General features: G+C 66.3%; 52 protein-coding genes and 1 pseudogene (2 of these 53 only partly in view). 27 read left to right on the forward strand and 26 right to left on the reverse strand.

Annotated elements, in window-relative coordinates:
- Both metH and GOC52_RS13330 read left to right on the forward strand, forming a co-directional pair.
- Window positions 1-1002: the 3' end of a methionine synthase gene (gene metH / locus GOC52_RS13325; RefSeq protein WP_019337353.1), read on the forward strand. The gene continues 1683 nt to the left of window position 1, outside the view; only the last 1002 of its 2685 coding nucleotides appear in the window; its start codon lies off the left edge, out of view; the stop codon is at window positions 1000-1002.
- 85 nt (window positions 1003-1087) lie between these two features.
- Entirely contained in the window at window positions 1088-2272 is a 1185-nt protein-coding gene (locus tag GOC52_RS13330; protein WP_191849628.1) for an MFS transporter, read from the forward strand.
- Between the two features lie 14 nt (window positions 2273-2286).
- On the opposite strand, the gene GOC52_RS13335 is transcribed toward GOC52_RS13330, so the two are convergent.
- The 6 genes from GOC52_RS13335 to GOC52_RS13360 all read right to left on the reverse strand — a co-directional run bounded on the left by GOC52_RS13335 (window position 2287) and on the right by GOC52_RS13360 (window position 8371).
- A complete protein-coding gene (locus GOC52_RS13335) occupies window positions 2287-4359 on the reverse strand; it encodes an acyltransferase family protein (RefSeq protein ID WP_043402920.1) in 2073 nt (690 codons plus the stop codon).
- A gap of 48 nt (window positions 4360-4407) precedes the next feature.
- Window positions 4408-5094: a DUF2058 domain-containing protein gene (locus GOC52_RS13340; protein WP_057503349.1), complete on the reverse strand. Its 687-nt coding sequence runs from the start codon at window positions 5092-5094 to the stop codon at window positions 4408-4410.
- Window positions 5095-5104: 10 nt separating this feature from the next.
- Window positions 5105-5344, reverse strand: a complete 240-nt coding sequence (locus tag GOC52_RS13345; protein WP_019337356.1) for a SlyX family protein — start codon at window positions 5342-5344, stop codon at window positions 5105-5107.
- Complete coding sequence (locus GOC52_RS13350; protein ID WP_010480421.1) at window positions 5337-6686, reverse strand: UDP-glucose dehydrogenase family protein; 1350 nt, start codon at window positions 6684-6686, stop codon at window positions 5337-5339. The genes GOC52_RS13345 and GOC52_RS13350 overlap by 8 nt, the downstream gene beginning before the upstream one ends.
- A 23-nt stretch (window positions 6687-6709) precedes the next feature.
- Window positions 6710-7687 carry an FKBP-type peptidyl-prolyl cis-trans isomerase N-terminal domain-containing protein gene (locus GOC52_RS13355; protein ID WP_010480420.1) on the reverse strand — a complete coding sequence of 326 codons (978 nt, stop codon included), beginning with the start codon at window positions 7685-7687 and terminating at the stop codon, window positions 6710-6712.
- 96 nt (window positions 7688-7783) lie between these two features.
- Window positions 7784-8371: a glutathione peroxidase gene (locus tag GOC52_RS13360; protein ID WP_019337359.1), complete on the reverse strand. Its 588-nt coding sequence runs from the start codon at window positions 8369-8371 to the stop codon at window positions 7784-7786.
- Between the two features lie 612 nt (window positions 8372-8983).
- Here GOC52_RS13360 and GOC52_RS13365 point away from each other — a divergent pair.
- The 6 genes from GOC52_RS13365 to GOC52_RS13390 all read left to right on the forward strand — a co-directional run bounded on the left by GOC52_RS13365 (window position 8984) and on the right by GOC52_RS13390 (window position 13324).
- Window positions 8984-9343, forward strand: coding sequence for a GntR family transcriptional regulator (locus GOC52_RS13365; protein ID WP_006453095.1), 360 nt, complete (start codon window positions 8984-8986; stop codon window positions 9341-9343).
- Entirely contained in the window at window positions 9343-10218 is an 876-nt protein-coding gene (locus GOC52_RS13370) for an ABC transporter ATP-binding protein (protein ID WP_010480412.1), read from the forward strand. The genes GOC52_RS13365 and GOC52_RS13370 overlap by 1 nt, the downstream gene beginning before the upstream one ends.
- Window positions 10215-11243: an ABC-2 transporter permease gene (locus tag GOC52_RS13375; protein WP_010480410.1), complete on the forward strand. Its 1029-nt coding sequence runs from the start codon at window positions 10215-10217 to the stop codon at window positions 11241-11243. Before GOC52_RS13370 ends, GOC52_RS13375 begins: the two co-directional genes overlap by 4 nt.
- Before the next feature lie 25 nt (window positions 11244-11268).
- Window positions 11269-12156 (forward strand): DUF4097 family beta strand repeat-containing protein, encoded by an 888-nt coding sequence (locus GOC52_RS13380; RefSeq protein ID WP_019337362.1) that lies wholly within the window; start codon window positions 11269-11271, stop codon window positions 12154-12156.
- Window positions 12157-12186: 30 nt separating this feature from the next.
- Complete coding sequence (locus tag GOC52_RS13385) at window positions 12187-12792, forward strand: YggN family protein (RefSeq protein ID WP_010480405.1); 606 nt, start codon at window positions 12187-12189, stop codon at window positions 12790-12792.
- A gap of 106 nt (window positions 12793-12898) precedes the next feature.
- Window positions 12899-13324, forward strand: a complete 426-nt coding sequence (locus tag GOC52_RS13390; protein WP_010480403.1) for a hypothetical protein — start codon at window positions 12899-12901, stop codon at window positions 13322-13324.
- Between the two features lie 79 nt (window positions 13325-13403).
- Here the strand turns inward: GOC52_RS13390 and GOC52_RS13395 are convergent, their stop codons facing one another.
- Entirely contained in the window at window positions 13404-14828 is a 1425-nt protein-coding gene (locus GOC52_RS13395) for a class II fumarate hydratase (RefSeq protein ID WP_191849630.1), read from the reverse strand.
- Window positions 14829-15120: 292 nt separating this feature from the next.
- On the opposite strand from GOC52_RS13395, the gene purB reads away from it, so the two are divergent.
- Entirely contained in the window at window positions 15121-16488 is a 1368-nt protein-coding gene (purB, locus tag GOC52_RS13400) for an adenylosuccinate lyase (RefSeq protein ID WP_010480398.1), read from the forward strand.
- A 253-nt stretch (window positions 16489-16741) separates the two neighbouring features.
- On the opposite strand, the gene GOC52_RS13405 is transcribed toward purB, so the two are convergent.
- Window positions 16742-17656 carry an IS110 family RNA-guided transposase gene (locus tag GOC52_RS13405; RefSeq protein ID WP_010480741.1) on the reverse strand — a complete coding sequence of 305 codons (915 nt, stop codon included), beginning with the start codon at window positions 17654-17656 and terminating at the stop codon, window positions 16742-16744.
- A 755-nt stretch (window positions 17657-18411) separates the two neighbouring features.
- On the opposite strand from GOC52_RS13405, the gene GOC52_RS13410 reads away from it, so the two are divergent.
- From GOC52_RS13410 to lpdA, 5 genes are all read left to right on the forward strand, one after another.
- A complete protein-coding gene (locus GOC52_RS13410) occupies window positions 18412-19827 on the forward strand; it encodes a ribosomal protein uL16 3-hydroxylase (RefSeq protein ID WP_191849632.1) in 1416 nt (471 codons plus the stop codon).
- 11 nt (window positions 19828-19838) lie between these two features.
- The gene (locus GOC52_RS13415; protein WP_191849634.1) at window positions 19839-20735 is read left to right on the forward strand and encodes a GNAT family N-acetyltransferase; all 897 of its coding nucleotides are present in this window, start codon (window positions 19839-19841) and stop codon (window positions 20733-20735) included.
- Between the two features lie 186 nt (window positions 20736-20921).
- A complete protein-coding gene (locus tag GOC52_RS13420) occupies window positions 20922-23753 on the forward strand; it encodes a 2-oxoglutarate dehydrogenase E1 component (RefSeq protein ID WP_191849636.1) in 2832 nt (943 codons plus the stop codon).
- Between the two features lie 40 nt (window positions 23754-23793).
- Window positions 23794-24996 carry a dihydrolipoyllysine-residue succinyltransferase gene (gene sucB, locus GOC52_RS13425; protein WP_043401610.1) on the forward strand — a complete coding sequence of 401 codons (1203 nt, stop codon included), beginning with the start codon at window positions 23794-23796 and terminating at the stop codon, window positions 24994-24996.
- A 63-nt stretch (window positions 24997-25059) separates the two neighbouring features.
- Window positions 25060-26496, forward strand: coding sequence for a dihydrolipoyl dehydrogenase (gene lpdA, locus GOC52_RS13430; protein WP_043401609.1), 1437 nt, complete (start codon window positions 25060-25062; stop codon window positions 26494-26496).
- Window positions 26497-26657: 161 nt separating this feature from the next.
- On the opposite strand, the gene GOC52_RS13435 is transcribed toward lpdA, so the two are convergent.
- From GOC52_RS13435 to GOC52_RS13485, 11 genes are all read right to left on the reverse strand, one after another.
- Window positions 26658-26915: a hypothetical protein gene (locus GOC52_RS13435; protein WP_043401606.1), complete on the reverse strand. Its 258-nt coding sequence runs from the start codon at window positions 26913-26915 to the stop codon at window positions 26658-26660.
- The gene (locus GOC52_RS13440; protein WP_010486834.1) at window positions 26912-27124 is read right to left on the reverse strand and encodes a hypothetical protein; all 213 of its coding nucleotides are present in this window, start codon (window positions 27122-27124) and stop codon (window positions 26912-26914) included. Before GOC52_RS13440 ends, GOC52_RS13435 begins: the two co-directional genes overlap by 4 nt.
- A 174-nt stretch (window positions 27125-27298) precedes the next feature.
- The gene (locus tag GOC52_RS13445; RefSeq protein ID WP_191849638.1) at window positions 27299-28891 is read right to left on the reverse strand and encodes an alkaline phosphatase D family protein; all 1593 of its coding nucleotides are present in this window, start codon (window positions 28889-28891) and stop codon (window positions 27299-27301) included.
- Window positions 28891-31134 (reverse strand): TonB-dependent receptor family protein, encoded by a 2244-nt coding sequence (locus GOC52_RS13450; RefSeq protein ID WP_191849641.1) that lies wholly within the window; start codon window positions 31132-31134, stop codon window positions 28891-28893. The genes GOC52_RS13445 and GOC52_RS13450 overlap by 1 nt, the downstream gene beginning before the upstream one ends.
- Window positions 31135-31307: 173 nt before the next feature.
- On the reverse strand, window positions 31308-32738 hold the full coding sequence (locus tag GOC52_RS13455) for a replicative DNA helicase (protein ID WP_010486827.1): 1431 nt from the start codon (window positions 32736-32738) through the stop codon (window positions 31308-31310).
- A gap of 212 nt (window positions 32739-32950) precedes the next feature.
- Window positions 32951-33511: an NADPH-dependent FMN reductase gene (locus GOC52_RS13460; protein ID WP_010486825.1), complete on the reverse strand. Its 561-nt coding sequence runs from the start codon at window positions 33509-33511 to the stop codon at window positions 32951-32953.
- A gap of 66 nt (window positions 33512-33577) precedes the next feature.
- Window positions 33578-35521, reverse strand: coding sequence for an asparagine synthase (glutamine-hydrolyzing) (gene asnB, locus GOC52_RS13465; protein WP_010486823.1), 1944 nt, complete (start codon window positions 35519-35521; stop codon window positions 33578-33580).
- A gap of 3 nt (window positions 35522-35524) precedes the next feature.
- The gene (locus tag GOC52_RS13470) at window positions 35525-37804 is read right to left on the reverse strand and encodes a thiamine pyrophosphate-dependent enzyme (RefSeq protein ID WP_191849643.1); all 2280 of its coding nucleotides are present in this window, start codon (window positions 37802-37804) and stop codon (window positions 35525-35527) included.
- Window positions 37805-37881: 77 nt separating this feature from the next.
- Complete coding sequence (locus GOC52_RS13475) at window positions 37882-38538, reverse strand: glutathione S-transferase family protein (protein WP_029380098.1); 657 nt, start codon at window positions 38536-38538, stop codon at window positions 37882-37884.
- 164 nt (window positions 38539-38702) lie between these two features.
- Entirely contained in the window at window positions 38703-39242 is a 540-nt protein-coding gene (locus GOC52_RS13480) for a GNAT family N-acetyltransferase (protein ID WP_010486816.1), read from the reverse strand.
- Window positions 39243-39368: 126 nt separating this feature from the next.
- On the reverse strand, window positions 39369-40214 hold the full coding sequence (locus GOC52_RS13485) for a glycine zipper 2TM domain-containing protein (protein ID WP_010486814.1): 846 nt from the start codon (window positions 40212-40214) through the stop codon (window positions 39369-39371).
- Window positions 40215-40377: 163 nt separating this feature from the next.
- Here GOC52_RS13485 and GOC52_RS13490 point away from each other — a divergent pair, with 163 nt between their 5' ends.
- Together GOC52_RS13490 and GOC52_RS13495 are read left to right on the forward strand one after the other, a co-directional pair.
- The gene (locus GOC52_RS13490) at window positions 40378-40596 is read left to right on the forward strand and encodes a DUF6116 family protein (RefSeq protein WP_010486812.1); all 219 of its coding nucleotides are present in this window, start codon (window positions 40378-40380) and stop codon (window positions 40594-40596) included.
- Window positions 40593-41366, forward strand: a complete 774-nt coding sequence (locus GOC52_RS13495) for a TatD family hydrolase (protein ID WP_010486810.1) — start codon at window positions 40593-40595, stop codon at window positions 41364-41366. Before GOC52_RS13490 ends, GOC52_RS13495 begins: the two co-directional genes overlap by 4 nt.
- 33 nt (window positions 41367-41399) lie before the next feature.
- On the opposite strand, the gene GOC52_RS13500 is transcribed toward GOC52_RS13495, so the two are convergent.
- Window positions 41400-42224 carry a tRNA threonylcarbamoyladenosine dehydratase gene (locus GOC52_RS13500; protein ID WP_191849645.1) on the reverse strand — a complete coding sequence of 275 codons (825 nt, stop codon included), beginning with the start codon at window positions 42222-42224 and terminating at the stop codon, window positions 41400-41402.
- An 80-nt stretch (window positions 42225-42304) separates the two neighbouring features.
- On the opposite strand from GOC52_RS13500, the gene GOC52_RS13505 reads away from it, so the two are divergent.
- Window positions 42305-42739, forward strand: a complete 435-nt coding sequence (locus tag GOC52_RS13505; RefSeq protein WP_043401586.1) for a cytochrome c — start codon at window positions 42305-42307, stop codon at window positions 42737-42739.
- 136 nt (window positions 42740-42875) lie between these two features.
- Window positions 42876-43370 carry a glycine zipper 2TM domain-containing protein gene (locus tag GOC52_RS13510; protein WP_010486804.1) on the forward strand — a complete coding sequence of 165 codons (495 nt, stop codon included), beginning with the start codon at window positions 42876-42878 and terminating at the stop codon, window positions 43368-43370.
- Window positions 43371-43442: 72 nt separating this feature from the next.
- Here GOC52_RS13510 and GOC52_RS13515 read toward each other — a convergent pair whose 3' ends face one another.
- Window positions 43443-43652 carry a cold-shock protein gene (locus GOC52_RS13515; RefSeq protein ID WP_010486802.1) on the reverse strand — a complete coding sequence of 70 codons (210 nt, stop codon included), beginning with the start codon at window positions 43650-43652 and terminating at the stop codon, window positions 43443-43445.
- A gap of 235 nt (window positions 43653-43887) precedes the next feature.
- Between GOC52_RS13515 and GOC52_RS13520 the strand changes: the two genes are divergently transcribed.
- The 3 genes and pseudogenes from GOC52_RS13520 (at window position 43888) to arsC (ending at window position 45988) form a co-directional block, all read left to right on the forward strand.
- Window positions 43888-44373 carry a DUF456 domain-containing protein gene (locus tag GOC52_RS13520; protein WP_010486801.1) on the forward strand — a complete coding sequence of 162 codons (486 nt, stop codon included), beginning with the start codon at window positions 43888-43890 and terminating at the stop codon, window positions 44371-44373.
- 401 nt (window positions 44374-44774) lie between these two features.
- A pseudogene (locus tag GOC52_RS13525) lies at window positions 44775-45647 on the forward strand (phospholipase A); the annotation flags it as partial.
- Window positions 45647-45988 (forward strand): arsenate reductase (glutaredoxin), encoded by a 342-nt coding sequence (gene arsC / locus GOC52_RS13530; RefSeq protein WP_191849647.1) that lies wholly within the window; start codon window positions 45647-45649, stop codon window positions 45986-45988. The pseudogene GOC52_RS13525 and the gene arsC, both read left to right, overlap by 1 nt.
- A gap of 75 nt (window positions 45989-46063) precedes the next feature.
- On the opposite strand, the gene GOC52_RS13535 is transcribed toward arsC, so the two are convergent.
- From GOC52_RS13535 to GOC52_RS13550, 4 genes are all read right to left on the reverse strand, one after another.
- Entirely contained in the window at window positions 46064-46699 is a 636-nt protein-coding gene (locus GOC52_RS13535; protein WP_049409309.1) for a glutathione S-transferase family protein, read from the reverse strand.
- A gap of 58 nt (window positions 46700-46757) precedes the next feature.
- Window positions 46758-47093 carry a hypothetical protein gene (locus GOC52_RS13540; RefSeq protein WP_043401568.1) on the reverse strand — a complete coding sequence of 112 codons (336 nt, stop codon included), beginning with the start codon at window positions 47091-47093 and terminating at the stop codon, window positions 46758-46760.
- Between the two features lie 75 nt (window positions 47094-47168).
- Window positions 47169-47564: a hypothetical protein gene (locus GOC52_RS13545; protein WP_053443290.1), complete on the reverse strand. Its 396-nt coding sequence runs from the start codon at window positions 47562-47564 to the stop codon at window positions 47169-47171.
- Between the two features lie 117 nt (window positions 47565-47681).
- A complete protein-coding gene (locus tag GOC52_RS13550) occupies window positions 47682-49199 on the reverse strand; it encodes a fumarate hydratase (protein WP_010486788.1) in 1518 nt (505 codons plus the stop codon).
- Between the two features lie 147 nt (window positions 49200-49346).
- On the opposite strand from GOC52_RS13550, the gene GOC52_RS13555 reads away from it, so the two are divergent.
- The 5 genes from GOC52_RS13555 (at window position 49347) to GOC52_RS13575 (ending at window position 54491) form a co-directional block, all read left to right on the forward strand.
- A complete protein-coding gene (locus GOC52_RS13555; protein WP_191849650.1) occupies window positions 49347-50243 on the forward strand; it encodes an RNA polymerase sigma-70 factor in 897 nt (298 codons plus the stop codon).
- A 36-nt stretch (window positions 50244-50279) separates the two neighbouring features.
- On the forward strand, window positions 50280-50729 hold the full coding sequence (locus GOC52_RS13560; protein WP_049398766.1) for a carboxymuconolactone decarboxylase family protein: 450 nt from the start codon (window positions 50280-50282) through the stop codon (window positions 50727-50729).
- Between the two features lie 362 nt (window positions 50730-51091).
- Window positions 51092-52963 (forward strand): ABC transporter ATP-binding protein, encoded by a 1872-nt coding sequence (locus tag GOC52_RS13565; RefSeq protein ID WP_126559429.1) that lies wholly within the window; start codon window positions 51092-51094, stop codon window positions 52961-52963.
- Window positions 52964-53043: 80 nt separating this feature from the next.
- Window positions 53044-53823 (forward strand): ferredoxin--NADP reductase, encoded by a 780-nt coding sequence (locus GOC52_RS13570; RefSeq protein WP_010486777.1) that lies wholly within the window; start codon window positions 53044-53046, stop codon window positions 53821-53823.
- Between the two features lie 110 nt (window positions 53824-53933).
- Window positions 53934-54491, forward strand: coding sequence for a TlpA disulfide reductase family protein (locus GOC52_RS13575; protein ID WP_227852243.1), 558 nt, complete (start codon window positions 53934-53936; stop codon window positions 54489-54491).
- A 34-nt stretch (window positions 54492-54525) separates the two neighbouring features.
- On the opposite strand, the gene GOC52_RS13580 is transcribed toward GOC52_RS13575, so the two are convergent.
- Window positions 54526-55005, reverse strand: a complete 480-nt coding sequence (locus tag GOC52_RS13580) for a glutathione peroxidase (RefSeq protein WP_191849652.1) — start codon at window positions 55003-55005, stop codon at window positions 54526-54528.
- 130 nt (window positions 55006-55135) lie between these two features.
- Between GOC52_RS13580 and GOC52_RS13585 the strand changes: the two genes are divergently transcribed.
- Window positions 55136-56520, forward strand: partial view of a M3 family metallopeptidase gene (locus tag GOC52_RS13585; RefSeq protein WP_010486771.1) — the 5' portion only. It continues 784 nt past the right edge of the window; the window shows 1385 of its 2169 coding nt (coding positions 1-1385); its start codon is at window positions 55136-55138; the stop codon falls past the right edge of the window.

Below are 56520 nucleotides of genomic sequence, written 5' to 3' on the forward strand. Positions count from 1 at the left end.
CGCCACCGCAATCGCGGCGATGCCAAGCGCCTGGTCACGCTGGAACATGCACGCGGGCAGAAATTCCAGGGAGGATGGGACAGCTACACGCCGCCGGCACCGAACCAGCCCGGCCTGCACGTATTCGACGACTACCCGCTGGCCGAACTGGTCGACTACATCGACTGGACGCCGTTCTTCCAGGCCTGGGAGCTGGCCGGCAAGTTCCCGGCCATCCTCACCGACGAGATCGTCGGCACTCAGGCCAGCGATCTGTACAAGGATGCCCGCGCGATGCTCGAGCGCATCGTCGGCGAAAAGTGGCTGACCGCCAAGGCCGTGTTCGGCCTGTGGCCGGCCAACAGCGTCGGCGACGACGTGCGCGTGCAGCACCCGCAGGGCGAGACCACGCTGCACTTCCTGCGCCAGCAGGTGGACAAGCCGGCCGAGCGCCCCGATTTCTGCCTGGCCGATTTCATCGCGCCGGCCGACAGTGGCCAGCAGGACTGGATCGGCGCCTTCGCGGTGACCGCCGGCATCGGCATCGACGCCCACGTGGCGCGCTTCGAGGCCGACCATGACGATTACAACGCGATCCTGCTCAAGGCCCTCGCCGACCGCTTCGCCGAAGCGTTGGCCGAGCGGCTGCACCAGCGCGTACGCACGGAATTCTGGGGCTACGACCACGCCGAGACGCTGGACAACGAGGCACTGATCGACGAACAGTATCGCGGTATCCGCCCCGCGCCGGGCTATCCCGCCTGCCCGGAGCACAGCGAAAAGCGCTGCCTGTTCGACCTGCTGCAAGCCGAAGCGAACGCCGGCATGGCGTTGACCGAGAGCTTCGCGATGCTGCCCACCGCAGCGGTATCGGGTTACTACTTCAGCCACCCGCAGAGCCAGTATTTCGTGGTCGGCCGGCTCAGCCGCGAACAGGTCGGCGACTACGCACGCCGCAAGGGCGTGGACCGCGCCCAGGCCGAGCGCTGGCTGGCCTCCAACCTCGACTACGATCCCGAATGACACAGAAAGGGGCGGAGGGGATTAAGTCGTTTGTGCCCCAAACGACTTAATCCCCTCCGTCCCCTTTTTGCTTCATCATTCCGCGATGACTGTCCCCGTTGCCCGCCTCTCCAGCTTCTACCTGTTCTACTACGCAGCGCTCGGTGCGTTCACCCCTTACTGGAGCCTGTTCCTCACTGCGCGCGGCATGAGCGTGACCGCGATCAGCGTGATGATGGGCCTGTGGTATGCAACGCGTGTGGTTGCGCCCAGCACCTGGACCTCGCTGGCGGCGGCCTCGCCACGGCCGATCCGCCTGCTGCGTATCGGCTGCCTGCTGACCCTGATCAGCTTCGCCGCGTTCCTGCTTCCTCTGCCGCAGCCGTGGATGTATCCGGCAATGGTGGTGTTCTGCTTCTTCTACAACGCGGTAATGCCACAGTTCGAGTCGATCACCCTCACCCATCTCGGCAGCGACAGCCATCGCTACGGCCTGATCCGGGTCTGGGGCTCACTGGGCTTCATCGCCATCGTGACCCTGTTCGGCTGGCTGATCGAAGGTGACGGCACCTCCAGCCGCGCCGGGCTGCTGCCGTGGATGATGCTGCCGCTGTTCGTCCTGCTGGTCGCTTCCGCCTTCAGCAATCACTACGCGCGCGGCATCGGCCGGACCGAAGGCGACGCCAGCGGCTTCTGGCAGATCGTGCGCCGCCCTCCGGTACTCGCGTTCTTCCTCGCTGCCTTCATGGAGCAGCTTTCGTTCGGACCGTACTACACGTTCTTCTCGGTCTACATGGACCATCACGGCTACCGCACATCCACGCTCGGCCTGCTGTGGACCATCGGCGTGGTGTTCGAGGTCGGCGTGTTCTTCACCATCGGCCGTTTCTTCCGTCGCTACGACGCCAGCTGGATGCTGCTGATCGCGCTGGTCAGTTCCTGCCTGCGCTGGGCGGTCACCGCGCTGTTCCCGGAGAACCTGCCGGTGATGCTGCTGGCCCAGACCGCGCATGCGCTCGGCTTTGCTGCTTTCTTCGCCGCAGCCATGCAGATGCTGGCGACCTATTTCCCGGGCCGCCTCAACGGCCATGGCCAGGGCCTGCTGTACGGTTTCTCGTCCGGTGTCGGCGGCGTGCTGGGCGCGCTCATTGCCGGCCAGCTGTGGAAGATCGACGATGGCCGCACCGCATTCCTGGTGGGGAGCGGGTTTGCCCTGGTCGGCGCATTGCTGTGCTTCTTCGCACTGAGCATGCCGTTGATCCGTGCACGCCGGAACCGCTCCGAGGCCTGACGACGGCGCCAGTCCTACTGCTGCAGCAGTACCTGCTGCAGCGATGGCAGAAGCACACGGTTGCCATGCGCGCTGAGGTGGTCGCCATCGAAGAACAGCGGCCGGCCATCGCGCTGCGCCCGGCACAGCACGTCATCGCACAGCACCGGCATCGGATCCCACAGCACACCGCCTGGCAGGCCATCGACCACCTGCTGCAGGCTGCCCAGCATCGGTGCCCGCAACGTTTCCATCGCCTCGCGCATGCTGTCCAGACCATTGCGGCAGACCTCGTTACGTGAATTGAAGCGATCCGAGCATCGATACGGCGGCGCCGGCAGCACCGGTTTGGGCGCCTCCAGCACGATGCGTACACCACGCTCTGCCAACGGCCGCCATTGGGCGATCGCCTCCACCACCTCGGCCTCACGCCCCGCCGTGGCTTCCGGGGTCAGCTCGCCCGCCAGCTGCGCCTGCGCATCGAACAACACGAACTGATCGGACAAGCGCGGTATGCGCAGCGACACCAGCACCACGGCATCACCCGGCTGCGCACGCCGCGTGATGTCGGCGAGCACCGCCGCATCGAAATCGCCACAGCCCGCGCCCGCACCCCGCCACTTCTGCAGGCTCACCTGCGGGCATCCACCACGGCCATAGAGGACGACCTCCGAACCGGTCTCAAGCGCCAGTCGCTGCAGTAGTTCGATGTAGGCCATCGCATGCGAATCGCCGGCAACGAACACCCGCTTCGACGTACCGGCCGGCAGCGGCCGGTTGCAGGCCCCACGGGCATAGGTGCGCATGCTGCCGCCCGCGAAGCGCTGCTTGTCCGTCACCAGTGCACAATCGGGATAGTCGCCTGCCACGCTCTTGCCGTTGGGATACCAGTCGGCCGGATGCCGGCTGACCGTGCTCAGTGATATCCACGGTGCCTGCAGGTACAGCACCGTCTGGGAGCCGGCCGCGACCAGCAGCACAGCCGCACCTGCCAGCACCCAGCGACCCGGGCGCAGACGCTGCGCCCATGGCCCCCGGAACGGTTGTTCTACCCAGCGCCACGACACCCACGACAGGAGCAGCACCAGCGCCATCGCAGCGGTCATCTGCAGGGGCGTCTGCAGGCCCACGGTCCAGCGCATCAGCACGAACACCGGCCAGTGCCACAGATACAGTGAGTACGACAGCAGGCCAATGGTGCGCATCGGCCTGCTGGCCAACAGGCGTGCCACCCAGGCCTGCGGATGATGATGCAGCGCCCATAGCAGGCCTGCCGATGCAAAGGTCGGCAGCAGGCCATCAGGCCACGGTGAACGGCCGGCCCGTGCGCTCCACAATGCCCAACACAGCAAAGCCAACGCCACCACCGCGAGCAGCGAGAACACGGGCGCAGCGCGCTTCAATGCCGCCCCCGTCACTTGATCGAGTGATGCGCGCACGTGCAGCAACTGGAACAACAGTACACCAACACCCAGTTGCCACAGCCGCGTAGTGGTGGCGTAGAACGCCCACGATGGGGGTGCCTCGCGCAGGCCCAGCACCGCCGCATGCAGCAGCGACGCCGCGCTGACCACGGCAAACAATCCCAGGCTCATCCAACGCCCGCGCGCGCCGCGCGCCCAGGCCAGGAACAGCAGCGGGAACAGCAGGTAGAACTGCTCCTCCACGCCCAGCGACCAGGTATGGGTGTAGGGATTGAATTCGGCCTTGGGCGCGAAATAATCGTTGCCGATCAGCGCCAGTACCCAGTTGCTGAAGCCGAAGAATGCCATCAGCCCGGTCTTGTCACTGGCCTCGCTGAGCCAGGACTCGGGAATGAACAGTACGCTGGCGACGGCGGTCAACAGCAGGCAGCTGATCAGCGCAGGTGCGATGCGACGGATGCGGCGCGAATAGAAGCGCAGCATCGACTGCCACAGCGACAACGGCGGCAGCCGGTGCACCGACGCGCTGACCACAAACCCGGAAATGACGAAGAACACGTCTACGCCGGTGAACCCGCCTGGCAACCAGGCCGGGTCAAGGTGGAACACGATGACGGCCAGTACGGCAATCGCGCGCAGGCCGTCAATGTGCGGCACGTAGCCACGGCTTGGATCAGCGGTCATCCCTTTCTCCCGACCGCAGAGACAGTGCCGTCCGCAGTGGTTGCGCCTTTACCAGACCAGGTCGTCCGGCACCTGGTACTGCGGGTCCGCGTACGGATCTTCCTCGGCCGGCGCATCCGGATCGACCTTCAGCGCCACCGAGGCGGCGAACACCGCTTCGGACTGTGCCAGCACCTCGGCAGTCACCAGCAGGTAGCGGCCATTGAGCTGCACCACGCCCAGCTCACCGGCATTGAGCGCGGTCAGCTGTTCGGCGGTCACGTAGATGCGCTTGATCTTGCCGCCATACGGGAAGTGGCGGGCGATGTCCGCCGCCTCGGCGTTGAGGCTCTTGTCCTTCAGCAGTTCTTCCAGCTTGGCCTTCGCCTCGCGGCGAACGCGTGCTTCTTCCTGCTTCAGGCGCTCGGTCTCGATGCGCTCTTCCTTCTCCCGCTGCGCGCGGATGGCATAGGCCTTGGCCAGGTCCATCTCTTCGGCGCTGCGCGGCTTGCGCGGGCCCTGCTGTCCCTGGCCACCGCGCGCATGCCCGCCGGGCTTGCCCGCGCCACCATGACCGTGCCCGCGACGCTCGCCGGGCTTGTGTTCGCCCTTGCCTGCGCCCTGCGGCTTTCCATTGCCGTTGCCACCCTTGCCCTGCGGGCGGCCATCACGACGGGGGCCATCATTCTTGCGCTCGGGCTTGGGCGCGGGCTTGAAGCCCAGGCCCATCAGCTGGTCGCGGAGGGTATCGCTCATAGGATTCGGATCAGTAGTGCGGCGGCGGCGGTTCGCTCGCCGGATCAGAAGAATTCAGTGCGTTGCGGACCTTGCCCAGGTCTTCCAGCAGCACGCGCAGCACATCGGCGTTGCGCATGCCCTGCATGCGGGCATCAGCCAGCGCATCGCTCAGTTCGGCCAGCGCCTGTTCCTGGAAGGACACGCGCATTTCCAGCTCGACCAGGCGCGCTTCCAGCGCCTGCTCGCGTTCAGTGGGCATATCAGACATGCAACGAGCGCCCCCGGCCAATGCCGTAGTACGCAAGACCTGCAGCTTCCACTTCGCCCGGCTCATACAGGTTGCGGCCGTCGAACACCACTGCGTCCTTCAACTGCTCGCGCAGCTTCTGGAAGTCGGGGCTGCGGAACTGCTTCCACTCGGTGACCACCACCAGTGCATCGGCGCCCTGCAGTGCTTCGCCTGCCGTGCTGCAGAACGTGAGGTCGTCGCGCTCACCGAAGATGCGCTGCGATTCATGCATCGCTTCCGGGTCGTAGGCACGCACCGTGGCACCGCCTTCCCAGAGCTGGGCCAGCAGGCGACGGCTGGAGGCCTCACGCATGTCGTCGGTGTTCGGCTTGAAGGCCAGGCCCCATACGGCGAACGTCTTGCCGCGCACGCCTTCGTCTTCGCCCTTGTCGTAATGGCGCTGGATGAGGGCGAACAGGTGGCCCTTCTGGGCATCGTTGACCGCTTCAACCGCATTGAGCAGCTTCGGCTCCAGGCCATACTGCTGGGCGGTACGGGCCAGTGCCTGCACGTCCTTCGGGAAGCACGAGCCACCGTAGCCGGCGCCCGGATAGATGAAGTGCCAGCCGATGCGCGGGTCCGAGCCGATGCCCTGGCGGACCTGCTCGACGTCGGCACCCACGCGTTCAGCGATGTTGGCGATTTCATTCATGAACGAAATCTTGGTCGCCAGCATCGCGTTGGCGGCGTACTTGGTCAGCTCGGCCGAGCGCACGTCCATTTCCACCACACGGTCGTGGTTGCGGTTGAACGGCGCGTACAGGCGACGCATCACCGCCACCGACTCCTCGCTGGTCGCACCGATGATGATGCGGTCCGGGCGCATGCAGTCGGCGACTGCGTCGCCTTCCTTCAGGAATTCCGGGTTGGACACCACGTCGAAGGCGATGTCCGCGCCCCGCGCGGCCAGCTCTTCAGCGATGGCTGCACGCACCTTGTCAGCGGTGCCGACCGGCACCGTCGACTTGTTGACCACCACGGTCGGCACGCTCATGTGCCGGCCGATGGTGCGGGCCACGGCCAGCACGTACTGCAGATCGGCGCTGCCATCCTCGTCCGGGGGCGTGCCAACGGCGATGAACACCACCTGGCCATGCTCGATGGCGGCCGCCGCATCGGTGGTGAACGCCAGCCGCGAGGCGGCATGGTTGGCCTTCACCATCGGCTCAAGGCCCGGCTCATAGATCGGGATGATGCCCTGGTTGAGGCCATCGACCTTGGCCTGATCGATGTCCACGCAGACCACCTGGTGGCCTGCGTCGGCCAGGCAGGTACCGGTCACCAGTCCAACGTAACCGGTACCAAAAATCGCAACGCGCATATCCGTATTCGCTCCTGAATGACTTACGGCAGAACGCCCAGCAGCTCGACGTCGAACGTCAGCGTCGCGTTCGGGCCGATCGGGCCGCCCGGGGTGCCGTTCTCGCCGTAGGCCAGTTCGCCCGGGATCCAGAAGCGGTACTTCGAACCGACCGGCATCAGCGCGACGCCTTCGGTCCAGCCCTTGATCACCTGGTCCAGGCCGAACTCGGCCGGCTGGCGGCCGTAGGAACTGTCGAACACGGTGCCGTTGAGCAGCTTGCCTTCGTAGTTCACGCGCACCTTGCTGCTCGGCAGAGGACGCTCGCCGCTACCCGGGCGGATCACCTGGTACTGCAGGCCCGACGAGGTGGTCACCACGCCCGGCTGGGTCTTGTTCTTGGCCAGGAATGCGTTGCCCTCCGTGCGGTTGGTCTGCGCAGCCTGGGCGGCCTTGGCCTGCATTTCAGCCTGCTTGGCACCCATGAAGGCCTGGATGGTGGCGGTCGCGTCAGCTTCCGTCATCTTCGGCTGGCCCTTGGTCAGGCCGGTGCTGATCGCGTCAAACAGCGAGGCGACATCGATATCGTCCTTCAGCTGCGCCAGCGACGGGCCCACCGAGTAGGAGCCGATCATCTGCGACACCTTGACGCGGTCGACCTTCGGCGGCTGCGAACCCGGTGCCACGCCCGGCACCTGCTGGCCACTGCGGGCCATCACGACCTGGCGCAGGGCGGCATCGGTGGCCTTGGCCTGTTCCTGGGTGATCTGCGGCTGCAGGCCCTCGAACGAGCGCTCAACGGCGGTGCGCAGGGCGGCCACATCGATCTCTTCGGCGATCGGGGTGAACGACTTGGCCACGTCCAGGCCGATGGCATAGCCGAGCTTCTGCTTGGGGGAATTCAAGGTTGCGGTCTCCTTGGCGGCTGCGGGGGCAGCCGGTTGTTGCGACAGAGCGACACCCGAAGTGCCCATCGCCAGAATCAGAACCGACGCCGCGGCGCCGCGCATTCCCATCTTCATTCGCTGCATTCCTGGAAGTGTCTGGGCGCCGACGTCGGCGCGAAAAGAAGCATTGTCGCACGCATGCCGTCGATGTCGAGGCATGCGTGCCGGATATCAATGCGTGGCGGCTGCCGCCAGCGCCTTGTCGATGGCCGCGGTCAGCTGCGGATCGTCCGGCGTCACCTTGCTGGCGAACTGGGCAATGACCTTGCCATCGCGGCCCACGAGGTATTTGTGGAAGTTCCAGGCCGGCGCAACGCCGGTCGCTGCGGTCAAGCGCTGGTACAGCGGCGTGGCCTGGGTACCGACTACATGCACCTTCTCGAACATCGGGAACTTGACGCCATAGGTCAGGGTGCAGAAGTCCTGGATCTGCTTCTCGTCACCCGGTTCCTGGCCCTTGAAGTCATTGGAAGGGAAGCCCAGCACCGCGAAACCGCGGCCGGCATAGCGCTTCTGCAGCGCCTCCAGCCCTTCGTACTGCGGCGTGTAGCCACACTTGCTGGCGGTGTTGACCACCAGCAGCACCTGCCCGTGATAGCGCTGCTGCAGATTCACCTGCTGCTTGCTGGCCAACGGCCGGTATTCCAGATCGAGCAGGTCGGCCGCCAGCGCACTGGCGGAACCGGCGGCACCGGCCACCATCAGGGCCAGCAGGGACAGGCCGCGCAGGCGGCACGGGGAAACGGTCGGCAGGGGCATCAGAGGCGGTCCGCGGTAGCCATTCACAAGGCCCGGCCAGCGCTGGCCGGGAATCGGCCGAACTATAGCACCGGGCTCCGGCACCCCTGATGGCACAGGCCCACACGGGCTTTGCGCTGCGTGGCGGATGCGCTGCCCGGGCGCCATCGATGGCGCAGCGATGACATAGCATGGACATCACTGAATGGAAGGCGGCCCCGGGAAGACCCCTGCGGCAGTTTTATTTCCCTTTTAAATCAATCAAATAAAGGGATATTTCAGCAATCTGACCACCCCTGCCATCAGTTGGGGGCGGCAAGGGGTTGCACGTAGGCGTGCCGGTGTTATAGTTGCATACAACACCAGTCACCTGAGACAGGGGGAAGCCATGAACGTCCGGATCCGTCGCATCCTCATCGCACCCGCGGCCGTCGCTGTTTCGACCCTGCTCGTGCTGGCCTGGTGGGCCACGCCCACCGCCCCTGCTTCTGCCGCTGCTGAAAGTACGCAGGACGCAACGCTCTCCCCGGCAGGGAACGCCCCCTCCTCCCCCCCTCCCCCGCGTCGGCTGCACAGCGCGCTGTCCATGCCGTATTTCTCGTTCGCCCAGCCGCTGACCCCACGGAGCTGAATATGAGCGACATCCAGTGGAGCGACGGCGCTCCCATCTACCGTCAGTTGAAGGAGCGCGTGATCGCCATGATGCTCGACGGAATCCTCAAGCCGGGCGATGCCCTGCCTTCGGTGCGCCAGGTGGCCGCCGACTATCAACTCAATCCCATCACCGTTTCGCGCGCTTACCAGGAACTGGCCGACGAAGGCCTGGTCGAGAAGCGCCGCGGCCTGGGCATGTTCATGACCGAGCAGGCGGCCACGCAGCTGCGCAGCAGCGAGCGCGACCGTTTCCTCAACGAAGAATGGCCCGCGGTTCTGGAGCGCATCCAGCGCCTGGGCCTGAGCCTCGACGAATTGCTGCCCCAGGGGAAAGTCTGATGAATAGCACTGCAAGTGAGTCGGTCATCACCGCCCGAGGCCTGCGCAAGGCCTACAAGACCACGGTCGCCCTCGACAATGCCAGTTTCAGCATTCCAAGCGGGCGTATCGTCGGCCTGATCGGGCCCAATGGCGCCGGCAAGACCACCGCGCTGAAGGCCCTTCTGGGCCTGACCTCGGTGGAGGGTGAACTGAGCGTGCTCGGCCGCGACCCGCGACTGCACCGCGACGAACTGATGAACGACATCTGCTTCATCGCCGACGTCGCCGTACTGCCGCGCTGGCTGAAGGTCCGCGAGGCGATCGACTTCGTCGCCGGCGTGCACCCGCGCTTCGACCGCGCCCGTTGCGAGCGCTTCCTGGCCAACACCAAGCTGCAGCCGAAGCAGCGCGTGCGCGAGCTGTCCAAGGGCATGATCGTGCAGCTGCACCTGGCGCTGGTGATGGCCATCGATGCCCGCATCCTGGTGCTGGACGAACCGACCCTGGGCCTGGACATCCTGTACCGCAAGGAGTTCTACCAGCGCCTGCTGGAAGACTACTTCGACGAACAGAAGACCATCATCGTCACCACCCACCAGGTGGAGGAGATCGAGCACATCCTCAGCGACGTGATGTTCATCCGCGACGGCCGCATCGTGCTCGACGCGGAAATGGACGACGTCGGCCGGCGCTACACCGAGCTGCTGGTCAATGCCGACCAGCTGGACACCGCCCGCGCCCTGAAGCCGATCGACGAGCGCAGCCTGGCGTTCGGCAAGACCGTGATGCTGTTCGATGGCGTGCCGCGCACCCAGCTCTCCACCCTTGGCGAGACCCGCAGCCCGGGCCTGGCCGATCTGTTCGTCGCCATCATGAAGGGGACCTACGCATGAATGCCGTCAACCACCCCGTCAGCCCGATGGGCACCCTGCGCTGGCTGCTCAAGCGCGAGTACTGGGAGAACCGTGGCGGTTTCCTGTATGCACCGCTGATCGCCGGCCTGATCTCGCTGGTGATGAGCACCATCGGCATCGCCTTTGGCCTGTTCGCTCTGCATCGGGCCGCGCGTGATGGCGGCCTGCACATCGATGGCGAAGACGTGAACATCAACGGCCTGGACCTGGCCCTGCTGACCCGCGACATCAGCACCAAGGACCTGGCCGACCTCGGCAATGGCCTCGACCTGACCCTGGTGCTCAGCTCGGCCTGGCCGTTCCTGGTGCTGGCCTTCGTGGTGTTCTTCTACTGCCTGGGCGCCCTGTACGACGATCGCCGCGACCGCAGCATCCTGTTCTGGAAGTCGTTGCCGCTGTCGGACACGCAGACCGTGCTGTCCAAGGTGATCAGCGCACTGATCGTGGCACCGTTGATCGCGGTGATCGCTGGCATCCTCACCATGTTCGGTTTCATGCTGATCATCAGTGCCGTCGCGCTGCTGCACGGTGGCAGCCCGATGACCCTGATCTGGGGCCCGGCCAGCCCGCTGACCCTTGCCGCTGGGCACCTGGCCTGGATTCCGGTCTATGCCCTGTGGGCCCTGCCCACCGCCGGCTGGCTGCTGCTGTGCTCGGCATGGGCCAGGAGCAAGCCGTTCCTGTGGGCGGTGATGCTGCCGCTGTTTGCCGGCGTCATCATCAGCACCACCAAGGTGATGCCGCTGATCGGCCTGACCACGGGCTGGTTCTGGCAGAACATCGTCGGGCGCCTGCTGCTGGGCGCCGTGCCGGGCACCGACCTGGTGTACCGCCTAAGCGCCGATGAGGGCTCGCGCCGCGATCTCGAGTCGGTCGTCAGTCTGATGTCCCCCGCCTCGCAGCTGAAGTCGCTGGCGATGCCGGAACTGTGGATCGGCGCCGTCGTCGGTGCAGTGTTCATCTTCCTTGCCATCCGCCTGCGCAAGCGCGCCGGCGAGATCTGATCCCATCCATCTGGAGGCATTACCCATGCGTTCCCTGCTCGCCTGTTCTGCGTTGTTGCTGTTGCCGTTGTCGGCGCTGGCCGCCGATGCTCCGAACTGCAAGTTCACTGCTGCCCGCGCGCTGAAGCTGGACGTGGCCGGTGCCAAGACGGTGGTGTTCGAGGTCAACCAGCATGACCTGAAGGTGGTCGCCAGCGCTGGCGGCGGCCAGCTGGACGGCCGCGCCTGCGCGTCCAGCCAGGAATGGCTGGACCAGCTGGTACTGGACCAGCGCAAGGTGGGCGACAAGCTGGTGGTGAGCCTGCGCCGCGACGGCCGCCAAAGTGGCATCAGTCTGGGCAACAGCTACGCCTGGCTGGATATCCGCGGCAGCGTGCCGGACAACCTGCCGCTGCAGTTCAAGGTCGGCTCGGGCGATGCCAGCGTGGAAAACGCACAGTCCCTCAGCGTGGACGTCGGCTCAGGTGACGCGGTGGCCCGCGGCACCCGCGGCAGCATCCACGCTGCAGTGGGTTCCGGCGACCTCAACATCGATGGCGGCAGTTCCTTGAATCTGCTGTCGCTGGGTTCCGGCGACGTCACCGTACGCAACATCAGCGGCGACGCCAGCACCGGTACCGTCGGCTCCGGTGACCTGAAGATCACCGATGTACGTGGCAACGCGCGGCTGGACACGGTGGGCTCGGGTGACATCGAGTTCAAGCGCGTGCAGGGCAACGTTGAAGTGGGCGTGGTCGGCTCCGGCGGCGTCGACCTGGCCGACATCGGCGGCAATGTGCACGTCCGCAGCCACGGCTCGGGCGACATCCAGGTCGACGGCGTGCGCGGCACCCTGACCGTCGATCACAGCGGCAGCGGTGACGTCGATCATCGCAACGTCAGCGGGCGGGTCACTCTGCCGCGCAGCAAGTAACCCTCTTCCAGACACTATCAGGGGAACACCATGAACCTGTTGCGCCTGTTGCCCGCTGTGCTGCTGTCCCTGCCGCTGATCGCCTGCGGCGGCACGTCGTCCGCGCCCGACAAGACCGTCGGCAAAAGCGTCGCCGAAGCCACAGGTGGCGTTGGCGAGACCGTCAGAAACGCCATGGACGATGCCCGCAAGGATATCGCCCAGGGCAACATCAAGATCTCGGCGGACAAGCAGCCGCGTGCGGAGATCACCCCGGATGGCCGCCTGCTGATCGCGGGCAAGGAGATCGCTGCCAACGATATCCAGCGCCGCCATCTGCAGGACTACCGCGGCCACGTGGTCGCCATCGCGATGGACGGCATGGATGTCGGCCTGGCAGGCGCCAAACTGGGTGCCAGCGCGGCCGGCGAAGCGCTGAAGGGCATTTTCAGCGGCGACAGCGAAGGTGTCGAAAAGCGCATCAATGCCGAAGCCGAGAAGATCGAAGCCCAGGCCAAGCGCATCTGCGACCGCCTTCCGGCGATGCTGGCCAGCCAGCAGGCGCTCGCACGCGAACTGCCGGCGTTCAAGCCCTACGCGACCATGGACCAGGGCGACGTGGACGACTGCGGCAAGGACACCGTGGTCCAGCGCTAGGCCTGTGACAGATCAGCGCACCCGGCCGGCAGCGGCGTCCGGCTGCCGGCCGTAGTGCGCCGTCCGGCTTACAATGGCGGCCCCGGACGCCCCCGAACCGAATGTCATGAAGAAGCTGTTTCTGCTGCTGACCGCCCTGCTCTGCCTCGGCCTGGTCGGCTGTGACCAGGAATACCGCAACCACCGTGCCGAGCGCGGCAAGCCCAAGATTTCCGTCAGCGAAGGCATGGTCACCGTGCGTCGCCCGCCAGCACCGAACATCATCATCCTCGCCGATGGCACGATGAAGATGGACGAGATCCAGATTCCGCTGGACGACGGACAGAAGCAGATGCTGCAGACCATGTTCGGCAAGCTGCAGGTGCTGCGCCAGAACACCCTGGTGGCCGCACCGGCCGATCCCAACATGCAGCCGGTGAAGATCCAGCCGCCCGAGGGCATGGAAGTGATTCCGACGGACCTGATCCAGCGCATCCCCGAGTTCAAGGATTACACCGACACCTTCGGCAACATCGTCGCCGACCGTCGCTGAAGAAAAACGCCGCCCGAGGGCGGCGTTTCCTTTTGTAGAGCCGGGCATGGGCTCGGCTCTACAGATTACAGAATCCGGATCAACCGCCGCCACCGCCACCAGCCTGGATGCCACCGGCCGTCAGCGCGGCCGGGTCCAGCAGACGACGCAGCTCGGCTTCGGCCAACCCGCTGTCCTCCAGTGCCACGTCCAGCACCGGGCGCTGTTCCTTGTAGGCACGCTTGGCAATCGCCGCAGCCTTCTCGTAGCCGATGATCGGATTCAGTGCGGTGACCAGGATCGGATTACGCGCCAGCGCCTCGGCCACGCGATCCTCACGCACCTTCAGCCCGGCGATCGCGCTGTCCGCCAACAGGCTCGACACGTTGGCGAGCAGGGCGATGCCATCGAGCAGGTTCACCGCGATCAGCGGCAGCGTGACGTTGAGCTGGAAGTTGCCGGTCTGGCCAGCCACGGTGATCGCGGTGTGGTGGCCGATGACCTGCGCACAGGCCATCACGGTCGCTTCCGGAATCACCGGATTGACCTTGCCCGGCATGATCGAGCTGCCCGGCTGCAGTGCCGGCAGTTCGATCTCGCCCAGCCCGGCCAGCGGACCGGCGTTCATCCAGCGAAGGTCATTGGCGATCTTGATCAGCGCCACGGCCAGCGCATTGAGCTGGCCGGACAGCTCGACTGCATCGTCCTGCGCGGCCAGGCCTTCGAACTTGTTCTCGGCGCTGTCGAACTTGACACCGGTCTGCTGCTTCAGCGCCTTGGCCACTTGTGCACCAAAACGTGGGTCGGCGTTGATGCCGGTGCCGATGGCGGTGCCGCCCAGCGGCAGGCGACGCACGCGCTTCAGGCTGTCTTCGATGCGCTCCTGCGCCGAGGCCAGCTGTGCGGACCATGCGCCGAACTCCTGCTCGAAGGTGAGCGGCATCGCATCCATCAGGTGGGTACGGCCGGTCTTGACCACCTTGCGCAGGCTGCGGCCCTTCTTGTCCAGGGTCTTGCGCAGGTGCACCAGCGCCGGCAGCAGCTGCTCATGCGTCGCCAGTACCGCCGACACGCGCAGCGCGGTTGGAATCACGTCGTTGGAGCTCTGCCCCTGGTTGACGTGGTCATTGGGATGCACAGCGGCCTTGCCGGCCTTGCCGGCACGGTTGGCCAGGGTGGCGATGACCTCGTTGGCATTCATGTTCGAGGATGTACCCGAACCGGTCTGGTAGACGTCGATCGGGAAGTGCGCGTCCCAGTCGCCGGCAGCCACTTCGGCGGCGGCGGTCTGGATGGCCTTGGCCACATTCTTCGGCAGGTGGCCCAGCTCGGCGTTGACGCCCGCGGCGGCGCCCTTGACCAGGCCCAGGGCACGGATAAAACCGCGCGGCATGCGCTGGCCCGACACCGGGAAGTTCTGCACGGCACGCTGGGTCTGGGCGCCCCACAGGGCGTCCACAGGCACCTGCAGCTCGCCCATGCTGTCGTGTTCGATTCTGAAACCCTTGCTTGCAGCTTTGCTCATTGCATCAACTCCGCACTACTTCAGTTGGGGAAAGGGAAGCGGCGGCTGGCAGGGTGTCGCTTCCCGGGCTGGCGGCTGCGCCAACGATACTCCCTTGCCCGCAGCGTGGGATGACGAGCGCGGGCCAGATCGTTTCATCCGCAGGGCCGTGTTGTAGAACCGAACCTACGCTCGGCTGGCCCGTGGGCGCTGGATTACCCGGAGCAGCCGCGCGTGGGCTCGGCTCTACAGGGCACGCCTGCCCGGCACGTCGTAGAATATGGCCCCCGCCGCTCGTCCCAGCCCTGCCGACATGTCCGATTCCGCCCTGCTCGCCCTGTCCCCGCTCGATGGCCGCTATGCCGGCAAGGTCGATGCCCTGCGCCCGATCTTCTCCGAGTACGGCCTGATCAAGGCCCGCATCACGGTCGAAGTGGAGTGGCTGCTGGCCCTGGCCGCCGAGCCGGGCATCGTCGAGCTGGCCCCGTTCTCCGACGCCGCCGTCGCCCGCCTGCGCGCCTTGGCCGCCAGCTTCAGCCCGGCCCAGGCCGCGCGCGTGAAGGAAATCGAGCGCACCACCAACCATGACGTCAAGGCGGTGGAGTACTTCATCAAGGAACAGCTGAAGGACGACACCGAGCTGGCACCGGCGCTGGAATTCGTGCATTTCGCCTGCACCAGCGAAGACATCAACAACCTCAGCTACGGCCTCATGCTGGAGCAGGCCCGCCGCGAGGTGCTGCTGCCGACCCTGGACGGCATCGCCAACAGCCTGCGCAGCCTGGCCCACGCCCAGGCCGGCCAGCCGATGCTGTCGCGCACGCACGGCCAGACCGCCTCGCCGACCACCCTGGGCAAGGAACTGGCCAACGTGGTCGCGCGCCTGGAGCGCCAGCGCAGGCAGATCGCTGCCGTCGAGCTGACCGGCAAGATCAACGGCGCGGTAGGCAACTACAACGCGCACGTGGCCAGCTATCCGGACGTGGACTGGCCGGCCTTCGCCGAGCGCTTCGTGACCGGCCTGGGCCTGGTGTTCAACCCGTACACCACGCAGATCGAGCCGCACGACAACATCGCCGAGATCGGCGATGCCGCACGCCGCGCCAACATCATCCTGATCGACCTGGCCCGTGACATCTGGGGCTACGTTTCGCTGGGCTACTTCAAGCAGCGCCTGAAGGAAGGCGAAGTCGGCTCGTCTACGATGCCGCACAAGGTCAACCCGATCGATTTCGAGAATGCGGAAGGCAACTTCGGCATCGCCAACGCGCTGTTCGAGCACTTCAGCGCGAAGCTGCCGATCAGCCGCTGGCAGCGTGACCTGACCGATTCCACCGTGCTGCGTGCACTGGGCACCGCGTTCGGCCACAGCCAGGTGGCACTGGACTCGCTGGCCAAGGGCCTGGGCAAGCTGGAAGTGAACCCGCAGCGGCTGGACGCGGATCTGGACGCGGCCTGGGAAGTGCTGGCCGAAGCCGTGCAGACGGTGATGCGCCGCCATGGCCTGCCGAATCCGTACGAGCAGCTGAAGGCGCTGACCCGTGGCCAGGGCATCACCGCCGAGTCGATGCGTGCGTTCGTGCAGGGGCTGGAGCTGCCGGCGGATGCGAAGCAGCGCCTGCTGGAGATGACCCCGGGCAGCTACACCGGTCTGGCGGAATCGCTGGCGAAGAAGATCTAAGGGGTTTCCTTTGCGGCGGCGGCCGCGGGCGCTGCCTGCGGCAGGCTGGTACTGCCACGGCAACAGCAACAGCAACGTCAAAAACGGCTCTGGATTGCTGTCGTGCTTGGCGGGGCGGGTTGGGTTCGCGGGGGACGCCGTGAATCCGTCCGTGGAGCAACTGTGTTGATGGAGGAGCTTGGCCCCTCCATGAGACGGGCACGGTAGTGCCGGCCGCTGGCCGGCAGCCTTTGGTCTTGCGCCCTGCCTGGCCTTAGGCTGGGACCAACCCGTTTTCAGCGTCGCGCACCCGGGCGTTGAGGATCACCAGCATCTTCCGCATCACCGCCACGATGGCTACTTTTCCTTCTTTGCCTCGGGCTCGCAGCGACTGGTAGAAATCGCGCAGTTGAGGTTCATGCCGCATGGCCGACATGCTGGCCATGTAGAGCACCTGGCGGATCTCGGCTCTGCCGCCATGGATGCTGCGTTTCCCTCGCATGGTTCCGCTGTCGTGGGACATCGGAGCCACACCGACGAGGCTGGCGATGGCCTTGCCGCTGATCTTTCCCAACTCGGGAAGATAGCTTGCCAATACCGCCTGCAGGCCAGGGCCAACGCCCTTCATCGACTTCAGGACAGCCAGTTGAGGCTGCTGGGTAACCTGCTCGGCAATTTGCTTTCCCAGACGTTCAACCAGCGTCTGCAAGCGGGTGATGTTGGCCTGCAGTAGCCGGCGCAATTCACGATCACCGACCATTTCCAGCTGCTGCCGCGCGATGGTCAGCGCGTGCATCGCCTGTCGACGTGCCCGCACGAATTCCCGCATTTTCTGCTGCCAAGGCTCCAGCGGTTGGTAGGCCGGAAGTTTCACCAAGGCCGCCATCTGCGCCAATGCATAGGCATCCAACCGGTCGGTCTTGGCCATCTGCCCCATCCCCTGAGCCAGCCTGCGGGCCCGCAGGGCATTGGCGCGGACCACCGGATGGCCCACTGCGTGCAGAAAATCCAGCACCGGTCGTTCGTAGCCGCCGGTGGCTTCCAGCACGATCTGGCTGACCGGACGCTTCTTCAGCCAAACATCCAATTCAGAAAAGCCGGAGCGGTTATTGCAGACCTGCAGGGTCTCTCCGTCCGTCGTGCCGACATCCAGTTGGCGCTTGCTGACATCAATCCCGATCCCGTTCATCACCGGACTCCGTATAGTCTGGAAGGGTCGAGAGCTCCCCCGCTTGCCCAGTCTTATCACTGCGAGTGTCAGCTCCAGCAACTGTTCGGGCGGATCAAGGGAGATTCCGGCGTGGGCGCCAAGCTCCAAGGCGATCGTCGAGATCCAGGCTTACACGGCGGCCCACGCCGGCTCTCGGCACCTACGCTGCCAGATTTCCATCAGATAAGGCTTAGCCGCGCCATCCATGGCGCGGATACCCCCGCGAACCCAACCCGCCCCACCTCTGACAGATTCCTAGTGACGGATCGAAGAGCGTTGGGTTGTCGGGACGGAACAAAGAGGGACGCGGCTTCGCCGCGTCCCTCTTTGTCTTTGGGATCGCTGTAGAGCCGAGCCCACGCTCGGCTCTACACGAGCAAGCGCAGCGCGTGACCCGCTTTTGTCTTTGATTTTCCTCTTCCATTCCGTGGCGGGCCGCGCAAGAAATTGTCAGGGGCCGGGCGGGTAGGCTGCGCGGGGGCGTGAGCCGCATGGATGCGGCGATCGAGCTTACATGGACGTACTTGCAGCGTCCCCCGCGCAGCCCACCCGCCCGGCCAAGCGCGGCTTTTGCTTTCAGCGACCAACCCAGACCCGCCACGAGGGGCTCCGCCGTTGGCCGGACACCCCGCGACAAACCACCGCACGTGCGCAATCCCAACGAACGTCGGACAATGGAGACCTTGGCGGCCCGCCGCGCCGCCCCTCCCGCTTTCCGCTGCAAGGATTCCCCCATGGCCGCCCGCAAGTCCTCCGCCCCCCTCATCGAAGTCACCGCCCGTCCCGGCCAGCCGCTGGGCATGGCGCCGGCCACCTTCCTGCGCGATTTCTGGCAGAAGCGCCCGCTGCTGATCCGTAACGCCTTCCCGGACTTCCAGACCCCGGTGCAGCCGGAAGACCTGGCCGGGCTGGCCTGCGAGGAAGGTGTACTGGCGCGCCTGATCGAGCACGACAAGACCCAAGACGGCTGGCGCGTGCGTACCGGCCCGTTCCAGGAAGACGTGTTCCCCGCCCTGCCCGACCACGATTGGACCCTGCTGGTGCAGGACGTGGACAAGTGGGACCCGGACGTGCGCGCCCTGATCGAGCACTTCAGCTTCCTGCCGCGCTGGCGCATGGATGACGTGATGATCAGCTTCGCCGCCACCGGCGGCTCGGTCGGCGCCCATGTCGACCAGTACGACGTGTTCCTGCTGCAGGCCCACGGCCACCGCCGCTGGCAGATCGACGCCAGCGAATCGATCAAGGGCAGGCAGCCGCCGCTGGGCTTCCGCCCGGACGTGGAGCTGAAGCTGCTGAAGGTGTTCAAGCCCACCCACGACTGGGTGCTGGCGCCGGGCGACATGCTGTACCTGCCGCCGAACGTGCCGCACCATGGCGTCGCCGAAGACCCCTGCCTGACCTTCTCCTTCGGCATGCGCGCGCCGTCCTCGGCCGAGCTGATCAGCGACTACCTGGACACCCTGATTGCCGATGCCGACGAGAACATCCGCTATCAGGATGCCGACCTCAAGGTGCCGGCCGACCCGAATGAAATCGACACGGTGGCGATGGCGCGGGTGATCACCGCGCTCAACGCCATCCGCATGAACGACCCGGACAAGCTGGGTGACTGGTTCGGCCGTTTCATCACCACCTACCGCGCCGCCGGCGAAGTGATGGCTCACCAGGCCGCTCCCGCACCGGAGGAAGTGGTCCAGGCCCTGGCCTCGGGCCTGCTGCTGCAGCGTCACCCCTGGGCGCGCCTGGCCTGGCGCCGGGCCAAGCGTGGCGCCAGCCTGTACGTCAGCGGCCAGGACTTCGCGCTGCCGGTGAAGGACGCGCAGCGCCTGGCCGGCGCCGAGCAGCTCGATGCCGCCGCCTATCGCGGCCTGTCCGACAAGGGCCGCGCGGTGGTCCAGCAGCTGTTGGCCGGTGGCGTGTTCCAGCTGATCGATCCGAACGAGGTGTATGACGCTGAAGATGAGGATGACGGCGAAGACGCCGTGGTGCTCGGCGAAGTGGTTGAAGGCCGTGACCGTGTCGACGCGATCGACGCCGACGCGGTGTCCGACGATGTCCACACCGTGACCGTGCACGACGACGGCATCGAGGTCATCGTCAACTTCGAGGATCACGACGAAGACGACAGCGACGACGGTCGCGCCTGAGCCCTGCCGCCATGGTCCGGGTCCAGCAGGTCAGCCACGCCGACGCGCACGTTGCCATCCACGACGTGCGCCAACGCGTGTTCGTGCAGGAACAGGGCATCGCCGCCGAACTGGAACGCGACGCGCTGGACCCGGTCAGCGCCCATGTGCTGGCGCTGGACGCCGAAGGCCTGCCGGTCGGCACCGGCCGCCTGGCCCCCGATGGCCGCATCGGTCGCATGGCGGTGCTGGCCGACCATCGCAGCCAGGGCGTCGGTGAGGCCCTGCTGGAGGCACTGGTGGAGGCCGGGCGCCGGCTCGGCCTGGCCGAACTGCACCTGCACGCCCAGCTGCCCGCCCGTGACTTCTATGCCCGCCAGGGCTTCCTGCCCGAGGGCGAGGTGTTCGAGGAGGCCGGCATCGGCCACCAGCAGATGCGTCGCCGACTGGGCGCGGCCGGCGCCATCGACGGCCGCGCCGAGGCGGTGGCGATCACCACCGCCATCATCCACCGCGCCCGCCGCCAGCTGTGGCTGCACAGCCGCCAGCTGGACCCCGGCCTGCTTGACACACCGCCGGTGCAGGCCGCCCTGCGCCGCTTCGTCACCGCCCGCCACGACAAGCAGCTGCGGGTGATCATGCACGATGCGGCTGCCGTTGCCTCTGCCGGGGCACCGCTGCTGGCGTTGGCCCAGCGCCTGCCAAGCGTGATCCAGTTCCGCGAGGTCACCGACCCGGTCGACCGTGCGTTGGCCTCGGCCTGCCTGCTCAACGATGCGGGCGACTTCTACTTTCGTCTGATCGGGCATCGCCTCGACGGCGAGGCCGGCATCGCGCTGCCGGCACGTTCGCAGCCGTTCGAGCAGCAATTGCAGCGTGTCTGGGACCGTTCGCGCGATTGCAGCGAACTGCGCGCGCTCGGCATCTGAGCGCGGGCCACCGCGCCAACCTGTCTGGAAGCGGCACCGGGGGACGCGCGATGCCTCTGGTGGTGCCCCTTCGTGTCCGGTTGGGGGTACAATTTGGCTGTTTGAACGCGCCCGTGCATGGCTATTCATCTTAGTGCCGGGTCCTTCTGAAGCCATACCCCACAAAGCGAATCAGCACCCTCCATCGTGGACAATCAACTGAAGCAGTTTGCGCAATCTTCGCAACTCGCCGGCGGCAACGCCTCCTATGTCGAGGACCTGTACGAGCAGTACCTGGTCTCCCCGGATAGTGTCGATCCCAAATGGAAAACCTACTTCGACGGCTTCAAGGGCCGCGAAGCAGGTGACATCCCGCACTCGGCTGTCATCTCCCACATCGCGGACGCGGCCAAGGATGCGCTGAAAGTCGGCACCGGCAGCGGTGCGGGCGACGAGCGTGAGCGCAATGTCGGTCGCCTGATCACCGCCTACCGCTCGCGTGGTCACCTGGACGCGCGCCTTGATCCGCTGGGGCTGGCCGCACCGGTCAACACCCCGGACCTGGGGCTGCCGTTCCACAGCCTGTCCGATGCCGACCTCAACAGCGAGTTCAGCACCGGCGGCGTCGGCGGCCAGCCGCGCATGAAGCTGCGCGACCTGCTTGCACGCCTGAAGGCGACCTACACCGGCTCGATCGGTGCGGAGTTCATGCACATCTCCGAGGTCGAGCAGCGCCAGTGGATCTACAAGAAGCTGGAAGCGGCCGGTGGCAACTACCAGCTGGACGCTGACACCCAGCGCCGCACCCTGGAGCGCCTGACCGCGGCTGAAGGCCTGGAGCGCTACCTGCACACCAAGTACGTCGGCCAGAAGCGCTTCTCGCTGGAAGGCGGCGACTCGCTGATCCCGATGATGGACACCATCATCCGCAGCGCCGGCAAGGATGGCGTCAAGGACGTGGTGATCGGCATGGCCCACCGCGGCCGCCTGAACGTGCTGGTCAACACCCTGGGCAAGAACCCGCGCAAGCTGTTCGACGAGTTCGAAGGCAAGTTCGAGCACGACGAGCACGCCTCGGCCGGTGACGTGAAGTACCACATGGGCTTCTCGGCCGACGTCGCCACCGAAGGCGGCCCGGTGCACCTGGCGCTGGCGTTCAACCCGTCGCACCTGGAAATCGCCGACCCGGTCGTGGCCGGTTCCGTGCGTTCGCGCCAGGAGCGCCGCAAGGACACCGCGCGCAAGCAGGTCATGCCGATCCTGATCCACGGCGACGCGGCCTTCTCCGGCCAGGGCGTGGTCATGGAGCTGTTCCAGATGTCGCAGGCCCGCGGCTTCGCCGTCGGCGGCACCGTGCACATCGTGGTCAACAACCAGGTCGGCTTCACCACCTCCAACCCGCTGGATACGCGTTCCACGCGCTACGCCACCGACGTGGCGAAGATGATCGCCGCCCCGGTGCTGCACGTGAACGGCGATGATCCGGAAGCGGTGGTGTTCGCCGCGCAGCTGGCCTTCGAGTTCCGCCAGAAGTTTGCCAAGGACGTGGTCATCGACCTGATGTGCTACCGCCGTTGGGGCCACAACGAGGCCGACGAACCGGCGATCACCCAGCCGCTGATGTACCAGGTGATCCGCAAGCACGCCACCACCCGCGAGATGTACGCCGAGCAGTTGGAAAAGGCGGGCGTGATCGCCGCCGGCGCCGGCAAGGCGATGGTCGATGCCTACCGCGAGAAGCTGGATGCCGGTGAAGTGACCACCGAGCTGGCCAAGGTCGAGAAGACCCCGCCGACCAGCCCGCTGTTCGTCGATTGGCCGAAGCTGCTGGAAGGCAAGCTGTCCGATCCGATCTCGACCAAGGTCGAGAAGAACAAGCTGGTCGAGCTGGCCAAGCTGATCAACACCATTCCCGAAGACGTGCAGCTGCACTCGCGCGTGGCCAAGGTCTACGACGACCGCCGCAAGATGGCCGCCGGCGAGATCCCGGGCGACTGGGGCTTTGCCGAGAACCTGGCCTACGCCACCCTGCTCGATGAAGGCCATGCACTGCGCCTGGTCGGCCAGGACGTGGGCCGCGGTACGTTCACGCACCGCCACGCGATCCTGCACGACCAGAAGACCGACAACTACTACATGCCGCTGCGGCAGCTGGTGGATTCGCCGGAGAAGGCCACCGTCATCGATTCGCTGCTGAGCGAAGAAGCGGTGATGGCCTACGAGTACGGCTTCTCCACCACCGATCCGAACACGCTGTGCATCTGGGAAGGCCAGTTCGGCGACTTCGCCAACGGCGCCCAGGTGGTGATCGACCAGTTCATCGCCGCCGGTGAAGCCAAGTGGGGCCGTATTTCCGGCCTGACCCTGCTGCTGCCGCATGGCTATGAAGGGCAGGGACCGGAACACAGCTCGGCGCGCCTGGAGCGCTTCCTGCAGCTGTGCGCGCTGGAGAACATGCTGGTTGTCGTGCCGTCGACCCCGGCGCAGGCCTTCCACATGCTGCGTCGCCAGCTGCACATGACCACCCGCAAGCCGCTGGTGGTGATGTCGCCGAAGTCACTGCTGCGCCACAAGCTGGCCGTGTCGACCCTGGACGAGCTGGCCAATGGCGAGTTCCAGCACCTGATCGGCGACGCCAGCGCGGACGCCAAGAAAGTCAAGCGCGTGGTGCTGTGCTCGGGCAAGGTCTACTACGACCTGCTGGAAGACCAGACCAAGCGTGGCCAGGACGACGTGGCGATCATCCGCGTGGAGCAGCTGTATCCGTTCCCACGTGCACTGCTGGCTGCCGAACTGAAGAAGTACGGCAAGGCCACCGACGTGGTGTGGACGCAGGAAGAACCGCAGAACCAGGGTGCGTGGTACCAGATCCGCCACCACCTGCAGTTCTGCCTGGCCGATGGCCAGAACCTGCACTACGCCGGTCGCGCACGTTCGGCTTCGCCGGCTGCCGGTCACATGGCTGACCACGTCCGCGAACAGCAGCAGCTGGTCGCCGACGCACTGGTCAACCCGTTCAACGACACGTTCGCTGAATAATCCTCCCCCTATTTAGAAGACAAACCAGGAAGCTCCCGCAATGGCCACCGAAGTCAAAGCCCCGGTACTGCCCGAATCCGTCGCCGACGGCACCATCGCCACCTGGCACAAGAAGGTGGGCGACGCCGTCAAGCGCGACGAAAACCTGCTTGACCTGGAAACCGACAAGGTCGTCCTGGAAGTGCCGTCGCCGGTCGACGGCGTGCTCAAGGAAATCAAGTTCAAGGAAGGCGATACCGTGACCTCCAGCCAGGTCGTGGCGATCATCGAAGAAGGCGCCGTGGCTGCTGCCCCGGCTCCGGCTGCTGAAGCCGCTCCGGCGGCAGCCGCTGCCCCGGCCGCCGCTGCTCCGGCCGCAGCCGCCGCTCCGGCCCCGGCTGCCAAGTCGGCCGCCGACGCCCTGCCGCCGGGCGCCCGCTTCACCGCCATCACCGAAGGCGTGAACCCGGCCGACGTCGACGGCACCGGCCGTCGCGGCGCGGTGACCAAGGAAGACATCGTCAACTTCGCCCGCAACGGCGGCGCCGGCAAGGCCGGTGGCGCACGTCCGGAAGAACGCGTGCCGATGACCCGCATCCGCAAGCGCATCGCCGAGCGCCTGATGGAGTCGAAGAACTCCACCGCCATGCTGACCACCTTCAACGAAGTCGACCTGTCCAAGGTCTCGGCGGCGCGCAAGGAACTGCAGGACGAGTTCGTCAAGGCACACGGCATCAAGCTGGGCTTCATGAGCTTCTTCGTGAAGGCCGCGGCCAATGCCCTGCAGCGCTTCCCGCTGGTCAACGCCTCGATCGACGGCGACGACATCATCTACCACGGCTACTCGGACATCTCGATCGCCGTCTCGACGGAGAAGGGCCTGGTCACCCCGGTCCTGCGCAACGTCGAGCGCATGTCGTTCGCCGACATCGAGAAGACCATCGCCGACTACGCCAAGAAGGCGCGTGACGGCAAGCTGGGCCTGGACGAACTGCAGGGCGGCACCTTCACCGTGACCAACGGCGGCACCTTCGGTTCGCTGCTGTCGACCCCGATCATCAACCCGCCGCAGAGCGCCATCCTGGGCATGCACGCCATCAAGGAGCGTCCGATCGCCCAGAACGGCCAGGTCGTGATCGCGCCGATGATGTACCTGGCGCTGTCGTACGACCACCGCATCATCGACGGCAAGGATTCGGTGCAGTTCCTGGTGGACATCAAGAACCAGCTGGAAAACCCGGGCCGCATGCTGTTCGGCCTGTAAGACACCTCCCGCCCCTCCGCGCCTGCGCGGAGGGGTTCTGGTAATGCATCAAGGAATAATTCAATGGCTGAACAATTCGACGTCGTCGTCATCGGTGCCGGCCCGGCCGGTTACCACGCTGCCATCCGCGCGGCCCAGCTGGGCCTGAAGACCGCCTGCATCGACGCAGCGCTGGGCAAGGACGGCAAGCCGGCCCTCGGCGGCACCTGCCTGCGCGTGGGCTGCATCCCGTCCAAGGCGCTGCTGGATTCCTCGCGCCAGTTCTGGAACATGGGCCACATCTTTGGCGACCACGGCATCAGCTTCAAGGATGCCAAGATCGACGTCGAGGCGATGATTGGCCGCAAGGACAAGATCGTCAAGCAGTTCACCGGCGGCATCGGCATGCTGTTCAAGGCCAACAAGGTCGCCGCCTACTACGGCTTCGGCGAACTGCAGCCGGGCAACGTGGTCAAGGTCACCCAGCATGACGGTTCCATCGTCGAGCTGAAGGGTACCAACGTCATCATTGCGGCCGGTTCGGACTCGATCGAACTGCCGTTCGCCAAGTTCGACGGCGAGACCATCGTCGACAACGTCGGCGGCCTGGACTTCACCGAAGTGCCGAACCGCCTGGCGGTGATCGGCGCCGGCGTGATCGGCCTGGAACTGGGCAGCGTGTGGAAGCGCTTGGGCGCCGAAGTCACCATCCTGGAAGCACTGCCGGAGTTCCTGGCCGTGGCCGACGCCGAAGTGGCCAAGACCGCTGCCAAGGAATTCAAGAAGCAGGGCCTGGACATCCGCCTCGGTGCCAAGGTCTCCAAGACCGAGATCATCGGCAAGGGCAAGAAGAAGGAAGTCGTTGTCACCTACACCGACAGCGAAGGCGAAAAGACCCTGACCGTGGACAAGCTGCTGGTGGCCGTCGGCCGTCGCGCCGCCACCAAGGGCCTGCTGGCCGAAGGCACCGGCGTGAAGGTCAACGAGCGCGGCCAGATCGAAGTCGATGCGCACTGCCACACCGGCGTCAACGGCGTGTGGGCGGTCGGCGACTGCGTGCGCGGCCCGATGCTGGCGCACAAGGGCTTCGAGGAAGGCATCGCGGTGGCTGAGCTGATCGCCGGCCTGCCGGGCCACGTCAACTTCGACACCATCCCGTGGGTCATCTACACCGAGCCGGAACTGGCCTGGGTCGGCAAGACCGAAGCCCAGCTGAAGGCCGAAGGTATTCCTTACAAGGCCGGCAGCTTCCCGTTCGCCGCCAACGGCCGCGCCGTGGCGATGATCGAGCCGGCAGGCTTCGTGAAGATCCTGGCCCATGCCGAAACCGATCGCATCCTCGGCATGCACCTGGTCGGCGCCAACGTCTCCGAGCTGGTGCACGAAGGCGTGCTGACCATGGAGTTCAGCGGCTCGGCCGATGATCTGGCCCGCATCTGCCACGCCCACCCGTCGCTGTCGGAAGTGATCCACGACGCGGCGATGGCGGTCAGCAAGCGCGCCATCCACAAGGCGAACTGATCTGCATCATGGTAGGTGCCGACCGTTGGTCGGCACTCACCTGCAGAAGAAAAACTCCGCTTCGGCGGGGTTTTTTGTTGCCCTTCTTCATGTAGAGCCGAGCCCACGCTCGGCTGCGCACTTGGCGGTCCGAGAAGGCCCAGCCGAGCATGGGCTCGGCGCTACACCTTTTCAGCTGGCTTCTTCGGCGGATCGTCACAGACCCTGTGCTGCACCACCGTCTCGCCAACCTTCCATTCCTTCGTGACCCGGCAGTGCGCCTTGGCCTCCGGCACCTTCGAAGCCGTCGCCCCCGCAGCATTCGCCTCGTCGGCACCGGCTGCCTGCTGGCGCTCCAGCCACGCCGATGGCGGCGCGGGCGGTGTGGCCAGCACCGGGCCTGACAACAGGACCAGGCACATCAGCAACACGGCCCTCATGCCGCCACCGCCCGGCCGCCGAGCAACCGTGCCGGCAACATGAACAGCGCACGCAGGAAGGCAAACAGCGCCGAGAAGGTGATGCCGACCAGTCGGAACGGCAGGCTCAGCAGCCAGACGAACGGCCAGGCGATCAGGGCGAGGATCGCCAGCGGCCAGCACAGCACGAACAGCAGGCACCACACACCGAGCGCGAACAGGGTCTTCATCACGGTCTCCTTGTGGCGGCACCTTGCCGCCTGCGGACACCTTGGCGCCCTGCCCTTGCCACGCACAAACGGTTTGCGACGAAACCGGGCTGGGGGCGATGAAACCGGTCCACCGCCGTTGTAGAGCCGAGCCTGCGCTCGGCTTTCCAGAAGCAGCCGAGCGTGGGCTCGGCTCTACAGGAGCTGCGATGCGCCCGGGCGGCCGTGGGTCACCTGGAAGCGCGCCGCGGAGCGCACTGCGGCATCCGCACGCAGCACGCTGTCGGCGAAGCGCAGCTCCGCCTCAACGGTCTGCCGGTTCAGCTGCAGCTTCCACCAGCCACGGCGGTCGCCATCGAAATAGCGGATATGCGGGTTCTGCGGTATCGATGGCCCGTAATACGGACCATACGGCGTATCGTCGCCGCCGCTGCTGATCGCCGGGGCGATGAATTCGGTCGCCACGACCGGCGCACTGGCCGCGTCGAAATCCAGTTTCAGGTCGTTGACGAAGGTGGAATGCCAGTCACCGCCCAGCACGATGGCATTGCCCTGCCCGCCCGCCTGCAAGGCCTGCAGCAGGCGGTTGCGTGCGGTGGGATAGCCATCCCAGGCGTCGTTCCAGAAGCGCTCGCGCGGTGTGCCACCGTCCAGCCGCAGCTGCGCCATCAGCAGCTGCTGTACCACCACGTTCCAGCGCGTGCCCCGCGCGACGGCCATCGACTGCGCGAACCACGCCTCCTGGCCCGTGCCGAGCATGCTCATGCGTGGATCCAGCGCCGCCTCGCAGCGCGGTGACTCGCCCACACCGCAGGGATTGGCCGGGCGGAACTGGCGGCAGTCGAGCAGCGTCAGCTGTGCAAGATCGCCGTAACGCAGGCGCCGATGCACGCGCAGGCCACCGTTGCCCGCAGGCGTGCTGCGCATCGGCAGGTGCTCGTAGAACGCACGATACGCGGCCGCGCGGCGGATGATGAAATCCTCCATTGAGACGCCGGGCTTCTCCGGGTGGATGCCGGAGTAATCGTTCTGCACTTCGTGGTCATCCCAGATCACCGCGAACGCGTGTGCGGCGTGCGCGGCCTGCAGATCGGGATCGAGTTTGTACAGCGCGTACTGGTCACGGTAACGTTCCAGGCTCACCGTCTCGCCACTGAACCGCGCCGCATCCAGCGTGCTGCCACGCGCGTTCTGCAGCGGGCTGTATTCATACAGGTAGTCGCCGGCATGCAGCACCAGGTCGACATCACTCTGCGCGATGTCACGCAGCACCGGGTAGTAGCCGCTGTTCCACGCCTGGCAGGTACACAGCGCCAACCGCAACTGCTGCAACTGCGTGTCCAGCAGCGGCGCGGTGCGGAAGTGGCCGACCACGCTTTCCTCATCGCCGTCGCAGGCGAAACGATAGTAATAATCGCGGCCGGGACGCAGGCCGTTGACCTCCACATGTACCGAATGGGCCAGCTCCGGCACAGCCGCAGCAACGCCCCGCTGCACCAGCCGGCGCATGCCGGGGTCTTCGGCCACGAACCAGCGCACGGGCACCGCCCGCGACGGCATGCCGCCGCCGTTGAGTGGGTCCGGCGCGAGCCGCGTCCACAGCACTGCCCCCTGCGGATCCGGATCACCGGCGGCGACACCGAGGGTGAACGGATCACGCCCCAGCCGCGGCCGTGGGCCGGCCGTGGCCAGCCCCGGCATCGCCGCCAGTGCGATCGCCGCCCCCGCGCCCTGCCACGCCATGCGCAACAGGCGACGACGGCTTTCCGGATCGACAGGCCCGCGCATCAGAAGTGCACGGTGGCGGTGGCCATCACCTGCCGCGGCGCGCCGACCTGCATGGTCGCCAGGCTGCGGGTCGGGTCGGCGGCGTAGGTGCCGTTGGTGTTGATCGAAGACAGGTAACGCTTGTCGGTCAGGTTGGTCAGGTTAAGCGCCACGGTCAGGTTCTGTGCCGGGCCGAGCGTGCCGAAGTCATAGGCCACCGACGCATTGACCAGCCAGTAGCTCGGCACCGACACATCGTTGGTATAGGTCACGTAACGCTTGCCGACATGGTTGGCGGCCAGTCGCAGGTCCCACGGGCCCGGGGTCCAGGCCAGGGTGCTGGCGAACATCCACTCCGGTGTGTCGACGGTCGTCCTGCCGCGGGTCGGCACCACGCCGTTGTTCACGTAGTCGTTGTCGTAGGTACTGTCATTCCACGACAGCGCATTGGACCAGGTCAGGTCCTGCATCGGCTTCAACTGCAGGGTCGCCTCGGCACCGCGGCTGGTCACCGAACCAACGTTGGAGAACAGCGCCGGGCAACCGAGGATGCCCACGCACTGCGCGATGGCCAGCAGGCGGTTGTCGAACTTCACGTCATACACCGCCACCGAGGCTTCATAGCCCTGGCCGTAGCCGCGCCAGCCCAGTTCGAGGGTGCGCGACTGTTCCGGCTTCAGGCTCTTCGCGCTGGCATCGAACGCGGCCTGCGGCACGTTGAACGGACTGCCCACGCCCAGTGCATAGGCCGCGATGTTCTTGGCGAACGAACCAAAGATCTCGTTGCCTTCGTTGAGCTTGAAGTTGAAGCCGGCCTGCGGCAGGAAGCCCTTCTTCGAGGTCAGGCTGCTGTTGTTGGCATAGCTGCCCAGCGGTGTGCGCACGCGGGTGCGGGTGTGCGGCGACTTCGCACCGATGTCGATGGTCAGACGGTCATCGAACAGGCGGAAACGGTCCTGCACGTAGAACTGGCGGGTGATGGTGGTGTAGCGCTGGTGCCACACGCGCTGGTCCGGATTACGCAGGAAGAAATCGTCGGTGATCGGGCCGTCGATGTAATAGAAGTTGCGCTGCACGCTGTGGCCGTTGTCCTCGTACCACAGGCCCGCTTCCAGCTCGTGGCCCGCCACGTTCCAGGTGAACGCAGAGGTCACACCGGTGCGGTCGATCGCATACTCGGTGGTGCGGATCGAGATCGGGATCTCGCGGCTGGTACCCGGGTTGGACGGATTGGACGGGCTGAACCAGTGGCCCTGGCCACGGTTGCTGTGGTTGTAGACGTTGACCTTCAGGCGCATCGACTCGTTCAGGCCGAAATCGCCGGCGATGCTGGACAGGTCGTCATTGCGCAGGCCGTGGCCGGAGTAGTACGCATCCCACGGGCTGTTGACGCCGCCGCTGAACGTGCCGCGTGCAGCGGCCACGGCACGGTTCCAGTCCGGCGCGTAGTTGTCCCAGTCCCAGCCGAGACGATCGATCATCTCCAGCGACAGGTCCTGGTAATCGGCCTCGACGCGGCGCGAGGCGTTGAACAGCGCGGTAATCCTGCTGTCCGTTCCGAAGTTGTAGGTGGCCTTGCCGTTGAACTGCTTCAGCTCCTGCGAGCCCTTGCCCTTCCACTTGTCGCCTTCCGAGTATGCGCCGGACAGGTAGGCCGCGAAGCCCTGATGTTCACCAGTCTCCAGGCGCGCATAGCTGCGGCGCGCGTTGTCGCTGCCGAAGCTCTGTGCCAGCACTACCCCGTATTCGGTGGACGGGTCGATCGAATAGAACTGGAACACGCCGCCAAGGTTGCTGGTGGACGGCGTACCCAGCGCGCCAATGCCGGTGGAAACCTCCGCGCCGCCCAGGTTCTCGCTGATCACCGCGCGGCTGATGTGCAGGCCGTTGCTGTTGCCGTAGGCCATGTTGCCCAGCGGGATGCCATCAAGGGTGTAGCCCAGGCGGTTCTGGTTGAAACCACGCAGGCTGATGCTGGTGGACCATTCGTAGGCGCCGGTGGCATCGGCCGATTCGAAGTGCACGCCCGGCTTGCTGGCCAGCAGCTTCAGCGGGTTGGCACCCGGCGGCAGGATCTTCATGTCCTCGGCGGTCACACGCTGCACCTGGCGGGCTTCGCCGCGGCCGATCACCGAGATCGAATCGAGGGTGGTGGCCGACGGCGCGTCGGTCGTGGGGGCGGTTTCAGCGACAGCCAGCGACGGCAGCGAAGCACAGACCAGCAGGGCCAGCAGATTGCGGCGGAGCGGAGCGTGGGACGGCATGGGGGCGGATTCCTCGGGCACGCTGGACGCCGAAGGGCGGCGTCGAAGGGCAGCAGCGGCGGAATCGTAGAAGCGTCGCGTTACATGTCATTTACACGCCACATACGGACGTTTGGTGTTTGGAATGGTTTGCCGGCCAGGAGGAGATTGCCGGCCAGCGGCCGGCACGCCTGTTACTCGAACGAGCCGACCGAATCGTGGGCCAGGTTGTCGAAGCGGGTGTATTCGCCGAAGAACTTCAGCTTGCACGAACCGGTCGGGCCACCACGGTGCTTGCCGATGATGATCTCGGCCAGGCCCTTGTCCGGCGAATTTTCCTTGTTGTAGTAATCGTCGCGGTAGATGAAGACGATCATGTCCGCGTCCTGCTCGATTGCGCCCGATTCGCGAAGGTCGGCCATCACCGGGCGCTTGTCGGTACGTGTTTCCAGCGAGCGGTTGAGCTGCGACAGCGCGATCACCGGCACGTGCAGTTCCTTGGCCAGGCCCTTCAGCGAACGCGAGATCTCCGAGATTTCGGTCGCGCGGTTTTCGCTGTTGCCCGGCACGCTCATCAGCTGCAGGTAGTCGATCACCACCAGGCCCAGGTCGTGCTCGCGCTTGAGGCGGCGGCACTTGGAACGCAGCACTTCCGGCGACACGCCCGGCGTATCGTCGATGAAGATCTTGGTTTCCTTCAGCATCTTGATCGCACTGGTGACGCGGCTCCAGTCCTCGTCTTCCAGCTGGCCGGTACGCAGGCGCTGCGCGTTGATGCGGCCGTTGGAGGAAATCAGGCGCATCGCCAGCTGCGATGCCGACATTTCCATCGAGAACACCGCCACGCCCTTCTTCGATTTGATCGCCGCGTACTCGGCGATGTTCAGCGCAAAGGTGGTCTTGCCCATGGCCGGGCGCGCAGCCAGGATGATCAGGTCGGTCGGCTGCAGGCCGGAGGTCATCGCATCGAAATCGTTGTAGCCGGTCGGCAGGCCGGTGATGTTGCCGCCGTTCTCGAAGCGGCTGCGCAGCTCTTCGAAGGCATCCTTCAGTGCACCGGGCATCGCCACGAAATCGGTACGGCCGCGTGCGCCCTGTTCGGCGATGGCGAACACGCTCTTTTCCGCCGATGCCAGCAGCTCGCTGCTCTCACGGCCCTCAGGCTGGAAACCATCGTTGACGATGTCGGTGCCCACCTGGATCAGCTGCCGCAGCACCGCCTTGTCACGCACGATCTCGGCGTAGGCCACGATGTTGGCCGCCGACGGCGTGGTACTGGCCAGCTCGATCAGATAGGCACCATCGCCCACCAGTTCCATCTTGCCCTGTGATTCGAACCACTCGCCCAGGGTCACCGCATCGAACGGCCGCTCGCGCTCGGACAGCTCACGGATCGCGCGGTAGATCATCTGGTGGTCGCGGCGGTAGAAATCGCCTTCGGTCAGCTGGTCATTGACCCGGTCATAGGCCTCCGGGGCCAGCATCAGGCCACCCAGCACCGCCTGCTCGGCTTCCACCGAATGGGGCGGTACCCGCAACTGGTCGATGCGCGATTCGTCGCGATCGCGATCGAAGCCATCACCGCGCTCTCTGCGGTTGGAACGGAAGCCGGGGCGAGCGGACATGCTGCGGTGTTTCCTGCAAAAGTGGGCCGGACGAGTGTAGGCATGCGCCGACCCCGGCGGCCATGGACAAGCCTGTGGATAAGCCGTGGAGAAACGGGGGATATCCGCCGGTGCCTGGCCAGATTGGCGTGGGGGCGTCGCACTGCCTGCGACGGGCGCCGTTGCGGCACCCGAGCGGGCATTATCGCAGATGGGGGTGGCAACCGCTGGCGTCAATCGCCCTTGACGTGAACCGCGATCAGCGCCAGGAACCGGTCCACATAGTCCTGCAGGAACTTCTGCGTGCCTTCGTTGTGGACCGTGCCGTCGGCATCGATCAGGCCGTCCTTGAAATGGATGAACGCCTCGGGTTGGCCGAGCACGTGCATGTCCAGGAAGGCCAGGCTGTTGCGAAGGTGCTGCTGGGCCACGGCGGTGCCGATCTGGCCGATGGAGGCGCCGATCACCGCCGCCGGCTTGCCGGAAAACGCGCTGTCGCCATACGGGCGGGAGCCGATATCGATGGCGTTCTTCAGTACGCCGGGCACGGACCGGTTGTATTCAGGGGTCACGAACAGCACCGCGTCAGCGGCACGCACCTGATCCTTCAGCCGGGTGCCCTGCGGCGGGTACTGGCCATCGAAATCCTGGTCGTAGAGCGGGAGATCGCCGATCTGCACGTACTGGAAGCGCGCGCGGTTGCCAGCGATCTTCTCCAGCGCATGGGCCAGCCTGCGGTTGCAGGACTCCTTGCGCAGGCTGCCGACGAACACGGCGATGGTGGGGACGGACATAGGGACATACTCCTCACGGTGCGGGAGGCCCAGCCTAGACGCCGGGCCCGTGCCGTCCGGTGAAGATCAGCCGCCGGTCACGCCGGCCCGCACCTGCCGCCAATGCGCCTGCCAAGCCTGGAACATCAGCACGTTCCACAGGTGGGTATGCCACTTGCGCTGGCCGCCCAGGAACTGCTGCCACAGCGGCTGCACCGCCGCCGCCGACAACACGCCTTCGCGCTCCAGGCGAGCCGGCTGCAGCAGGTCTTCGGCCCACGGCCGCAGGTCGCCCTTCAGCCAGTCGCTGACCGGCGCACCGAACCCGCGCTTGGGCCGGTGCACCATCGACTGCGGCACGTAGCGGCCAAGAACGCGCTTGAGCAGCACCTTGCTGGTGGTTTCGCTGCGCTTGAAGCCCAGCGGCAGCGACCAGGCGAACTCGGCCACGCGCCAGTCCAGCAGCGGCGCGCGTGCCTCCAGGCTGACTGCCATCGAGGTGCGGTCGACCTTGCACAGCAGGTCATCCGGCAGGTAGGTCACGTAATCGGCCAGCATCATCGCGTCGGCCGGTGTGCCGGCGCCGTGCAACGGATCGGCCAGGTCGTAGAAGCTGCCGGCAGCCTGCGCGCCCGGCACTGCCGCCGTCGGGTCGCGCCAGCGCGAAATGCGGTTGCGGTACACGTCACCGATGCCACGCGCGCCGGACTCGGCCAACAGCGCGGCCAGGCCGCCGGTACGCGAGGCCTCGCCCTGCTGCTGGGAGCGCGCGCCCATCCAACGCCGCAGCGGCCCTGGCACGCGGCCCAGCATCTGCCAGTTGCGCAGCGCGCGCACATAGCGGGTATAGCCGAAGAACAGCTCGTCACCACCATCGCCGGACAGCGCGACGGTTACGCCCTGCCGCGCCAGGCGGGCGACCAGCGCGGTCGGCACCTGCGAGGCATCAGCGAAGGGTTCGTCGAACATTGCCGGCAACTGCGGCACCACCGCCAGTGCATCGGCACCGCTGACGTAGAGTTCGGTGTGGTCACAGCCCAGATGCGCGGCCAGTTCCTTGGCCAGCGGCGCCTCGTCGTGGCCCGAACCGGTGAAGCCGATACTGAAGCTGTGCACCGGCTGACCGCTCTGTGCCTGCATCAGCGCGGCCACCAGCGATGAATCGGTGCCGCCGGACAGGAACACCCCCACCGGCACGTCGGCCACCATGCGCAGCGCCACTGCGTCGCGCAGCAGCCCGTCCAGCTGTTCCTCGGCCTCCTCGATGCGGCCCTGGAACGGCGCGGCCAGCGCCGCCTGCATGCGTGCCCGCGCATCCCAGTACGGACGCTGCGCCTGTTCCGGGCGATGCGCCGATGCACCCGCCGCGACGGCTTCGGCATCCAGGCGCAGCACGCGGCCCGGCATCAGCTTGTAGCAGCGCTGGTGGATGCTGTGCGGGGCCGGAATGTAGTCCAACCGCAGCAACAGGGTCAGTGCGTCGCGGTCGATGTCGTTGTCGAACGCCGGGTGCTGCCACAGCGCCTTCAGTTCGGAACCGAACACCAGGGTGTCACCGGCCCAGCCGTAGTACAGCGGCTTCTTGCCAACACGATCGCGGGCCAGCCACAGGCACTGCTGCTGGCGGTCCCACAGCGCGATGGCGAACATGCCGTTGCAGCGCTGCAGGGTGTCCTCGATGCCCCATTGCAGGATCGCTGCCAGCAGCACCTCGGTGTCGGAGTGACCACGGAAGGCATGCCCCAGCGGCTCCAGTTCGGCACGCAGGGCGGCAAAGTTGTAGACCTCGCCGTTGTAGGCCATCACGTAGCGACCATCGGACGAGGCCATCGGCTGGTGGCCCAGCGGCGACAGGTCGAGAATGCTCAGCCGACGGTGCGCCAGCGCGATGCCTGCCCCGGCATCGGCCCAGCTGCCGCCATCATCCGGCCCGCGGTGGTGCAGCGCCTCGCCCATGGCCAGGACCTGCGCCTGCAGCACTTCGGCCGACGCCACAGGCGCCGGCAACAACATTCCCGCCAATCCACACATGCATCAAGGTTCCTGCGCCAGTTCAAGGGCGGCGCCAATCACCGCATTGTCGCTTGGAAGCCCGAACATTGCTGCCCCCGCCAGCGGGGTATAGGTATCGGCACCGCAGACCCGGCGCAGCGGCAGGTGGCCGAAACCGGCCTCGACCAGTGCCGTGACCACGCCCTCGCCCACCCCGCCACTGTGGCGGCCCTCGTCCAGCACCAGTACCCGCCGTGCACTGGCGGCCTGGCTGGCGATGAAGCCGGCATCCAGCGGCACCAGCCAGCGCAGGTCGACCACCCGCACCTGCCAGCCCAGCTGCTGCTCGATCGCCCGCGCCGCGCGCAGCGCCATCGGCACGCCGTTGCCATAGGTGTAGACCACCAGGTCGCCTGCCTCCGGCGCATAGACCCGCCCCTCGCCCGGTACCAGCGCCTGGCCCTGGGCCGGGTAGTCGAACAGCCACTGGCCATCGCCCGGCTCATGCAGGTCCTTGCTCATGTACAGCGCGATCGGCTCCAGGAACACCGCCACACGCCCATCCACCCGGGCCAGCGCCGCCAGCGTGCGCAGCATCATCACCGCATCGTCGCCACGCGACGGGCAACCGACTACCAGGCCGGGAATGTCGCGCAGCGCCGTGATCGAATTATCGTTGTGGAAGTGGCCGCCGAAACCCTTCTGGTATCCCAACCCGGCCACCCGCACCAGCATCGGGTTGCGGTACTGGTCATTGGAGAAGAACTGCAGCGAACACGCTTCGCCGCGCAGCTGGTCGATGGCGTTGTGCAGGTAGGCCAGGTACTGGATCTCCGGAATCGGCAGCATGCCCATGTTGGCCAGGCCCTGCGCCATGCCCAGGATCATGGTCTCGTCCAGCAGGGTGTTGAACACCCGGCGTGGGCCGAAGCGGCGCAGCAGATCCTTGGTGACGGTGTAGACACCGCCCTTCTGCGCGACGTCCTCGCCGAACAACAGGCTCTGCGGATACTTCGCCAGCAGTTCCTGCAGGCCGTGGTTGATCTGGATGGCGAGGTGCCGTGGCGCCTGCCGCTCAGGCAGGGTCTCTGCACCGCCATACAGCGCTTCGCGCATCTCGGCGGGCACCTCGCGCCGCGCTTCAGCCTGCACCGCCGCCGGTGTGTACGGCGCCAGCGGCGCCATCACGTCCTGCAGCGACTGCAGCGTCGGGTGGCCTTCGGCGTCGGCGGCCGCCGCCATGCAGCGCGCGCGCATCGTTTCGTAGGCCACTTCGATGGCGGCTGCATCCATCCAGCCCGATTCCATCGCGATCTGCGCCGAGCGCAGCAGCGGATCCTGCGCCTCGGCCGCGCACAGCTCCGGCAGCGCGCGCCATTCCACTTCAAAGTCGGTGCCGGCATGGCCCATCAGGCGCGTGGTACGCAGATGCAGGAAGGTCGGCCGCCGCGTGCGCCGGCAATGTTCCACCGCGGCCTGCACCTGGGCGTGCCCGGTGGCCAGGTCCAGGCCATCGGCGAAGAAATAGTCGAGCCCCGGCTGCCGGCTGAAGCGCTCGGCAATCCAGCCGTCCGGCGTCTTCACCGAAATGCCCAGCCCGTTGTCCTCGCAGACGAACAGGATCGGCGCCGGCAGCTTCTGGTAGGCCGACCACATCGCGGTATTGAACGCGGTCTGCGCGGTGGCATGGTTGGCCGAGGCATCCCCGAACGAGCACAGCACGATGCTATCGGTGGGAACCGGCAGCGCCTGCCCCAACCGCTTGCCGCTCTCGATGGCCAGCGCGGTGCCCAGCGCCTTCGGCAGGTGCGAAGCAATCGTCGAGGTCTGCGGCAGCACCCACAATGGCTTGCTGCCCCACACCTTGTGGCGGCCACCGCTGGCCGGATCATCCGCGCTGGCGGCGAAGGACAGAGCGGCATCGCGCAGCGGGTCGATACCCGGCACCTGGCGTGAACGCTCGGCCATGAAGGCACCGGAGCGATAGTGCAGGAAGGCGGGATCGGTATGCCGGCAGGCCCGCGCCAGCAGCGCATTGCCTTCATGGCCGGAGGAACCGATGGTGTAGAAGACCTTGTTCTGCACGCGCAGCACGCGTGCCATCAGGTCCAGCTGGCGGCTGGCCAGCTGCGAGTCGAACAGTTCGCCGAAAGCAGCGGCGGTGAGCGTGCTGCCCGGCAGGATCGGCGCATCCGGTGCCGGGCGCGGACGCGGGGTGCCGCGCCAGCCACGCACCGCATCGAGGAAGTTGACGTCGCACACTTCGGCGCGGTTGAGCACGCGCATGCGTGCGGGAATTGGATCTGGAACCACAGCGAACATCGAACACCCTCCGTGTCGTTGTTGCATTCCGCCGGGCATGGCCCGGCGCTACCCTGTGGGGGTTACCTTGGTGAGAGTCACGCGGCCTCGAATCGCGAGCGCACTTCGGCGGTCACCGCCGGCATCGGCAGGAAGCGCGGCTGCTCACGCACGCGCTGCAGCCAGGCGCGAACTTCCGGGAACGGCTCCAGGCTGATACCGCCCTCGCCCGCCACATCGGTATAGGCAAACAGGGCGATATCGGCGATGCCGTATCCGCTGCCGGTGAACCATTGCGCCTGGCGCAGGTGCTGCTCCATCACCGCCAGCGCGGTGGCCGCGCGCTCGTGCAGCCGTGGCAGTTCGGCGCGGCGCGGCGAATCGGGGGCGGTCCAACCGCGGATGAAGCGCGCCACTGCCACGCACGGCTCGTGCGTGTACTGCTCGAAGAACATCCAGCTCAACGCCTGCGCGCGCTCCCAGCCATCAGTGGGCAGGTACGGCGTGCCTTCGGCCAGCCAGAACAGGATCGCGTTGGATTCGGTCAGCACGCGGCCATCGTCGCGGACGATCAGCGGCACCTTGGCATTCGGGTTGAGCGCCAGGAATTCCGGGGTATGGGTCTGGCCGTGGGCACTGTCCACTTCCACCCAGCGGTAACGGCTGCCGAGCTGCTCCAGCAGCAGGCGGACCTTGTGGCAATTGCCCGAGACCGACATGCCATGCACCGTCAGCGGGACGCGCTCTTCCACCATTGCCTGCTCCATCACGTCCGGCCGGCGGCCGGCTGCGTGCAGTCTGGCAAGCACGCCGGTGAATGCCAAGCGCGGGTGCAGCATGCGGACAATCTGTAGAGCCGAGCCCATGCTCGGCTGCATTTGGCGAACGGCAGCCGAGCGTGGGCTCGGCTCTACAACCGTCAACGGCGCTGCCGCCACTGCTCGCGCGACTGGCCCCAGATCTGCATCGGCTTGTCGTTGTACGGCGCTGGCAGCTCCCCCATGCGCAGCATCGTGCTGCCGAGCTTGCGCGCGACCGCCCGCGAGTTGTCGTTGTTCTCGGCGATGGTGTGGATCACCTCATCCCACCCGAGCGTGTCGAACGCCCAGTCGATCGCGGCGACCGCAGCTTCCGGCGCATAGCCCCTGCCCCAGCTGGCATGGCGGATGCCCCAGCCGACCTCGGTACCGGGCCAGTCCTGCGGTTGCCAGGGACCCATGCGCCCGATCCAGTCACCGCTGGATTTCTCGATCACGCTGAACATCGAGAAGCCAAACAGCTGCCAGGCGCCGGCCAGGCTGCAGAAGCCGCGCCAGGCCACCGAAGGCGGCTGCACGCCACCGAGGGTGCGCATCGTTTCCTCGTCGGCGCAGAACGCCAGGTAAGGTTCGTAGTCCTCGCGCAGCAGTGGGCGCAGGATCAGGCGCTCTGTTTCGATGCGCAGGTCGAAGATGCTCATGCCGGCTCCATGTCGAAGGAAGCGTCCATGATGGTGGATTCGCGCTCCGCGCGGATGAATTTCGCCGGCTGCAACGAAACGGGCCGGCATGAGCCGGCCCGTGGGGTACTGCATGCTGCTTCCAGATTACTGGCGCGTGGTGGCCGCCGTGGCACCGGCGGCAGCGGTCTGCGTGACCAGCTGCCCATCGACCACCGGCAGGCGATCGCTGGCCGGCTTGTTGTCCATGCGCACGGTCTTCTCGGCGCCGTCGTAGCGGTAGGTCACGTTGTAACCCTTCACCACGTCGTTGGTGCCCATGGCGATGCGGTTACCCGGCTTGCTGGCCATGCGCATGGTGCCGGTGGTGCCGTCCTCGTTGCGGTAGGTCACGTTGTAGCCGGTAACACGGCTCGACTCGGAGGTTGCGGTCTCGGTGTGGCACTGGCGCTCGGTACGGTTGACCACGCGGCCACCCACGTGGCGCTTGTCGATCTGGTTGCCGATGAAGCCACCGGCCACGGCACCGGCCGCGGTCGCGGCCTTCTTGCCGTTACCACCGCCGACCTGGTTGCCCAGCAGGCCACCCACCACAGCACCGACCACGGTGCCGCCGACGTTGCCGTCACGTTCCGGCAGGCGCTCCTGCACCGTCACGTCCTGGCAGACTTCATGCGGTGTCTGGGTGGTGGAGGTCTCGCGCACCGCATCGGTGCCGATCACGGTGGCGTAGGCCTTCTGCTTCTCGGTGATCGGGTCGACCTTCAGCACATCGGCATATTCCAGCCCACGCGGTGCCGACGGGTCGAGCGTGTCACCACGCGCGCCATCGTCAGTGGCGTTGCCATCGACCAGGCGCGATTCGCCATTGGGGGTTCCGGCGCTGATGGAATCAGGCGACGTGTCGCCGCTCTTCATGAAGGCGGCGGTGGCGATACCACCGACCAGCAGCGCGCCCGCTGCGACCAGGACAGTTGTAGTTGTGCTTTTCATGACCTGCTCCTTGCGGACCATCCGCAACGTTCTCGGACCAGATTGCAGCATGCGCTGCCTGAACGGAATCTCCACATTTCCTGCTCATTCCCGTAACCCATTCAGCATCGGGAAATGCTGGGCCCGTGGTAGCGTTTGCATATTCCCCAGGAGGACCCCCGCCATGGCCAACCCGATGCTGCTGCCGGTACTGCAATGGGCGCGCCGGCTGCGCTACCCCACCCTGTTCAAGCTCACCGCAGGCCTGTTCGTGCTGACCCTGTTCATCCCCGACCCGATCCCGTTCGTCGATGAACTGGTGCTCGGCTTCGGCACCCTGCTGCTGGCAAACTGGAAAAGCCGCAACACCGCCACAGCGCCGCCGTCGCTGGAACAGCGTTGAGCTTGCTGGTCGACAGCCACTGCCATCTCGATGCCGGCGGGTTCGACAGTGACCGCGCCGCCGTGATCGCACGCGCGCAGGCCGCTGGCGTGCGCCTGCAGGTGGTGCCGGCGGTGACGGCGGCCAGCTGGCCGAAGCTGCGGGAGGTCTGCCAGCAGGCGCCGGGGCTGTACCCGGCCTACGGCCTGCACCCGATGTTCCTGTCCGAGCACCGGCCCGGCCACCTGCCGCTGCTGCGCGAGTGGATCGAGCGCGAACGCCCCTGCGCGATCGGCGAATGCGGCCTGGACTTCTTTGTCGAAGGCCTGGATGCCGAGACGCAGCAGGCGTACTTCATCGGCCAGTTGCAACTGGCCCGTGAGTTCGAGCTGCCGGTGATCGTGCATGCGCGGCGCGCGGTGGACGTGGTGATCGCCGCGATCCGTCGCATCGGCGGCCTGCGCGGCGTGGTGCACAGCTTTTCCGGCAGTCCGGAACAGGCGGCACAACTGCACCGGCAGGGCTTCCTGCTCGGGCTCGGCGGCCCGTTGACCTACGAACGCGCGCAGCGCCTGCAGCGGCTGGTGCGCGACATGCCGCTGGAACAGCTGCTGCTGGAGACCGACGCGCCCGACCAGCCTGACGCCGGCATCCGCGGCCAGCGCAACGAACCGGCACGGCTGGCGGTCATCGCCCGCCACGTGGCCGCGCTGCGCGGGATGGAGCTGGACGCAGTGGCCCAGGCCACGACGGAGAACGCACGACGCCTGTTCGCGCTGCCGGCAATGTAACGGTAGGTGCCGGCTGTTGGCCGGCACGATCCATCACACCTCGCTGGCCTCTACCGCTTCGGCCTTCACTTTCTTCGGCTCCAGCAGCATTTCCAGCGCCTTGCCCACCGCCGCGAACGCGAACGCGCCAGTGATATGGGTCGCCGCACCCAGGCCGGCGCCACAGTCCAGCTTCAACGCCGCATCGGCGCCAAGGTTCGGGCGGATGCCACAGACGCTGCCATCAGCCTGCGGATACTTCACGTTCTCCAGCGAATACACTGCCGGCACACCGAAATAGCGCTTGGCGTTCTTCGGGAAATTGAACTCGCTGCGCAGCTTCTTGCGGATCAGCGCCAGCATGGCGTCGTGCTCGGTGCGCGAGACGTCGCGGATGCGCACCAGGGTCGGATCGGTACGGCCACCGGCGGCACCGACGGTCAGCAGCGACAGCTTGCGCCGACGGCACCAGGCAATCGTCTCGACCTTGACCCGGAAGCTGTCGCAGGCATCGATCACCAGATCGAAGCCCCGGTCCAGCAGCTCCGCCATGTTCGACACGGTCAGGAACGCCTGCACGGCATCGACCTCGATATCCGGATTGATCGCGCGGCAGCGCTCGGCCATCGCCTCGGCCTTGTTGCGGCCGTAGTTGCCTTCCATCGCCGGCAGCTGCCGGTTGGTGTTGGAGACGCAGATGTCATCGGCATCGATCAGGGTCAGGTGGCCCACCGCCGAGCGGGCCAGCGCTTCCACCACCCATGAGCCGACGCCGCCCATGCCCACCACCGCCACGCGGCTGCCCTGCAGGCGCTCGAGCGCACCCACGCCATACAGCCGTTCGATGCCGGCGAAGCGTTGTTTGACCTGTTCATTCATCCCGCTATTTTAACGTGCAGGCGCCAGCGCCTGCAGCGCGCCGGCATCGAACCCACCTTTGCACGCCCGGAGAGCCCGCCATGAACGCCAGCCCACCCCGCCGCCCGTCCACCGCCTACCGCTATCTGTTCGTGCTCGGCCTGGGACTGTTGATCGGCCTGATCGCCACGGTGATGGTGGGCCGCGCCCTGCAGGCGCGCCGCGACCCGTTCCCGGACAGCCTGATGCAGGTGATGCAACGGCAATCGCAGCTGCTGCAGCAGGCCCAGCAGCAGAACCGCTGCAGCCTGGCCGACAGCGTGCCGCGCCTGCAGGCCCTGCGCCTGCTGTCCAACGACCTCGATCTGGCCTTTCCCGGGCTGAAGGACAACGCGCAGTTCCAGCAGCATGCCAGCCAGCTGCGTGGCAACCTCAACGCCGCCCTGGCCGCGCCGCCCAGCGACTGCACGGCCCTGGCCCAAGTGGTGGAAACCGTGCAGGCCGACTGCCGCGCCTGCCACCAGGACTTCCGCTGAGCCGCATTCATCCTGCAGCCGGGCAAGGCATGCACGGTTGGCGCGTCGTTCACGTTCGAAAGGAGACGATTCGTCCACCCTGCTGCATGACGCAGTACCACCCCAGACACCCGCCTTCACGGCCAGGAGACGCCCCATGAAGATCCAGCTCATTGCCGCCAGCGCCATCGCTACCCTCGCCCTGGCAGGCTGTGCCACCTCCCCTGGCTACGGCGGTGGTGGTTACAACAACGGCTACAACAATGGCGGCTACGGCAACAACGGCGGTTACAACCAGGGCCGCTGCGCTGACTGCGGCATCGTCACCCGCATCAACACCGTGCAGTCCGGCCGTACCGCCCCCAGCGCGACCGGCGCGATCCTGGGCGGCATCGTCGGCGCCGTGGCCGGCCACGAGATCTCCGACCACACCGGTGGCAGCCGTGGCAACAAGAACATCGCCGCCGCTGCGGGCGCAGTCGGTGGCGCGCTGGCCGGCAACCAGATCCAGAAGAACGTGACCAGCGACACCTACGACATCAGCGTGCGCATGGACGATGGCCGCACCATCGTGGTCAACCAGCGTGACCTCGGCGGCATCCGCGAAAACACCTACGTGCGCGTGGTCAACGGCAAGGTCATCCTGCGCTGACCCGCACCGGGCCATGCGCAACGAAAAAGGCCCGCTTGCGCGGGCCTTTTTCATGCCGACAGGCGGCGGGCATTACACCGGCTGCACCTTGTCAGCCTGCAGACCCTTCTGGCCCTGCACGACTTCGAAGCTCACAGTCTGGCCTTCCTTGAGGCTCTTGAAGCCCTGGGTCTCGATGGCGCGGAAGTGCACGAACACGTCCTCGCCATTCTGCCGGCTGATGAAGCCGAAGCCCTTCGCATCATTGAACCACTTTACGGTACCGGTCTCGCGATCAGCCATCTCACTAACTCCCTTTGACTCTCTCTTGTTGTTGGAAACGCCTGGTGGGCGGCTGACAAGCAAGGGGGAAGCGAGGTGCATCGATGCAGCGGATCGGGAAGATCTTGCTTCATCAGGCCACGATCCACGGTGACCTTGCCAAGCTCAGCGACTGCAACTTAACCCGCCCAAAACGAAAAAGCAACTGGCAAAATCTTTCACTGTCAACCCCAAAACGGCCACCATACGGGACAGCATGGGACTCTCATTCATCTTATATCTGCTAGCGGTCATTTTTGTCCTGGTCGGCATCGCCGGAATCATCCTGCCAGCCCTTCCCGGCATCCCGCTGGTATTCATCGGACTGCTGCTGGCGGCCTGGGCCGACGGCTTCGCCCATGTGGGCTGGCCAACCCTGGTCGCACTGGGTGTACTGACCGTGCTCTCGCTGCTGGCGGACGTGCTGGCCACGGTGGTGGGCGCACAACGGGTGGGCGCCAGCCGGAAGGCGCTATGGGGCACGTTCGTCGGCAGCATCGTCGGCCTGTTCTTCATGCCGATCGGCCTGTTCGCCGGCCCGTTGATCGGCGCCCTGCTCGGCGAGTACTGGCACACCCGCGAGCTGGGCCGCTCGACAAAGGTCGGCCTGGCCACCTGGCTCGGCATCCTGCTCGGCCTAGCGCTGAAGCTGGCGGTGGTGATCGCGATGCTGGGGCTGTTCGCCTTCGCCTGGTTCCTGTGACCGGTGCAGCCTTCACGCTACACGCACGCAGTGGCCGTGCATAAACCGTAGGGGCTGGCCGCGATCCGGTACAGCCGCCACACTGTGCGATTCCCGTATTCACCGAAGGGCCTGCTGGAATGACCCTCCCCCCGCTGCTTCCCCGCCTCGCGCCGCTGGCGCTGGCCCTGGCCAGTGCGCCGCTGGCCGCGCAGGAATTCGTGCCCAGCACCGACACTACGCCGGCGGCGTGTGCCGCCATCACCACCGACGCCGCGCGCCTGGCCTGCTATGACCGCCTGTTCGCGCACACCCCGCAGGCCACGGCCGCAGCCGACGCCGCTGCCGAGGCGGCCGCGCAGGCCCGTCGCGAAGAGCGCCAGACCGCACGCGTGAGCCAGGGCGAAGAGAAACTGCGCGAACGGGTCAGCGACCTGTTCCGTCCGGCAGCACCGGACAGCGCGCTGGCCAACGCCGGACGCGGTTCGCTGCTGGACAGCCGCTGGGAGCTGGCCGAGGACTCCAAGCTGGGCCCGTTCCAGCTGCGTGCCTACAAGCCGGTATACCTGCTGCCGGCGTTCTGGACCAGCGACCGCAACACCACGCCGCATTCGCCGAACCCGGCCAACACGGTCACCACCCCGCAGGTGCTCGACAGTGCCGAACTGAAGTTCCAGATCAGCTTCAAGACCAAGATCGCCGAGAACCTGTTCGGCGACAACGGCGATATCTGGGCCGGCTACACCCAGAGCTCGCGCTGGCAGGCCTACAACGGCGAGGATTCGCGCCCGTTCCGCGAAACCAATTACGAGCCGGAAGTGATGATGGTATTCCGCAACGGCTACTCGATCGGTGGCTGGCGCGGGCGCATGACCGGCATCGCACTGAACCATCAGTCCAACGGCCGCGCTGATCCGCTGTCGCGCAGCTGGAACCGGGTGATGCTCAACATCGGCCTGGACCGTGAGAACTGGGCACTGGTGCTGCGTCCGTGGTACCGCATTCCCGAGACCCGCAGCGACGACAACAATCCGGACATCGAGGACTACATGGGCCGCGGTGACGCGACCTTGACCTGGAACCGCAACGGCCATGAAGTCTCGCTGATGGCGCGTCATTCGCTGCGCACCGGCAGCCGCTCGCACGGCGCCCTGCAGCTGGATTACGGCTTCCCGATCAGCAACCTGCTGCGCGGCCATGTGCAGATCTTCGACGGCTACGGCGAAAGCCTGATCGACTACAACCACAAAGCCACCTACGTGGGTGTGGGCGTGTCGCTGCTGGAGTGGTTCTGATGGACGTGACGATCTGGCATAACCCGGCCTGCAGCAATTCGCGCGGCGCCCTGAAGCTGATCCGCGATGCGGGCTTCGAGCCGGAGGTGATCGAGTACCTCGGCAATTCCCCCGATGTGGCCACACTGCGCCAGGTGCTGGCCGAATCCGGATTGAGCGCGCGTGATCTGGTGCGCAGCAAGGAATCGCAGTTCGCCGAACTGGGCCTGGAAGATGCGGACGAGGCCACGCTGCTGGCCTCGATGGCCGAACACCCGCGCCTGATCAACCGCCCCTTGGTGCGCACGCCCAAGGGCACACGGCTGTGCCGCCCGCCGGAAACGGTGCTGGAGATCCTCTAGCCCGAAAAAAAGGGGACGGAGGGAATTAAGTCGTTTGTGCACAAACGACTTAATTCCCTCCGTCCCCTTTTTTGGTTATCGCCAGTCGGTGATGCCCTCGCGGCGATACACCTCGGCGAACGCCGGGCGCGCCTTCATCGACGTGGCATGCGCCTTCAGCACCGGCCAGGTGTCGCTGGGCTTCGGCATGCCGCGCGACCAGCGCATCAGCATCACCAGCATGTAGTCGACCACGCAGGGCGTGGCGCCCAGCAGGTAGGGACCATGCACCTGCAGGTGCGTGGCGACATGCTGCCAGGCCGCTTCAAGGCGCTGACGGGCCATCTCGCGGCTCGCCTCGATATTCGCCTCCCCCGCCATTTCATGCGGGTAGAACCAGGCGCGATAGGCGGGCTGCAGCGTATTGGCACACCAGAACATCCATCGGTAGGCCTCGGCACGCTGTGGCGTGCCCACCGGGGGCAGCAGGTTGGCGCCCGGATGGCGATCAGCCAGATACAACGCAATGGCCGCCGCTTCGGTCAGTACCAAGCCATCGATCAGCAGCGTCGGCACCACACCGGCCGGATTCAGCGCCAGGTACTCCGCCGACTTGTGCTCGCGCGCGTCGAAATCCAGCAGCACCAACTCGTGCTCGATGCCCAGCTCGATCAACAGCCAATGCACCACGAGGGCGGCAGTACTGGTCGAACCATACAGCGTGGTGCTCATGCGGAAGATCCTGTGCAGGTGGATCCGCCGATTATGCGCCCGCGCGCGCGATCGTTGCTCAGCCGCAGCTGCTCATGCAGGAATCCCGGCGTTCGCCACAGGACATCATCGGCGCGCGCATCGTGCAGTCATGCGCCTTCAGTTCGCAGGCACGGCGCAGTTCGGGGTTGGCAACGTCCTTGCAGCGCTTGTCCGGCGCAGGCACCGCCTGCTGCTCGCAGCTGAAGGCACTATTGCCGGTGCTGCCCCGCGCCATGCAGCTGCGATAGTCGGCCTGGCACTGCATGCGGCACTGCGAGGAGGCGGAGAAATCCGCACCTTCATAGGATGACGTTGTGCTGCAGCCGGCCAGGACCAGCAAGAACACAGCCGCGACGGATCGATGCAGGCGCATGGGCACATCCAGTGCAGGGGAGTGCCGACCCTAGCAGACTACGGTTACTCGTGTATGCACCTACGCGTGCCGCGATCAGTACACGGGAGTACCGGTGTCGGTGCGGACGTCATTCACGGTACCGCCGCAGGAGAGCAGGCACTGGGCGTACGGGGCACTGCATGAAGGAAGCGCCGGGGGACCGCAGTAGTTGCCGGCACCGTTGCCCCCTTCGCAGTTGTGCCGCTGCTTGTCGTCGGCGATACCACTGCAACGGCTGATGATCCGGCTCTTCTCGCTTTCGCAGCTCCGCTGATCCGATTCGGCACGGGCGCGGTTGTGGAAGTCGCACGTCGCCTTCTGGCTCTCGCAGACCGACGCGCAGATCTTCCCCGCTTCGTGGGTGGGTGGCTCGACGAAATAACGTGGCCCGCAGGCGCTGCACGCCAGCGTAGCGACCAGCAACACGAAAACACGCGACCACCGCAGCACGATGGACTCCCTTCCAGTACGCCGGCCAGTACGCTAGCAGAGCAGGCCACGCGCGGGCAGGCTGCACACAACAACGGCGCCACGCGGGCGCCGTTGCCTGAAACGGAAGCGGAAGACTTACTCCACCACCACCGGAATCTTGCCGATGCGGGCCTGCCATTCGCGCGGGCCGGTCTTGTGTACCGATTCGCCAGTGGAATCCACTGCCACGGTCACCGGCATGTCCTGCACGGTGAACTCGTAGATCGCTTCCATGCCCAGATCAGCGAAACCGACCACCTTGGCCGCCTTGATCGCCTTGGACACGAGGTAGGCCGAACCGCCGACCGCCATCAGGTAGGCCGACTTGTGCTTCTTGATCGCCTCGATTGCGGCCGGGCCGCGCTCGGCCTTGCCGACCATACCCAGCAGGCCGGTCTGCGCCAGCACCTGCTCGGTGAACTTGTCCATACGGGTCGCCGTGGTCGGGCCGGCCGGGCCCACCACTTCGTCGCGCACCGGATCAACCGGGCCCACGTAGTAGATGAAACGCCCCTTCAGGTCGACCGGCAGTTCCTCGCCCTTGTTGAGCATGTCGACCATGCGCTTGTGCGCGGCGTCACGGCCGGTCAGCAGCTTGCCGTTGAGCAGCAGGGTCTGGCCCGGCTTCCAGCTGGCCACGTCCTCCGGCGTGATCGTGTCCAGGTCCACCCGGGTGCCCTTGGACGCGTCATAGGTCAGCTTCGGCCAGTCTTCCAGCGACGGCGGGTCCAGCATCACCGGGCCGCTGCCGTCCAGGGTGAAGTGCGCGTGGCGGGTGGCCGCGCAGTTCGGGATCATCGCCACCGGCAGGTTGGCCGCGTGGGTCGGGTAATCGTTGATCTTGATGTCGAGCACGGTGGTCAGGCCACCCAGGCCCTGCGCACCGATACCCAGTGCATTGACCTTCTCGTACAGCTCCAGGCGCAGCTCTTCGATGCGGTTGGACGCACCACGGGCCTGCAGCTCGGTGATGTCGATCGGCTCCATCAGCGCTTCCTTGGCCAGCAGCATCGCCTTTTCGGCGGTGCCACCGATGCCGATGCCGAGCATGCCCGGCGGACACCAGCCGGCGCCCATGGTCGGCACGGTCTTCAGCACCCAGTCGACGATCGAGTCGGACGGATTGAGCATGGCGAACTTGGTCTTGGCTTCCGAGCCACCGCCCTTGGCGGCGACGATCACGTCGACCGTGTTGCCCGGCACCACCTTGACGTTGACCACGCCCGGGGTGTTGTCCCTGGTGTTGATGCGCTTGCCGGCCGGATCAGCCAGCACCGAGGCGCGCAGCTTGTTGTCCGGGTGCATGTAGGCGCGGCGCACGCCTTCATTGGCCATGTCTTCCACGCCCATGGTGGCGTCATCCCAACGCACGTCCATGCCGATTTCCAGGAACACGGTGACGATGCCGGTGTCCTGGCAGATCGGACGGTGGCCTTCGGCGCACATGCGCGAATTGATCAGGATCTGCGCCATCGCCTCCTTCGCGGCCGGCGACTCCTCGCGCTCGTAGGCGGCGGCAAGGTTCTTGATGTAGTCGACCGGGTGGTAGTACGAGATGTACTGCAGCGCGTCGGCGATGGACTGGATGAGGTCTTCCTGCTTGATCGATGTCACGTCTTGCTCGCTTGCTCGAGGCTGGCGGGGGTAATCCGCCCATTTTACCCCCTCCCCCGGCCGCGGGGTGGTCGTGCCGGCCGCCGGCCGGCACTATCCGCGCAAGCCCTCTGTCACGCCATGCGCCACTGCGGCGTCCTTGCCCACATGAACGCCGAAACCGCTTTCCAGACCCACCGCCCGCGCCTGATGGCCCTGGCCTACCGCCTGCTCGGCAGCCGCGCCGACGCCGAAGACGTGGTCCAGGATGCCTGGCTGCGCTGGTCCGGCGCCGACCCGGCGGCCGTCCGCGACCCCGAAGCCTGGCTGGTCACCACCACCACCCGGCTTGGCCTGGACCGGCTGCGCGCGGCCAAGCGCGAGCGCATGCACTACGTCGGCCCCTGGCTGGCCGAGCCACTGGCGGTCACCCTGGAGCCCGACCCGGCGCCCGGCCCGGCGCAGCTGCATGCGCTGGCCGACGATGTCTCGGTCGCCTTCCTGACCCTGCTCGAACAGCTCGGCCCCGAGGAACGCGCCGCCTTCCTGCTGAAGGAGGCGTTCGACCACGACTACCGCGAAATCGCCGACCTGATCGGCCACAGCGAAGCCAACTGCCGGCAGCTGGTGCATCGGGCCCGGCAGCGCCTGCAATCCGGGCGCCCACGCTTCAATGCCGATGCCAGCCAGCACCGGCAGCTGCTGGCGCGCTTCATGGATGCCTCGCAGCGCGGCGACAGCGAAGCAATCCAGGCCCTGCTGCACACCAACGCGCAGCTGGTCTCCGACGGCGGCGGCGTGGTCACCGCAGCGGTACGCCCGCTGCTGGGCGCCGAGCGCATCGGCCGCCTGTTCTGGGCCATCGCACGTCGTGGCGCGGTGCATCCGGCGCAGCTGGGCTACGTCAACGGCGAGCCGGCGATCCTGCGCTTCCATGGCGATCGGCTGCACTCGGTCACCACCATCGAAGTGGCCGATGGCCGCATCGCCAACGTGTACAGCGTGCTGAATCCGGAAAAACTGCCGTCGGTTGTCACGCGCGATGGCGGTGCGGCGTCCTGGTAATGAAAGGCGGCCAACGTGGCCGCCATGGAGCCGAAAATGTCCGACCACGCCTCTCCCCGCGTCCCCTACACCCGCCTGGCCGCCGAGGCCTTCAAGGGCCTGTTGGCCACCAGCCAGGCGGTGCATGACAGTTCGATCGACCCGACCCTGATGGAACTGGTGTTCCTGCGCGTGTCGCAGCTCAACGGCTGCGGCTACTGCATGGACATGCACGGCACCGCGCTGCGCAAGGGCGGCATCGAGCCGCGCAAGCTGGACACCCTGCCCGCGTGGCACGAAAGCCGCTTCTTCGATGCACGCGAACGCGCAGCACTGGGCTGGGCCGAGGCGCTGACCCGTTTGACCGACGGTGCGCCGTCGCAGGCGGCGTTCGATGCGTTGGCGCCGCATTTCGATGAGAAGGGCATCAGTGACCTGAGCATGGGCATTGCCGTGATCAACGCCTGGAACCGATTGGGCGCGGGCCTGCTGCCACCGCTGCCGTAAGAGGGTTTTGTTGGCCGGGCTGCCGCCCGGCACCCGCAGAGGCAACAACCAGAGCAACATCAAAAGCCGGCGCTACTGTGGGTTGGCGGGGCGGGTCAGGTCGCAGGGGACGCTGCAAGTACGTCCATGTAAGCTCGGTCGCCGCATCCGTGCGACTCACGCCCCTGCGACCTGACCCACCCCGCCCTCGACAGACTTCTACTGCTGATGGCAGGTGTCGACCTTGGTCGACACGGTAGATCCACGCCATGCGTGGATACGGGGGGCTGGATCCCTTCGCTTTGCAAAGGGATCTGATCCCGGTGCCGGCCACACGGCTGCACTGACCCCATCTGCACGCGTCCGACGCGCACAATACGCGCATGCCTGCTACCCCCACCGCTGGCGCTGCCGCCGCGAAGAAACCCAGCCTGCGCCAGCGCTTCAGGGCGATGCGCAACCTGCCGCCTTTCCTGCGCATGGTCTGGCAGACCAGCCCTGCGCTCACCCTGGCCAGCCTCGGGCTGCGCCTGATCCGTGCACTGCTGCCGGTGGCGATGCTCTACGTCGGCAAGCTGATCATCGACAGCGCCCTGCACCTGAGCCAGCACGACGCTGGCTTCCCGCCGCTGGGCGAAGCGCTGTCCAGCGGCGTGCTGAATCCGTTGCTGGGCCTGCTGGCGCTGGAATTCGGCCTGGCCATCGCCTCGGACCTGCTCGGCCGGCTGGTCAGCTACGCCGATGCCCTGCTCTCGGAACTGTTCGCCAACGTCACCAGCATCCGGCTGATGGAACACGCGGCAACGCTGGATCTGGAGGACTTCGAGGATCCGGACCTGCAGGACAAGCTGGACCGCGCGCGGCGCCAGACCATGGGCCGGATGAACCTGATGAGCCAGCTGTTCGGCCAGGTGCAGGACGCGATCACCGTGGCCAGCCTCGCCGTCGGCCTGCTGGTGTACGCGCCGTGGCTGATCCTGCTGCTGGCGCTGGCACTGGTGCCGGCCTTCATCGGCGAATCGCACTTCAATGCGGCCGGCTACAGCCTCAACTTCCAATGGACGCCTGAGCGCCGCCAGCTCGACTACCTGCGCCAGCTCGGTGCCAGCGTGGAAACGGCCAAGGAAGTGAAGATCTACAACCTGCACCGCTTCCTGGTGGAACGCTACCGGCGCCTGTCGGTGGCGCTGTTCCAGGCCAACCGGGCGCTCGCCCGGCGGCGTGCGTTCTGGGGCACGCTGCTGGCCGCGCTGGGCACGCTGGGCTACTACACCGCCTACGCCTATATCGCCTGGCGCACGGTGCGCGGCGACTTCTCGATCGGCGACCTGACCTTCCTTGCCGGCAGCTTCCTGCGCCTGCGCCAGCTGCTGGAAGGCCTGCTGATCGGCTTTTCGCAGGTGGCCAGCCAGGCGCTGTACCTGGATGACCTGTTCTCGTTCTTCCAGATCGAGCCGGAAATCCACTCGCGGGAAGGCGCCGTGCGCGTGCCGCAGCCGATCCGCCAGGGCTTCGTGTTCGAGAACGTCGGCTTCCGCTATCCCGATGCCGAGCAGTGGGCGGTGCGCCATCTGGATTTCCAGCTGCACGCCGGCGAAGTGCTGGCCCTGGTCGGCGAGAACGGAGCGGGCAAGACCACGCTGGTGAAGCTGCTGGCGCGGCTGTACGAGCCGGACGAGGGCCGCATCCTGCTCGATGGCCGTGACCTGCGCGACTACGACCTGGACGACCTGCGCGCCAACCTCGGGGTGATCTTCCAGGACTTCGTGCGCTACAACCTCAGCGCCGGCGAGAATATCGGCGTCGGCCAGGTCGAGGCGATGGACGACCAGGCACGCATCGCCGACGCCGCGCGGCGCGGCATGGCCGAGGACGTGATCGACGACCTGCCCGGCGGCTACGACCAGCTGATCGGCCGCCGCTTCAAGCAGGGCGTGGACCTGTCCGGTGGCCAATGGCAGAAGATCGCCATTGCCCGCGCGTGGATGCGCAATGCGCAGGTGATGATCCTGGATGAGCCAACCGCAGCGCTGGATGCCCGAAGTGAGTTTGAAGTGTTCCAGCGGTTCAGGGAACTGGCGGATAATCGCACCGCAGTATTGATTTCCCACCGTTTTTCCTCGGTACGCATGGCCGATCGCATCCTGGTGCTGGCCGATGGCCGCATCGAGGCCAGCGGCACCCATGAGCAGCTGATGGCCCAGGGAGGACGGTACGCCGAGCTGTTCGAGCTGCAGGCAGCGGGTTACCGCTGAGAACGCCTCTCGTTCCGCCTAATGAGAACCTGTCTCATTTGAGATAGAATCACCCCCGACGACTTTCGATAGATACGCCCATGTCCTCCGCTTTCGGCGCCGAAACGGTGCTTGAGGTCCGTCACTGGACCGATGCCTACTTCAGTTTCACCACTACCCGCGACAGCGGCTTCCGCTTCGAGAACGGCCAGTTCGTGATGATCGGCCTGGAAACCGAGGCGCGGCCGCTGCTGCGTGCGTATTCCATCGCCAGCGCCAACTGGGAAGAGCACCTGGAGTTCTTCAGCATCAAGGTGCAGGACGGCCCCCTGACCTCACGTCTGCAGCACATCAAGCCAGGCGACAAGGTGCTGGTCGGCAAGAAGCCCACCGGCACCCTGCTGATCAGCGACCTGCACCCGGGCAAGAACCTGTACCTGCTGGGTACCGGCACCGGCATGGCACCGTGGCTGTCGGTCATCAAGGACCCGGAAACCTACGAGCGCTTCGAGAAGGTGATCCTCTGCCACGGCGTGCGCTACGAAAAGGACCTGGCCTACCGCGATTACTTCGAGAAGGAACTGCGCGAGCATGAGTTCCTGGGCGAGATGATCGGCGACAAGCTGCTGTACTACCCGGCGGTCACCCGTGAGCCGTTCGCCAACCAGGGGCGCCTGACCCAGCTGATGGAAAGCGGCGAGATGCAGCGCACCCTCGGCCTGCCGGAACTGAGCCCGGAAAACGACCGCGCGATGATCTGCGGCAGCCCGCAGATGCTGGCTGATCTGCGAACTGTGCTCGATGCCCGCGGCTTCCAGGTCTCGCCGCGCATCGGCCAGCCGGGCCACTATGTCTTCGAGCGCGCGTTCGTCGAGAAGTAAAGCGCGGGGCACCGACCCCGCCTCTGCACCCGACCTGTTGCATACCCTGCGCATTGCCGGCATGGTCCGCCACACACGGGCCGATGGCCCTCCTGGGGAATACACGGATGATGGACACATGGATCCCGCACCGGATGCGGGCGTGGGCGATTGCCGGTCTTCTGCTGGCGGCGGCTCCGGCGTGGGCTGCGCCGCCCGCCCGTGGCGACGTGCCGCCGCAGGCACTGGGCAACGACCGCAAGGGCAATCCGGTCAATCTGGCCGAGCAGCGCGGCAAGGTCGTGATCGTGACCTTCTGGGCCTCCTGGTGCGGCCCCTGCCGCAAGGAACTTCCGATCCTGGCCCATCTGCAACAGGTGGTCGGCGAGGACGCGTTGAAGGTCTACGCGGTCAACTGGGGCGAACCCCGACTGGAAGTCAGCCGTCTGATCCGTCAGCGCGACTGGCCGAAGCTGGAGTACCTGCATGATCCCGGCGGCGCGCTGGCCGAGCAATTCGGCATCGTCGCAGTACCCCACATGTTCATCGTCGGCCGCGACGGCACCGTCGCCCATGCCCACCGCGGCTACAGCGAGGCCAGCCTGCCGCAGATCATGCAACAGGTGATCGATGCACTGCCCGAAGAAGTGCGCAACCGCGAGGCAGGCGCAGCAGCGCTGGGGCACTGACTACGTACATCGCCTCCTGCGCGAACAAGGCGTGTTACAACACCGCTTCGATCTCGTCGCGCAGCTGCTCCGGCCTGGTGGTGGGCGCATGCCGCGACACTACCCGCCCCTGGCGATCGACCAGGAACTTGCTGATATTCCACTTGATACGGGCACTGCCAAGCAGGCCGCGCTTCTCGCGTGACAGCCAGGCCCACAAGGGATCAGCCCCCTCGCCGTTGACCTCGATCTTCTCCGACAGCGGGAAGCTGACCGGATAATCCAGCGAACAGAACTGGCGGATCTGCGCGGCGTCGCCGGGCTCCTGCGCGCCGAACTGGTTGCATGGGAAGCCGATCACCACCAGGCCGCGCTCGCGGTAGTCCTGCCACAGCTGCTCCAGCCCGGTGTACTGCGGGGTGAAACCACAGCGGCTGGCCACGTTCACCAGCAACAAGGGACGGCCCCGGTACTGATCCAGCACCTGCGGCTGGCCGTCGAGGTCACGGAAGCTGAAATCGTAGGCGCTGGTCATGATGGCGGGCCGTGGGCGGTGAATGCATGGTACCCGCGCCCGGCCCCACCAGCATGCCTTTTGACACAAGTGCGGGCGCGGCCGGCCGGGTTAACCTCGGGCCCTTGTCTGCCTTACCGGAGTTCCTACCTTGACCACTCGCCTTGCCCTTGCCGTGGCCATGTCCCTCGGCCTTGCCCTGCCCGCCTTCTCCGCCGGCGCCGCCACCCCGGCTGCCAGCACCCATGCCCAGCAGGCCAATCCGTTCTTCGCCGAAAGCCCGCTGCCGCTGCACTTCCCGCAGTTCGACAAGATCAAGGACAGCGACTTCGCCCCGGCCTTCGACGCCGGCATGGCGCAGCAGCTGAAGGAAGTGGAGGCCATCGCCAACAACAAGGCCAAGCCGACCTTCGACAACACCATCATCGCGCTGGAAAAGAGCGGTGACATCCTCGACCGCGCGACCACCGTGTTCTTCAGCCTGGTGGGCGCCGATACCAACGACACCCGCAAGAAGCTGCAGGCCGACTACTCGGCGAAGTTCGCCGCGCACAGCGATGCGATCGCGCTGAACGGCAAGCTGTTCGCGCGCATCCAGGCACTGTACGACACCCGCAGCCAGCTGGGCCTGGACGCCGAAGGCGTGCGCCTGGTCGAGAAGTACTACGACAACTACGTGCGCGCCGGCGCCAAGCTGTCCGACGCCGACAAGGCCAAGCTGAAGGAAATGAACGCCGAGCTGGCCAACCTGGGCACCAAGTTCAGCCAGAACGTGCAGTCGGAAGTGAACGCTTCGGCAATCACCGTCGACGACGTCAAGGAGCTGGACGGCCTGTCCAAGGAGCAGATCGCCGCCGCTGCCGAAGCCGCCAAGGCCCGCGGCCAGGACGGCAAGTACGTGATCACCCTGCTCAACACCACCGGCCAGCCGCCGCTGACCAACCTGGCCAACCGCGCCCTGCGCCAGAAGATCTACGAAGCGTCGGTCAGCCGTGGCAGCCGTGGCGGTGAGTTCGACAACACCGCGCTGGTCTCGCGCATCATGCAGCTGCGTGCCGACAAGGCCAAGCTGATGGGCTTCCCGAACTTCGCCGCCTACAACCTGACCAACCAGACCGCCAAGACCCCGGAAGCGGTCAATGCGATGCTGGGCAAGCTGGCCCCGGCCGCCGTGGCCAACGCCAAGCGCGAAGCCGCCGACCTGCAGGCGATGATCGACAAGGAACAGAAGGCCGCGCGCAAGCCGACCTTCCAGCTGGAACCGTGGGACTGGGCCTTCTACAGCGAGAAGGTGCGCCAGGCCAAGTACAACTTCGACGAGTCGCAGCTGAAGCCGTACTTCGAAATGAAGAACGTGCTGGAGAACGGCGTGTTCCATGCCGCCAACCTGGAATTCGGCCTGACCTTCAAGCAGCGCACCGACCTGCCGGTCTACCACGATGACGTCACCGTCTACGACGTGTTCGACGCCGACGGCAGCCAGCTGGCGATCTTCATCTTCGACCCGTATGCACGCGCCTCCAAGCGCGGTGGTGC

It is taken from the genome of Stenotrophomonas sp. SXG-1, from assembly GCF_014083965.1.
Taxonomy (GTDB): domain Bacteria; phylum Pseudomonadota; class Gammaproteobacteria; order Xanthomonadales; family Xanthomonadaceae; genus Stenotrophomonas; species Stenotrophomonas geniculata.

Bases quoted from the DNA above. Each gene is read 5' to 3' on its own strand.
- GOC52_RS13330 (WP_191849628.1), top strand. From the start codon at position 1,088: ATGACTGTCCCCGTTGCCCGCCTCTCCAGCTTCTACCTGTTCTACTAC.
- GOC52_RS13335 (WP_043402920.1), bottom strand. From the start codon at position 4,359: ATGACCGCTGATCCAAGCCGTGGCTACGTGCCGCACATTGACGGCCTG.
- GOC52_RS13340 (WP_057503349.1), bottom strand. From the start codon at position 5,094: ATGAGCGATACCCTCCGCGACCAGCTGATGGGCCTGGGCTTCAAGCCC.
- GOC52_RS13345 (WP_019337356.1), bottom strand. From the start codon at position 5,344: ATGTCTGATATGCCCACTGAACGCGAGCAGGCGCTGGAAGCGCGCCTG.
- GOC52_RS13350 (WP_010480421.1), bottom strand. From the start codon at position 6,686: ATGCGCGTTGCGATTTTTGGTACCGGTTACGTTGGACTGGTGACCGGT.
- GOC52_RS13355 (WP_010480420.1), bottom strand. From the start codon at position 7,687: ATGAAGATGGGAATGCGCGGCGCCGCGGCGTCGGTTCTGATTCTGGCG.
- GOC52_RS13360 (WP_019337359.1), bottom strand. From the start codon at position 8,371: ATGCCCCTGCCGACCGTTTCCCCGTGCCGCCTGCGCGGCCTGTCCCTG.
- GOC52_RS13365 (WP_006453095.1), top strand. From the start codon at position 8,984: ATGAGCGACATCCAGTGGAGCGACGGCGCTCCCATCTACCGTCAGTTG.
- GOC52_RS13370 (WP_010480412.1), top strand. From the start codon at position 9,343: ATGAATAGCACTGCAAGTGAGTCGGTCATCACCGCCCGAGGCCTGCGC.
- GOC52_RS13375 (WP_010480410.1), top strand. From the start codon at position 10,215: ATGAATGCCGTCAACCACCCCGTCAGCCCGATGGGCACCCTGCGCTGG.
- GOC52_RS13380 (WP_019337362.1), top strand. From the start codon at position 11,269: ATGCGTTCCCTGCTCGCCTGTTCTGCGTTGTTGCTGTTGCCGTTGTCG.
- GOC52_RS13385 (WP_010480405.1), top strand. From the start codon at position 12,187: ATGAACCTGTTGCGCCTGTTGCCCGCTGTGCTGCTGTCCCTGCCGCTG.
- GOC52_RS13390 (WP_010480403.1), top strand. From the start codon at position 12,899: ATGAAGAAGCTGTTTCTGCTGCTGACCGCCCTGCTCTGCCTCGGCCTG.
- GOC52_RS13395 (WP_191849630.1), bottom strand. From the start codon at position 14,828: ATGAGCAAAGCTGCAAGCAAGGGTTTCAGAATCGAACACGACAGCATG.
- purB (WP_010480398.1), top strand. From the start codon at position 15,121: ATGTCCGATTCCGCCCTGCTCGCCCTGTCCCCGCTCGATGGCCGCTAT.
- GOC52_RS13405 (WP_010480741.1), bottom strand. From the start codon at position 17,656: ATGAACGGGATCGGGATTGATGTCAGCAAGCGCCAACTGGATGTCGGC.
- GOC52_RS13410 (WP_191849632.1), top strand. From the start codon at position 18,412: ATGGCCGCCCGCAAGTCCTCCGCCCCCCTCATCGAAGTCACCGCCCGT.
- GOC52_RS13415 (WP_191849634.1), top strand. From the start codon at position 19,839: ATGGTCCGGGTCCAGCAGGTCAGCCACGCCGACGCGCACGTTGCCATC.
- sucB (WP_043401610.1), top strand. From the start codon at position 23,794: ATGGCCACCGAAGTCAAAGCCCCGGTACTGCCCGAATCCGTCGCCGAC.
- lpdA (WP_043401609.1), top strand. From the start codon at position 25,060: ATGGCTGAACAATTCGACGTCGTCGTCATCGGTGCCGGCCCGGCCGGT.
- GOC52_RS13435 (WP_043401606.1), bottom strand. From the start codon at position 26,915: ATGAGGGCCGTGTTGCTGATGTGCCTGGTCCTGTTGTCAGGCCCGGTG.
- GOC52_RS13440 (WP_010486834.1), bottom strand. From the start codon at position 27,124: ATGAAGACCCTGTTCGCGCTCGGTGTGTGGTGCCTGCTGTTCGTGCTG.
- GOC52_RS13445 (WP_191849638.1), bottom strand. From the start codon at position 28,891: ATGCGCGGGCCTGTCGATCCGGAAAGCCGTCGTCGCCTGTTGCGCATG.
- GOC52_RS13450 (WP_191849641.1), bottom strand. From the start codon at position 31,134: ATGCCGTCCCACGCTCCGCTCCGCCGCAATCTGCTGGCCCTGCTGGTC.
- GOC52_RS13455 (WP_010486827.1), bottom strand. From the start codon at position 32,738: ATGTCCGCTCGCCCCGGCTTCCGTTCCAACCGCAGAGAGCGCGGTGAT.
- GOC52_RS13460 (WP_010486825.1), bottom strand. From the start codon at position 33,511: ATGTCCGTCCCCACCATCGCCGTGTTCGTCGGCAGCCTGCGCAAGGAG.
- asnB (WP_010486823.1), bottom strand. From the start codon at position 35,521: ATGTGTGGATTGGCGGGAATGTTGTTGCCGGCGCCTGTGGCGTCGGCC.
- GOC52_RS13470 (WP_191849643.1), bottom strand. From the start codon at position 37,804: ATGTTCGCTGTGGTTCCAGATCCAATTCCCGCACGCATGCGCGTGCTC.
- GOC52_RS13475 (WP_029380098.1), bottom strand. From the start codon at position 38,538: ATGGTGGAAGAGCGCGTCCCGCTGACGGTGCATGGCATGTCGGTCTCG.
- GOC52_RS13480 (WP_010486816.1), bottom strand. From the start codon at position 39,242: ATGAGCATCTTCGACCTGCGCATCGAAACAGAGCGCCTGATCCTGCGC.
- GOC52_RS13485 (WP_010486814.1), bottom strand. From the start codon at position 40,214: ATGAAAAGCACAACTACAACTGTCCTGGTCGCAGCGGGCGCGCTGCTG.
- GOC52_RS13490 (WP_010486812.1), top strand. From the start codon at position 40,378: ATGGCCAACCCGATGCTGCTGCCGGTACTGCAATGGGCGCGCCGGCTG.
- GOC52_RS13500 (WP_191849645.1), bottom strand. From the start codon at position 42,224: ATGAATGAACAGGTCAAACAACGCTTCGCCGGCATCGAACGGCTGTAT.
- GOC52_RS13505 (WP_043401586.1), top strand. From the start codon at position 42,305: ATGAACGCCAGCCCACCCCGCCGCCCGTCCACCGCCTACCGCTATCTG.
- GOC52_RS13510 (WP_010486804.1), top strand. From the start codon at position 42,876: ATGAAGATCCAGCTCATTGCCGCCAGCGCCATCGCTACCCTCGCCCTG.
- GOC52_RS13515 (WP_010486802.1), bottom strand. From the start codon at position 43,652: ATGGCTGATCGCGAGACCGGTACCGTAAAGTGGTTCAATGATGCGAAG.
- GOC52_RS13520 (WP_010486801.1), top strand. From the start codon at position 43,888: ATGGGACTCTCATTCATCTTATATCTGCTAGCGGTCATTTTTGTCCTG.
- arsC (WP_191849647.1), top strand. From the start codon at position 45,647: ATGGACGTGACGATCTGGCATAACCCGGCCTGCAGCAATTCGCGCGGC.
- GOC52_RS13535 (WP_049409309.1), bottom strand. From the start codon at position 46,699: ATGAGCACCACGCTGTATGGTTCGACCAGTACTGCCGCCCTCGTGGTG.
- GOC52_RS13540 (WP_043401568.1), bottom strand. From the start codon at position 47,093: ATGCGCCTGCATCGATCCGTCGCGGCTGTGTTCTTGCTGGTCCTGGCC.
- GOC52_RS13555 (WP_191849650.1), top strand. From the start codon at position 49,347: ATGAACGCCGAAACCGCTTTCCAGACCCACCGCCCGCGCCTGATGGCC.
- GOC52_RS13560 (WP_049398766.1), top strand. From the start codon at position 50,280: ATGTCCGACCACGCCTCTCCCCGCGTCCCCTACACCCGCCTGGCCGCC.
- GOC52_RS13565 (WP_126559429.1), top strand. From the start codon at position 51,092: ATGCCTGCTACCCCCACCGCTGGCGCTGCCGCCGCGAAGAAACCCAGC.
- GOC52_RS13570 (WP_010486777.1), top strand. From the start codon at position 53,044: ATGTCCTCCGCTTTCGGCGCCGAAACGGTGCTTGAGGTCCGTCACTGG.
- GOC52_RS13575 (WP_227852243.1), top strand. From the start codon at position 53,934: ATGGACACATGGATCCCGCACCGGATGCGGGCGTGGGCGATTGCCGGT.
- GOC52_RS13580 (WP_191849652.1), bottom strand. From the start codon at position 55,005: ATGACCAGCGCCTACGATTTCAGCTTCCGTGACCTCGACGGCCAGCCG.